42 protein-coding genes (2 of these 42 only partly in view) are annotated in these 57671 nt (G+C 66.1%); 22 read left to right on the top strand and 20 right to left on the bottom strand.

The window, feature by feature from the left end; all coding sequences use genetic code 11:
* Window positions 1-89, bottom strand: the beginning of a protein-coding gene (gene dnaK / locus K414_RS0109045) for a molecular chaperone DnaK (protein WP_027495655.1). The gene continues 1756 nt to the left of window position 1, outside the view; 89 of the gene's 1845 nt are visible here — the first part of the coding sequence; the start codon lies at window positions 87-89; its stop codon lies off the left edge, out of view.
* A 338-nt stretch (window positions 90-427) separates the two neighbouring features.
* Window positions 428-928 carry a hypothetical protein gene (locus K414_RS0109040; RefSeq protein ID WP_032366878.1) on the bottom strand — a complete coding sequence of 167 codons (501 nt, stop codon included), beginning with the start codon at window positions 926-928 and terminating at the stop codon, window positions 428-430.
* 316 nt (window positions 929-1244) lie between these two features.
* Here K414_RS0109040 and treS point away from each other — a divergent pair, with 316 nt between their 5' ends.
* Both treS and K414_RS0109030 read left to right on the top strand, forming a co-directional pair.
* On the top strand, window positions 1245-3425 hold the full coding sequence (treS, locus tag K414_RS0109035; RefSeq protein ID WP_027495653.1) for a maltose alpha-D-glucosyltransferase: 2181 nt from the start codon (window positions 1245-1247) through the stop codon (window positions 3423-3425).
* 41 nt (window positions 3426-3466) lie between these two features.
* Entirely contained in the window at window positions 3467-4030 is a 564-nt protein-coding gene (locus K414_RS0109030; protein WP_027495652.1) for a hypothetical protein, read from the top strand.
* On the opposite strand, the gene K414_RS0109025 is transcribed toward K414_RS0109030, so the two are convergent.
* The 3 genes from K414_RS0109025 to K414_RS29755 form a co-directional block, all read right to left on the bottom strand.
* Entirely contained in the window at window positions 4019-5479 is a 1461-nt protein-coding gene (locus K414_RS0109025; protein ID WP_027495651.1) for a dynamin family protein, read from the bottom strand. The two genes, K414_RS0109030 and K414_RS0109025, sit on opposite strands and share 12 nt — an antisense overlap.
* Entirely contained in the window at window positions 5476-7284 is a 1809-nt protein-coding gene (locus K414_RS0109020) for a dynamin family protein (RefSeq protein ID WP_027495650.1), read from the bottom strand. The genes K414_RS0109025 and K414_RS0109020 overlap by 4 nt, the downstream gene beginning before the upstream one ends.
* Window positions 7285-7436: 152 nt before the next feature.
* Window positions 7437-10025: an IniB N-terminal domain-containing protein gene (locus K414_RS29755; protein ID WP_027495649.1), complete on the bottom strand. Its 2589-nt coding sequence runs from the start codon at window positions 10023-10025 to the stop codon at window positions 7437-7439.
* Between the two features lie 256 nt (window positions 10026-10281).
* Here K414_RS29755 and K414_RS0109010 point away from each other — a divergent pair, with 256 nt between their 5' ends.
* From K414_RS0109010 to K414_RS26485, 6 genes are all read left to right on the top strand, one after another.
* A complete protein-coding gene (locus K414_RS0109010; RefSeq protein WP_027495648.1) occupies window positions 10282-12027 on the top strand; it encodes an Hsp70 family protein in 1746 nt (581 codons plus the stop codon).
* A gap of 7 nt (window positions 12028-12034) precedes the next feature.
* A complete protein-coding gene (locus K414_RS26490) occupies window positions 12035-14506 on the top strand; it encodes a helix-turn-helix transcriptional regulator (protein ID WP_051365025.1) in 2472 nt (823 codons plus the stop codon).
* Between the two features lie 121 nt (window positions 14507-14627).
* On the top strand, window positions 14628-15794 hold the full coding sequence (locus K414_RS0109000; protein ID WP_027495647.1) for a hypothetical protein: 1167 nt from the start codon (window positions 14628-14630) through the stop codon (window positions 15792-15794).
* Entirely contained in the window at window positions 15791-17446 is a 1656-nt protein-coding gene (locus K414_RS0108995; RefSeq protein WP_027495646.1) for an Hsp70 family protein, read from the top strand. Before K414_RS0109000 ends, K414_RS0108995 begins: the two co-directional genes overlap by 4 nt.
* A gap of 75 nt (window positions 17447-17521) precedes the next feature.
* Entirely contained in the window at window positions 17522-18820 is a 1299-nt protein-coding gene (locus K414_RS0108990; RefSeq protein WP_027495645.1) for a S1 family peptidase, read from the top strand.
* 140 nt (window positions 18821-18960) lie between these two features.
* A complete protein-coding gene (locus K414_RS26485; protein WP_161631789.1) occupies window positions 18961-20013 on the top strand; it encodes a S1 family peptidase in 1053 nt (350 codons plus the stop codon).
* A 12-nt stretch (window positions 20014-20025) separates the two neighbouring features.
* Here K414_RS26485 and K414_RS26480 read toward each other — a convergent pair whose 3' ends face one another.
* The 7 genes from K414_RS26480 to K414_RS0108950 all read right to left on the bottom strand — a co-directional run bounded on the left by K414_RS26480 (window position 20026) and on the right by K414_RS0108950 (window position 28104).
* Window positions 20026-20919: a glycoside hydrolase family 16 protein gene (locus tag K414_RS26480; protein WP_051365023.1), complete on the bottom strand. Its 894-nt coding sequence runs from the start codon at window positions 20917-20919 to the stop codon at window positions 20026-20028.
* Window positions 20916-21143: a hypothetical protein gene (locus K414_RS29085; protein WP_027495644.1), complete on the bottom strand. Its 228-nt coding sequence runs from the start codon at window positions 21141-21143 to the stop codon at window positions 20916-20918. Before K414_RS29085 ends, K414_RS26480 begins: the two co-directional genes overlap by 4 nt.
* On the bottom strand, window positions 21140-23365 hold the full coding sequence (locus K414_RS0108970) for a hypothetical protein (protein WP_027495643.1): 2226 nt from the start codon (window positions 23363-23365) through the stop codon (window positions 21140-21142). The genes K414_RS29085 and K414_RS0108970 overlap by 4 nt, the downstream gene beginning before the upstream one ends.
* A complete protein-coding gene (locus K414_RS26475; protein ID WP_161631788.1) occupies window positions 23362-24504 on the bottom strand; it encodes a glycosyltransferase in 1143 nt (380 codons plus the stop codon). The genes K414_RS0108970 and K414_RS26475 overlap by 4 nt, the downstream gene beginning before the upstream one ends.
* Before the next feature lie 111 nt (window positions 24505-24615).
* The gene (locus tag K414_RS26470; RefSeq protein WP_051365021.1) at window positions 24616-25800 is read right to left on the bottom strand and encodes a glycosyltransferase family 4 protein; all 1185 of its coding nucleotides are present in this window, start codon (window positions 25798-25800) and stop codon (window positions 24616-24618) included.
* A gap of 198 nt (window positions 25801-25998) precedes the next feature.
* A complete protein-coding gene (locus tag K414_RS0108955; RefSeq protein ID WP_027495642.1) occupies window positions 25999-27033 on the bottom strand; it encodes a GNAT family N-acetyltransferase in 1035 nt (344 codons plus the stop codon).
* A gap of 417 nt (window positions 27034-27450) precedes the next feature.
* A complete protein-coding gene (locus K414_RS0108950; RefSeq protein ID WP_027495641.1) occupies window positions 27451-28104 on the bottom strand; it encodes a hypothetical protein in 654 nt (217 codons plus the stop codon).
* A gap of 539 nt (window positions 28105-28643) precedes the next feature.
* On the opposite strand from K414_RS0108950, the gene K414_RS0108945 reads away from it, so the two are divergent.
* Together K414_RS0108945 and K414_RS0108940 are read left to right on the top strand one after the other, a co-directional pair.
* The gene (locus K414_RS0108945) at window positions 28644-32033 is read left to right on the top strand and encodes a heterodisulfide reductase-related iron-sulfur binding cluster (RefSeq protein WP_027495640.1); all 3390 of its coding nucleotides are present in this window, start codon (window positions 28644-28646) and stop codon (window positions 32031-32033) included.
* A 167-nt stretch (window positions 32034-32200) separates the two neighbouring features.
* A complete protein-coding gene (locus tag K414_RS0108940) occupies window positions 32201-32470 on the top strand; it encodes a hypothetical protein (RefSeq protein WP_027495639.1) in 270 nt (89 codons plus the stop codon).
* Here K414_RS0108940 and K414_RS0108935 read toward each other — a convergent pair.
* Window positions 32463-34376, bottom strand: coding sequence for a prolyl oligopeptidase family serine peptidase (locus K414_RS0108935; RefSeq protein WP_027495638.1), 1914 nt, complete (start codon window positions 34374-34376; stop codon window positions 32463-32465). The genes K414_RS0108940 and K414_RS0108935 overlap by 8 nt on opposite strands.
* 100 nt (window positions 34377-34476) lie before the next feature.
* Here K414_RS0108935 and K414_RS0108930 point away from each other — a divergent pair, with 100 nt between their 5' ends.
* Window positions 34477-34713: a DUF3263 domain-containing protein gene (locus K414_RS0108930; protein WP_027495637.1), complete on the top strand. Its 237-nt coding sequence runs from the start codon at window positions 34477-34479 to the stop codon at window positions 34711-34713.
* On the opposite strand, the gene K414_RS0108925 is transcribed toward K414_RS0108930, so the two are convergent.
* Window positions 34710-35414 (bottom strand): SOS response-associated peptidase, encoded by a 705-nt coding sequence (locus tag K414_RS0108925; protein WP_027495636.1) that lies wholly within the window; start codon window positions 35412-35414, stop codon window positions 34710-34712. The two genes, K414_RS0108930 and K414_RS0108925, sit on opposite strands and share 4 nt — an antisense overlap.
* A gap of 105 nt (window positions 35415-35519) precedes the next feature.
* Here K414_RS0108925 and K414_RS0108920 point away from each other — a divergent pair, with 105 nt between their 5' ends.
* Window positions 35520-36770, top strand: a complete 1251-nt coding sequence (locus K414_RS0108920) for a pyridoxal phosphate-dependent aminotransferase (RefSeq protein WP_027495635.1) — start codon at window positions 35520-35522, stop codon at window positions 36768-36770.
* Between the two features lie 302 nt (window positions 36771-37072).
* Window positions 37073-38362, top strand: coding sequence for a YibE/F family protein (locus K414_RS0108915; RefSeq protein ID WP_152530492.1), 1290 nt, complete (start codon window positions 37073-37075; stop codon window positions 38360-38362).
* Between the two features lie 75 nt (window positions 38363-38437).
* Here the strand turns inward: K414_RS0108915 and ald are convergent, their stop codons facing one another.
* Complete coding sequence (gene ald / locus K414_RS0108910) at window positions 38438-39520, bottom strand: alanine dehydrogenase (RefSeq protein ID WP_027495633.1); 1083 nt, start codon at window positions 39518-39520, stop codon at window positions 38438-38440.
* A gap of 112 nt (window positions 39521-39632) precedes the next feature.
* On the opposite strand from ald, the gene K414_RS0108905 reads away from it, so the two are divergent.
* Entirely contained in the window at window positions 39633-40157 is a 525-nt protein-coding gene (locus K414_RS0108905; protein ID WP_027495632.1) for an Lrp/AsnC family transcriptional regulator, read from the top strand.
* Window positions 40158-40163: 6 nt separating this feature from the next.
* Here the strand turns inward: K414_RS0108905 and K414_RS0108900 are convergent, their stop codons facing one another.
* Together K414_RS0108900 and K414_RS0108895 are read right to left on the bottom strand one after the other, a co-directional pair.
* Window positions 40164-42029, bottom strand: coding sequence for an Hsp70 family protein (locus K414_RS0108900; RefSeq protein ID WP_027495631.1), 1866 nt, complete (start codon window positions 42027-42029; stop codon window positions 40164-40166).
* Between the two features lie 99 nt (window positions 42030-42128).
* The gene (locus tag K414_RS0108895; RefSeq protein ID WP_152530390.1) at window positions 42129-43484 is read right to left on the bottom strand and encodes a hypothetical protein; all 1356 of its coding nucleotides are present in this window, start codon (window positions 43482-43484) and stop codon (window positions 42129-42131) included.
* Window positions 43485-43761: 277 nt separating this feature from the next.
* Here K414_RS0108895 and K414_RS0108890 point away from each other — a divergent pair, with 277 nt between their 5' ends.
* The 7 genes from K414_RS0108890 to K414_RS0108860 all read left to right on the top strand — a co-directional run bounded on the left by K414_RS0108890 (window position 43762) and on the right by K414_RS0108860 (window position 51583).
* Window positions 43762-44019, top strand: coding sequence for an acyl carrier protein (locus K414_RS0108890; RefSeq protein WP_027495629.1), 258 nt, complete (start codon window positions 43762-43764; stop codon window positions 44017-44019).
* A 5-nt stretch (window positions 44020-44024) separates the two neighbouring features.
* A complete protein-coding gene (locus K414_RS0108885) occupies window positions 44025-45182 on the top strand; it encodes an acyl-CoA dehydrogenase family protein (RefSeq protein ID WP_027495628.1) in 1158 nt (385 codons plus the stop codon).
* Window positions 45182-46117: an amino acid--[acyl-carrier-protein] ligase gene (locus tag K414_RS0108880; RefSeq protein WP_202595057.1), complete on the top strand. Its 936-nt coding sequence runs from the start codon at window positions 45182-45184 to the stop codon at window positions 46115-46117. The genes K414_RS0108885 and K414_RS0108880 overlap by 1 nt, the downstream gene beginning before the upstream one ends.
* 46 nt (window positions 46118-46163) lie before the next feature.
* The gene (locus K414_RS0108875; RefSeq protein WP_027495626.1) at window positions 46164-47972 is read left to right on the top strand and encodes an alpha/beta hydrolase; all 1809 of its coding nucleotides are present in this window, start codon (window positions 46164-46166) and stop codon (window positions 47970-47972) included.
* Window positions 47969-49534, top strand: a complete 1566-nt coding sequence (locus K414_RS26465; RefSeq protein ID WP_202595056.1) for a lipopolysaccharide biosynthesis protein — start codon at window positions 47969-47971, stop codon at window positions 49532-49534. Before K414_RS0108875 ends, K414_RS26465 begins: the two co-directional genes overlap by 4 nt.
* Before the next feature lie 232 nt (window positions 49535-49766).
* On the top strand, window positions 49767-50624 hold the full coding sequence (locus K414_RS0108865) for a glycosyltransferase family 2 protein (protein ID WP_027495625.1): 858 nt from the start codon (window positions 49767-49769) through the stop codon (window positions 50622-50624).
* A complete protein-coding gene (locus tag K414_RS0108860) occupies window positions 50621-51583 on the top strand; it encodes a glycosyltransferase family 2 protein (RefSeq protein WP_027495624.1) in 963 nt (320 codons plus the stop codon). Before K414_RS0108865 ends, K414_RS0108860 begins: the two co-directional genes overlap by 4 nt.
* Window positions 51584-51611: 28 nt before the next feature.
* Here the strand turns inward: K414_RS0108860 and K414_RS0108855 are convergent, their stop codons facing one another.
* Both K414_RS0108855 and K414_RS0108850 read right to left on the bottom strand, forming a co-directional pair.
* Window positions 51612-54029: a glycoside hydrolase family 2 protein gene (locus tag K414_RS0108855; RefSeq protein ID WP_051365019.1), complete on the bottom strand. Its 2418-nt coding sequence runs from the start codon at window positions 54027-54029 to the stop codon at window positions 51612-51614.
* Window positions 54026-55030 (bottom strand): DUF1839 family protein, encoded by a 1005-nt coding sequence (locus K414_RS0108850; protein ID WP_051365018.1) that lies wholly within the window; start codon window positions 55028-55030, stop codon window positions 54026-54028. Before K414_RS0108850 ends, K414_RS0108855 begins: the two co-directional genes overlap by 4 nt.
* A gap of 358 nt (window positions 55031-55388) precedes the next feature.
* Here K414_RS0108850 and K414_RS0108845 point away from each other — a divergent pair, with 358 nt between their 5' ends.
* The gene (locus tag K414_RS0108845; protein ID WP_027495621.1) at window positions 55389-56327 is read left to right on the top strand and encodes an endonuclease/exonuclease/phosphatase family protein; all 939 of its coding nucleotides are present in this window, start codon (window positions 55389-55391) and stop codon (window positions 56325-56327) included.
* Between the two features lie 10 nt (window positions 56328-56337).
* Here K414_RS0108845 and K414_RS0108840 read toward each other — a convergent pair whose 3' ends face one another.
* Window positions 56338-57671, bottom strand: the 3' portion of a protein-coding gene (locus K414_RS0108840) for an Hsp70 family protein (protein ID WP_051365017.1). It continues 61 nt past the right edge of the window; only the last 1334 of its 1395 coding nucleotides appear in the window; its start codon lies beyond the right edge, outside the window; its stop codon occupies window positions 56338-56340.

Raw genomic sequence — 57671 nt, 5'->3', positions numbered from 1 at the left:
GAGTTGGCGACGACAACCGGTTCGCCGCCCTCGAGGACGGACACGACCGAGTTGGTGGTCCCGAGGTCGATACCGACCGCACGAGCCATAATGTTTCCTCCTGTTGTTGCGTGGGTTCCAGTCCCTGGGTGAGCGAACTCCGCTCAAGTTTGCACAACGCGATCTATCGCGTCAACTTCCAACTTGAGCCTCATCCACTCAAGGCTGCTGACCTGCACAACGGAGGGTGTGGCGAATTTGTTCCCGAGGGAGCGGCTGCGCCGCATGTGAGTAGGAGTGGAGCCTGCGGAACGACCCAGGTGAGTGAAAACTCGACCCCTGCTACGAAGTTCCACGCACATGGGGCGAAGCCCCTCCACAGCAGTACGCCGCGACGATCGGCGGGGATCGTCGCGGCGCAGCGGGAGAGAAAGTACGGAACGAAAATTTACTCGGCAGGCTCGGTGGCGGGTGCGGGGATGCAGCTGTAGCTGAGCAGTCCACCGGTGATGTTGTTCATGAAGTCGGCATCGAGTGCGCTGGCGAAGGCAGCTGCGCCGGCAGGGCGAGCGACCCATTCGCGATCGGCCGACGGCACGGTGTACGTCATTGCCTCGCCTGCCTTGATGGTCTTCTCGGTGTTCTGACCCTGCAGACCCGGCAGTGCGCCGTAGTTGACGTTGACGTTCGACGCGTCGTCGGCACCCTTGTTCTCGACCTTGACCTGCAGTGCGACGACGCCGCCCTCGGGGGCCTTCTCGACTGCGGTGTCGCAGACAGTGGCCATCGAGACCACCAGGTCGGGGCTTTCGAGAACTGCGGAGCCGAGTGGCATCGCGGGCTCGGTCTCGGGCTCGGCCGAGGCCATGGGTACGAGGACGACCGCACCGATGCCGGCGGCCAGGGCGGCCGTCGAGGCCAGGATCGAAGTGCGGGCAAGACGTCGCATGGACAACTCCTGTGGCTGAGGGGATGTGACCCGTGAGTCTGATGTGACTGAAGGGACAGTTGGTACTTCCTCACTATGACCTATCCGATTCAGACATTCCACACCAGGCGATCTCGATTCGATGACGTTCGCATATCGAACAAAACCGGTCGGGCCGAATGACATTCGTGTGATTCGGCCGACGCTCACCGATCGACGGGCCGGGCCCGGCGCGCCCACTCGCTAGGTTTCGCTGGTCGAAGAAGAGGGGAACCACAACCCTGCGGATCGGCCGCGCCCTACGTAGGGTTGAGGAAAAGCGAGGCTACGGAGGCACATGGATCCCGAAGTGCAGCACGAACCGAGCGAGATCACCTACGACGAAAAGTTCTACCCGGCTCGGCCGAAACCGCTTCGTCCGTCCGTGCGTCGTGCGAACCGAAGTAGTGGTCCCACACCGGACAGCGAGCCGGTCGCGTCCAATCCCGAGTACGTGGACTGGCTCACCGAACAGTCGATGCTGCGAGATGCCAAGCTCATTGCCGAACAGCTGTCGGGCAAGGGCAGCATGTGGCAGAACCCGTATGCCGATCCCGATCCGCGTGCTGCCGTCGAGCGAGCACCCGTCTGGTTCACCGCCTACCCCATCTCGGTGATCAACGCTCCGCAGACCAGCTTCCTGAGCACCCTCGGTGACGAGAAGTTGTGGCAGGCGTTCTCCGAGATCGGCGTCACCGCCGTGCATACCGGACCGGTGAAAGTGGCGGGCGGCATCCACGGGTGGCGTCCCACCCCGTCCGTCGACGGCCACTTCGACCGCATCGGTATGCAGATCGACCCCGCCTTCGGCTCGGAAGAAGAGTTCCGACGCCTGTGCGTCGTGGCCTCCGCGTACGACGGCATCGTCATCGACGACATCGTTCCCGGCCACACCGGTAAGGGTGCGGACTTCCGGCTGGCCGAGATGGCCGTCGCCGACTACCCCGGCATCTACCACATGGTCGAGATCGAGCCGCAGGACTGGCACCTGCTCCCCCGTGTGCGCGCCGGTGCCGACTCGCAGAACATCGACGCCGAGGCCGAGGCCAATCTCGCTCGCGCCGGCTACATCATCGGTCAGCTGCAGCGAGTGATCTTCTATGAGCTCGGCGTCAAGGAAACCAACTGGAGCGCAACACCTCCCGTCGTCGGCATCGACGGCGTCGAGCGGCGTTGGGTGTACCTGCACTACTTCAAGGCCGGTCAGCCGTCCATCAACTGGCTCGACCCATCGTTCGCGGGCATGCGCCTCGTCATCGGCGACGCCTGCCATTCCATCGCCGATCTCGGTGCCGGTGCCCTGCGCCTGGACGCCAACGGTTTCCTCGGCGTCGAACGTCGTGCAGAGGGTCCGGGTTGGTCCGAGGGGCACCCACTCTCGGAGGCCGCGAATCACCTGATCGCCAGTGTGGTGCGCAAGATGGGCGGGTTCACCTTCCAGGAGTTGAACCTGACGATCGACGACATCAAGGCGATGGGTACCAACGGTGCCGACCTGTCGTACGACTTCATCAACCGCCCGGCCTACCAGCATGCGTTGGTCATGGGGAACACCGAATTCCTCAGGCTCACCATGACTTTGGCTCGCGATCACGGTGTGGACACCGCGTCGCTGGTGCACGCGCTGCAGAACCACGACGAGATGACGTTCGAGCTCATCCACTTCGCGACACTGCACGCAGAAGACGAGTTCGCCTACGGCGGCGAGTCGGTCAAGGGCTGCGACCTGGGCGATCGCATCCGCGGTGAACTCACCGATCGCCTCACCGGCCGCTGGGCACCGTACAACCGAACGTTCACCACCAACGGAATCGCCTGCACCACAGCCAGTGTGATCACCGCGTCGCTCGGCATCCGCGATCTCGATCGGATGGACGAGCAGGACATCGAGACCGTCAAACGAGCGCACCTGCTGCTCGCCATGTACAACGCACTCCAGCCCGGCGTGTTCGCACTGTCCGGCTGGGACTTGCTGGGCATCCTTCCGATCGCCGCCGACGAGGTCGAGGATCTCATCAAAGAGGGCGACACTCGCTGGCTCAACCGCGGCGCACACGACCTGATGGGGTATTTCCCCGACGCCGTGCGCTCGGAATCGGGCATTCCCCGTGGACGCAGCCTGTATGGGTCGCTACCGGAGCAGTTGGCCGACCCGCAGTCGTTCGCTCGGCAGCTGGCTCGAATCATCGAGCTGCGCAACAAGTACGGAATTGCCACGGCGCAGCAGATCGACATTCCGACGGTCTCGCACAAGAGCCTGCTGGTGATGGTGCACGAACTCGGCCAGGGCACCATCCAGGCCACGGTGCTGAACTTCTCGTCCGACGAGATCAGCGCAACCATTCAGTCCAAGCACCTGGTGCCCGGCACCTGCGCCATCGATGTGTTCGACGACAACGAGATCGCGACGGTCGACGAACTGCACAGTTTCCCGATGAACCTCGGTCCGTACGAGGGCGTCGCGGTGGTGCTGCGGTGAGAGAGACGACGCAGCACCGCTGACGGATAGACTCCTGCACCGTGGCCGTAGAACCGAACGATCCGACAGCAGGCCGGCCTCGGCCTGCCCGCCCGCAACCACCGCGGCCGGAGCTGTCCGTCGATCCTCTTCGGCCACGACAGGAATCCACCGCAGACTCCCGTCTGCCGAAGATCGCGACCGGACTGTGGGCGGTGACCGCCGCATTGATCCTGGCGCTGGCCGCCGTCATCGCGCTGAACTGGAACGTCGTTCTTTCGGGCGTCGAAACCGCCGTGGCTCAGCAGGATTCGACGGCAAGCGCCGCAGACGTCCGGAACACGGCGTCGGCCACCCTCATCTCGAGCGGTGCTGCCGCCGCCGTGCTGGTACTACTCGGGTTCGTCTCGTTGAACCTGCTCCGCGGCGCAGCCACGTCGTCCAAAGTCTTGATGGGCGCGGTAGGAATTCTGACCATCGGGGCGGCCGTCACGTTCTCGACCTTCGTCTCCGACGCCTCGGCCCTGCTCGGCGGCGTGCTGCAATGGGGTCCGTTCGTCGTGGCAGGCGCTGCCGCAGCCGCCACGGTCGTCGCGCTGCTACCTCGACGCCCCTCACGTCAGTGAGGCGAGAATCCCTTCGGCACTACGTGCGGCGAGGGCACACGAATTCGACGTGAACCGGTCCAGAAGCGGATGCTCCGAGAGGGATCGCCACTTACGCACCGCAGCCAGTGCCGTGTCGCGCTGCTGAGTGTGCCCCGCATCGGGCGGCAGATCGAGACGCTCGGTGGCGGCGATACCGAAGCCGCCGATGATGCGCTGCAGATCGAGCAGTCCTCCGTCGGGCAATGTCGGTGTGACCGAACGCAATCGGCCGAGCAACCGTAGTTCGGCAAACCCGTGCACGTCGGCGAGCATCCTGCCGGCTTCGGTACGCAGCGCATGCGACTCCGGCCGGAACTCCAGAATTCGTTGTAGCGCAACCAGAGCCGAGTGCAGCTTCAGCTGATCCGCACGCTGGCCGAATTGCACGTCGATCACCGATCGAAGTTCGGACAGTCCACTGCGCTCGACCAGGTCGGCCGCCAGTGTCGGCGAATCACGCACACCGAGCCGAATCAGCGTCACGGCCATCCGAATCCCGAACAAGCCGAAGCGGTCGACAATGCTGGCGCGCAGGGCGGCATCGACGGGCAGAGTGCTCTCCGCCCGCACGAACCGATCGGCCGAAAGCATCGCCAGCTGCAGATCCTCGGTCGGTACCGTCGCGAGCATCTGGAATGCGGCGAACTCGCTCTGCCGCAACGTCTCTGCTCCCAACGCCAACAGCCCTGCCACCGGGACGACGGCCTGGCACAGTCCGGTGGCTTCGAGCTCGGACGCGAACCGGGCCGCGACCTCCTTGGCCGACATCATCGCGTCCATGCGGCCCGAGCCGACCTCGTCCGCCCGGGAGACCACCCCGATTACCCCCAGTGGCCCGGAATCACCTCCGACGTGTGCCCCGATCTGCCCGAGAAACGAGACGTCCGTGGCATTGAGGGTGCGCAGCAGGTAGACCACCGCGTCGGCCCCCGACGACGAATTCTCGGGGGTCAGCATCGCCAACGTGCGCGCCGAGACATCGCGAGAGAGCGACGAGGTGCCGGGTGTGTCGATGATCGTCGTCTGCGCCAAAGTACTTGCCGGCCATTCGACGTCGAGGCGATCGACCTGCGCCGCCGTCAACGCACCGAGATCGAACGTCAGCCGCCCGTCGCGTCGTTGCACCGGAACGTTCGCCGCCCGATCGCCGTCGTACCAGGCCGTCACACTGGGTGAGACGCCATTGCGATACCACGTGACGACCTTGGTGCATTCGGTGGCGTCGGTCGGCGCAATATCCTGCCCGACAAGCGAATTGAGCAGAGTGGACTTGCCGGCCTTGAGCGATCCCGCGAGCGCGACCCGGAGCGGCTCGTCCAAACGGTAGAGACATTCGTCGAGCATCCAGGACGCCTCGGCGTCGCCGGCGTACGTCGACCGCGCTGCCGAGATCAGATCGCGCGCTCGGGCCAGTGCCGTCACGCTCATACTGCGACGTCCTTCACCAGACGCGTTGCGCGAGCATTCAATTCCGAGACAAGTCGCATGTCGTTCTCCAGCCTCGCGATCCGGGCGGTGCGATCGGTGTTGTCGGCGGCAGCGGCTTCCTGCGCCGAGCGCAACGACTCGTTGAGCGAACGCAATGTCTGCTCGGCGATCGAGGTGAAGTGATCTCGCAGCACCCGCTGAATCTGACGCAGCCGATCCTTCGACTCCTTGCCCACCTGGAAGCTGACGTCGTCGGTGAAGCGGCGAATCGCCATCTTGGCCTCGGAACGACGCGCCTTGACGCGATTCTCCTTGTCTTCCTTGTACGCCTTGGTGCCGAGCAGTACGCCTGCTCCGATCGAGATCGGATTGAGCAGACTCAGCCCGACGAACGTGGTGATCAGACCGAACATCAGTACGCCGCCGTAGGATCCACGCATTCCGACGAGCACTTTCTGCGTGATACCCACCCGACCCGACTCCAGATCGGCCAGGGACGTCACGGGCTCGAGCACATTGTCGAGATCGCCGAGATCGAGATCGGGCAGGGCCGCCGCGCCGGACGACGCGAAGTGCTCGGCCACCAACTCCGACAACCACAGCGCCCGCTCGTGCGCCCACACGAAATTGTCGCCCACCGACGCGGCAATCTGCTCTTCGAGCCATTCGCCCAGTTGCGGCCAGTCCTTCCCCGGATCCCCCTCGTCGACGGTTTCCTCGGCCTCCCGGGTGACGCGTCGCAGTCGGTCGCGCAGGTCGTGATCGATGTCCGACGCGAGATCTGCGATTCCGTCACCGAGCGTCTGTTGCCACTGCGAGGACCTCTTGTGCAGTTCCTCGGCGGCGGACTTGGCACGCTGGAGCCCGGCGACCGCGGCGGCCGCGCGCTCCGGATCCTTCAGCGCCGCAAGCTCACTGCCGAACGACAGTGTCAGGTGCTCGGTCACCGAGCGGACGTCGAGGGATACCGATGCGCGAGCCAGCACGTCGGCTCGTGCCACCACGTCGTCGCGCAGAAACGCGTACAGCTGCTGGAAGCCGGATTCGGCATTGAGTTCCTCGTCGTTCAAACGCACTGCGTGCGAACGCAACAACGACGACACCGGCAGCATCTGCACGGTGATGCCTGCACGGTCCAGATGTCCACGGTTGGCCTCGACGATCTGTCGCCAGTGGGGATACAGATCGATCTTGGTGATCAGCACCGCCACAGCCGGGCACAGACCCTGCACCTGCCGCAGGAACGCCAATTCCGGCTCGGTGAATTCACGAGAGGCATCGGACACGACGAGCACGGCATCGGCCGACGGAATCAGACCCAATGTCCCTGCCGCATGGGGGTTTCCGTGGCCACCGACTCCCGGCGTGTCGACCAGCACCAGGCCGTCGGCGAGCAGTGGGCTCGGTACCGCGATGTCCAGCCGCAGCACCTCCCGGCCCTGAGCCCGGGGACTCGCCGGAGTCACCGTGGTGATCTCTTCGAGCGGTACGTCGACCCGAATCGGTTCGTCACCGGGATTCGCGAGCACGAGCTGCGCAGAGAAGCTGTCCGCGTTGGACACCACCGTCGGAATCGCGGTGGTCTCGTCGTCGCCCACCGAGCACACCGTCAGATTCAGCAGCGAATTCACGAACTGGCTCTTGCCCTGTTTGAGGGGTCCGACCACGATGATGCGACGGCGAGGGTCGAGCACACGCGACTTCGCTGCCTCGACTCGATCGACCAGATCGGATCGTCCCGCCGATGTCGCTACCTCCGCGGTGCGATCGAGCAGCTCGGCCAGTTCCGTAGATTGCCCGTCCATACCTGTGTCTCCACAACCCATCTCGTCGACTCCCGCGAACCCAACTCGTCCCGCAGGCCGCATTCCCAAACTCTAGCGACGACTCGGCCCCGAGTGTCGTTGAACACTCGGGGCCGACTCGTCACTTCGTCACCTGATCACAGGCAACTCGATCAGGGGTTCAGCGGGTCGATGTCGTGGTCGACGGTCAGCGAGTGGCCCAGTGAATCTGCTGCCGAATCGACCGATCCGTGCAGGTTGCCGCCGGTCTCGCCGAACAGGTCCGTGCTGCTCTCGCTCTGTCCGAAGACGTCGGAGTCGACGCTCGACCAGCCCGTGCCCGATGCGTTCGCGCTGGAATCGAAGGAGCTCGCAGACTCGAAAGATCCCTCGGCTCCGGACTGCACTGCACCGGTGACCTGGCCACCGAGCTGCGCGGCGGAGTCAAACCCGCCGGCCACGGAACCCGCAGCGTCCGCACCAGCATCCAAACCCCCGGTCACCGTGGAGGCCAGTCCGCCGCCGATCGAGCCGCCGGCATCCAGTCCGCCGCCGATGTTCGACGCGATCTCGCCGCCCACCGAGGTTCCCGCGTCGACGACGCCGCCCACGGTGCCCTCGAGTCCTCCGGTGACGTTTCCGGCCAGGTCACCCGCGGCGGAACCGGCGAGGTCACCTGCCGATTCGAGTCCTGCACCGACCTGCGTACCGGCGTCGATTCCGCCGTTCACAGCGCCGGTCAGAGTGCCTTCCAGTCCTGCGCCGGCCTGCGCTGCCGCGTCGATTCCGCCGTCGACGGCACCGGTGAGAGTGCCTTCCAGTCCTGCACCGGCCTGCGCGGCTGCGTCGATGCCGGTCGAGACACCGCCTTCGACTCCACCTGCAACACCGCCTGCGATTCCGCCGCCGAGGCTGCCGAGCCCGGCCAGTCCGCCGGTCAGGCTGGTGCCCGCGTCGACGAGCCCGTTCAGTCCACCGGCCACGTCGCCGCCGACGTTGCCGACCGCCGCCAGGCCGCCGGTCACATCTGCTCCTGCGCTGCCGACGGCCGCGAGGCCACCGGTGATACCTGCGCCGACGCTGCCGACTCCGGCGAGGCCACCCGTCAGGCCGCCACCGAGACCACCGAGTCCGGCCAGGCCGCCGGTGAGGTCTCCGCCCACGTTGCCGAGTCCGGCGAGGCCGCCGGTCAGGCCGCCGCCGAGGCCACCGAGTCCGGCGAGGGTGCCTTCCACGGTGCCGGTGAGATCGGCACCTGCGGACACGGCCGTGTCGACCGCACCGGCCAGCTGAGCGCTGAGATCTGCACTCGCGCCGAGTGCGGCTCCGAGGTCGAGTGTGGCTCCGGCGTCGACGATTGCTTCGACGGCCGTGCCGAGCTGTGCACCGGCAGCGCCGCCCACACCGAACGCGGTTCCGAGAATTCCTTCGAGGCTGCCCGTGACTCCGCCGGTCAGCGCGCCGGTGATTCCGCCGGTCAGCTCACCCGTCAGCTCACCCGCCAGTTCGCCGGTGATGCTGCCACCGATGCCCAGACCGGCGCCGAGGGTTCCCTCGATGGCGGTGTCGATGGCCGTGGCCAGGTTTCCGACGACTCCGGCGTCGAGATCGAGGACGCCGCCCAGGGCACCGCTGACGACCGTGCCGATGTTGCCGCCGGCTGCGAGGAGTGCGTCCACGTCGATGTCAGCGAGGGCACCGGCGTCGAGTACTGCACCGAGTGCGGTTCCGATGGATCCTGCGATGGCACCGTCGACGGCGAAGAGTCCGCCGAGGCTGCCACCGATGCCACCGGCGATGTCGCCGACGAGCGCGGCTCCGGCTTCGGCGGATCCGCTCAGGGCTGCTGCGATGTCTGCGGTGAGGTCCGCACCGACCGTTCCGAGCCCGGCGAGAGCGCCGCCGATGCCTGCGGTCAGCGCGGTGCCGAGGCCGCCGACGATGTCCAGTCCGGCTCCGGCGTCGAGCACGGATTCGAAGACGCCACCGACGGCAGCGCCCAGTTCGGCTCCGACGGTTCCGCCGACTGCGAAGAGGGCACCGAGCGCGCCGGACAGTCCGCCCTGGATGTCGGCCAGTGCGGCAAGGTCGACTGCGCCGGTGGCACCGATCGCGGCGTCGAGGGCTGCCTGCAGCTGCGCTGCCAGGTCGGCGCTGATCTCGCCGCCGATGCCTGCGCCTGCTCCGATGAGTCCGGTGAGCGCAGCGCCGAGTCCGACCGTGCCGCCGAGAAGGCCGTCGAGGTCCAGATCGATTCCGCCACCGAGTCCGCCGCCGATGCCCGCACCGGCACCGATGAGTGCGTCGAGAGCGCCACCGAATGCGGTGCCGAGTTCGAGGCCGATCTGGCCACCGACGGCCAGAGCTGCAGCGAGAGCTGCCTGGAGCGACGCTTCGATCTCGCCCGCCACGTCGATTCCACCGGTCAGCGCACCACCTGCGGCGAGCCCGCCGCCGGCTACCGCTCCTGCGGCAATGCCGAGTCCGGCCGACAGTCCGCCGCCGAGGCTCGCGCCTCCGGCGAGTGCGCCGTCGAGGCCTGCGGATCCGCCTGCACCCAGGATGGCGGAGAGCTGGCTGCCCGCACCGGCGAACAGTCCCGACTCGGCGACCAACGGGGCCACCGCGACGATGTCTGCGTGGGTGACGCCGCCGAGGCCGGCAGCGGCCAACGTCGTCTCGGGGTTGGCGCAGTAGGCAGCAGCGGCGTTGTCGTCGCGCAGCAGGCCGAGAATGAAATCGAGTACGGCGTTGGTAGCCATGTGAGTCTCCTTGACGAGTGATGCTTCGTGGTTGATCACAAAGCTATGGTCCGCAGAGCCCCCGCCCAACGGGGACGATCCCCCTACTCCCCCGGGGGTCGCCAGGGGACTTGCATTAGGGGATCTGAGCGCTTTAGGGGATTTACCTCGTTGCACGCTCTAACCTGCTGTGAGACGTAACGAATCGGGGCACCGAGCCGACAGTGCGGGTAACGGCGGTGGGAACCAGGGCAGTGCGACAAGAAGGTGGCGGCAGATGAACGCAGGGCTCGGCATACGGATCGGAACTGTGACGGCTGTCGCCGCCCTGGATACCGACCCGGTGACCTCGGTGGTCAAGCGTTCGGCCCTCGATCTTCGTCCCGGTGCGGCCCCCAGTCTCGCCGACCTGTGGGACCGCTCGACGCGCCATCTCATCAGTGGGTTCGCCGATCGCGTCGGTGACCCCGTCGAACTGATCGACGACGACGGCCGCAGTCACCGCGCCGAGGACCTGTACGCCACCGCCACTCGTGCCCTCGTCGCCGACGTCTCCGCCGGTGTCGACTCCTCCCCCTCCCTGGTGGTCACCCACCCCACACGCTGGACCGCCTACACCGTCGAGGTGCTCGGCGAAGCGCTCGATCGCGCAGGCCTGACCGACGTCACGCTCGTTCCCGAGTCGGTCGCCACGATGCGCTGGCTCGAAGTCACCCGTGGAACCCAGTCCGACGGTCTCGCGGTCGTCTACGACCTCGGCGCGACGGCTCTCGACGTCACGCTGATGCGGACCGGGTCCGACGCAGGCGTCGTCGGAACCGGCGTTCATTCGCAGGAGTTCGGCGGCGCTCAGTTCGACCACGAGATCATGCAGTACGTACTCGACACCGTCTCGGGCAGTCAGTCGTTCGAGTTCGATCCCTTCGATCCCGACACCGTCGGTGCATTGGTCGAATTGCGCGCCCGCTGCGGCGAGGCCAAGGAACAGTTGTCCTACGACACCTCCACGTCGCTGACGGTGGACCTGCCGGGGCTGCACACCGAAGTACGACTGGTCCGCGCGGAGATCGAAGACCTCGTTCGCGCATCGCTGCTGGCCTCCATCGGCGTAGTACGTGACGCGGTCACGGCCGCAGGCCTCGAGGTCACCGACATCGATCAGGTGGTGCTGACCGGCGGCAGCTCGGCCATCCCGCTCGTCGCCGAGCTCGTCTCGACCGAACTGCGAGTACCGGTCGTGGCCGGGCCGCGCCCCGAACTGACCGTCGCGATCGGCGCCGCAATCCTCGGCAGCGACATCGCCGACGCCACCGCCGCGGACGACGCAGCAGCATTGGCTGCGGTTCCCGCCGCGACCGCCGTTGCCGCGCCGATGCCCCGTCCCACCCCGCGGCCCGCCCCGACCCCGACGGCAGTGGCGTCGGAATCGGGAATGTCCGGACGCAAGAAGGCCGGCCTAGTCGCCGGATCCGTCGTCGTGCTTGCCCTTCTCGCGGGCGGCGGACTGTCGGTCGGAACGGCCCTCACCTCGGACAACACCACTCCGGCCGAATCCAACGCCGAGATCTCGAGCACCGAGACTCCCGGCAGCACGGCCGCTGTGGCAGAAGTCGGGTCCACGACCGGGCCGACCGGTTCTGCAGCAGTCGGCTCCACGGGTGCACCCACCACGGTGGTCAACGCCGACGGCAGTGTCACCCAGATCGATCCGGCCACCGGGGCTCCTGTTGCCGGGGCACCCGTCGCCGGAGCGCCGGCCGCGGTCCCCGGCCAGAACGGGGCCGCCACCGTGCCGACCATCCCGTCGATCGCCGCACCGACGGTGCCCAACTATCAGCCCCCGGCCGTGCAGGTCCCGCAGGCACCGCAGTTCACGCCACAACCACTACCGACGTACCAGGGCCCGACCCTCGGCGACGTCGGGCAGGGCGTCGGGCAGGGCCTCGGCGGTGTCGTCGGAGGTGTGGGTCAGGGTCTGGGTGACGGACTCGGCGGGGTCGTCGGCGGCCTGACCGGTCGATAGACCGACCGTGGCCAACAGCCCATCCGCTCTCGTCGGCGTCGAGCGCGCCGATCGATTCGTTCGTGACGCGTCGTCGAGCACCGGTGTGCATGTTGTCGTCGGGGTGAACGGCTCCGGTCGATCCGCGGTGCTCGGTGCGGTCGCGGCCGCCGCGACGACGGTGCATGCGGGCAGTGTCACCGACGCGCCGTCGGGTGCGACGGTTCTGGTCGACGACGCCCATCTGTTGCCGGATCACCGCGTGGACGAGATCGCCGCTGCGGCAACCCGTTCGGACATCACGCTGGTTCTCGCCACGGCCCCGCGCCGATACGATTCCCGGATCGAGAAGCTCGTTGCGTCCGCAGGTGCCGCTCGCCTGACGCTGGTACCGCTGGACAAGACGTCGATCGCAACGCGGGCAGCCGCAGTCGCTCGGCCGATCTCCGCGTCACTGGCGAGCGCGATCGCAAAGTCCACCGGAGGGCTTCTCGTCGCCGTCGACGCGGCACTGGCCGCGCTCGGGGGCGAACGGTCCGATCCGACTCCGCTACGTGCGGTCACCGAATCCGTTGCCGAGCAGCATCGCCGAATCCTCGTCGACACCACCGACGACACCCGCGCCGTGCTGCTCGCCGCTCGCTTCGGCGTCGTCCCGGACCCGGCTACGGCGGCGCAGCTCGTGACGCGGCCGGCCGACGCGGAGACATTCGTCGATATCGCCTGCAGCTCCGGTCTTCTCGACGCCACGGGCGCGTTGATTCCGTCCGCCGAAGGTCCCCTGACCGAGATGATCGGGGAGCGTCGATGCCGGGTGCTGCTCGACCGCATCACCGAGGTTGCGGCGAAATCCGGTCTGCTCGACGCCTCGGCCGCGCGAGCGTTGGCGACGCACGGGGTCGTACGCGCAGACCTTGCTGATTTCCTTGCTGGACAAGGCGATTCGACTTCCGTAGAGTCCGCTGGCCAGCTGTACGACGCGGCAGCAGCGGCGGTATTCGACCCGTCGGCGCTCGCCGCGCGGCGGGCAGAGGTGGCCGCCGCGACCGGACACCTCGACGAGGCAGGCCGTCGCGCCGACGAGGTCCTCGACGCGGCCACCGATCACACGCAGGTCGATCTACGCACGGCAGTCAGGGTCTCGGCGTCGGTCGCCGCACAGCGCGGAATGGTCTCGCGCAGTGCGCAATTGTTCGCCTGGCTCGGGACGGATCGACTCGGGACCGATGCGGTCTGGGCTGCCCTGTCGGCCGCTGCCGCAGGCGACCGCCCGGCTGCCGACCGCGCACTGAGTGTCGTGGCATCGCTGGCACCGACGTCGAGCACGGCGTCGGGCGCGTTGCTCGTCGACGGGGTCCTCGGTTCGATCGACTCACGCAGCGCTGCGGCGTCGAGTGCGGCGACGAACGCGCTGATGCGCGCGGTCACGTTGACGGCCGCGCCGTCCGATCGTTGGTGCGCTCCGGATTCGGCAGCCGCGGTGGCCGCCCTGCATGCGGTGCACTGCGGTGATCTCGCCCGCGTCGACTCCGTCATCGCTCGTGCGCTACCCGAGCTGCGGCCGGGATCCGAGGCCCACACGCGGCTCGTTCTCATCGGCGGCTGGGCGGCCATGCTGAGAGGAGACGCCGCGCAGGCCTGCCACCTGGTCGACCCGCTCGAGATCCCCGACTCGCACGTGCGCAATCACCTGTTCCTGCACGGCATTCGGGTGGGGTTGGCCCGCAGGTCCGGGGACGCCGGATCTCTCGTCACGGCGTGGACCCAGGCGCAGAACGTCGTCGCCGCATACTCGATCGACCTGTTCTCTCTCTTGCCCCTCGGCGAATTGGTGCTGGCCGCAACACGAGTGGGCCAGTTCGATCGCGTCGAGCACCTCGTGTCGCAGGCCACGACGCTGCTCGCCGCGTTGGGCGATCCGCCGGTCTGGGCATCGGCGCTGCATTGGTATCAGGTGCAGGCCGCCATCGTGGCGCAGACGCCCGAAGCCCTGGTGCCGCACGCGAAGGCCCTCGCGTCCGCCGCTTCGACGCACCCGTACAGCTCCGCACTCGCCGCGGCGGGGCGGGCGTGGCTCGGTGTTCTGCAGGGCAGGCCCGACGCCGTCGAGGTGGAACTCTCGGCGCGCACCCTCACCGCGTTCGGTCTGCCGTGGGACGGTGCCCGGTTGGCGAGCGAGGCAGCGCTGACCGTCGCCGACACCGCCACGGCCACCTCGCTACTGCACATCGCCCGGTCGTTGCGTCAGCCCAGCTCGCATCAGCGGGAAACCGACGGGACGACGCCGCAGCCGTCGGGATCCCTGAGCGAACGCGAGGCCGAGGTGGCCGAGCTACTGGTTCTCGGCGTCACGTACCGCGAGGTGGGCAGCCGGCTCTACATCTCCCCGAAAACCGTCGAACATCATGTGGCTCGCATTCGCCGCAGGCTCGGAGCCGGGTCGCGCTCGGAACTGATCTCGATGCTGCGGGCGATGGGCTACGGAACATCGACCACCTGACCTCGGCACGCTGATGCCCCCTACTGCGGGTGTAACTGTGTGAGGATCCGAAGCGACATAACGACCGAACATCGACTCCGAGCCCAGGACAGGTAGATATCCCCATGACCGAGCAGCCCGCATGACCGAGCAGCCCGGCGGGGCGAGTATCGGCGCACCGGACGTCGGCCTCTATCTGGACGACGACCAGGCCGTTGCGGCCGTGTCGCACCCCATCGCGCCCGGCCCCTCCCTGCATCTGGCGTCCCTGCACTCGACCGTGCTCAACACTCACCCCGACGGCACCGTCTCACTCGGTGACGCCACCGACAACGACTCCGAGGCGTACACGCACTTCCTCGACGCGCTCGGCGACGGGGTCACCGGTAGCCGGGGCACCGTCTTCCCCGCCGAACAGCTGACGTCGATGGCGCTGCTGTGCCTGCTCACCGAGGTGGCGTCGTCGATCGATCTGCGCCCCGGCGATCTCGCTGCGGCCGCCACCTACCCGGCCCGCTGGACCGCCGAGCAGGTGTTCGCCCTGCGTGCGGCCATGAACGGGCACGGGTTGGCGCACGTTGCGCTCGTATCGGAAGAGGAGGCGCTGGCCGCCTGGAACTCGTCGATGCGAGCAACCATGGAGAAGAAAGACACCGCCGTCGCCGCGGCTCGTGGTGCAGCGCTTCTGGCTGCCCTGTACCCGGTCGACGCCGTCACCGAACGCCTCGCCGTCGTCGGCGCACCGACCCGCGCCGACCGTCGTCCCCTGTTCACCGCCCCACTGTTCGCCGCCGCGGCGTTCGCAGCGGCGCTGACGGTCGGTGCCGGTGTGATCGCATTTCAGCTCGGCACATCCGCCGACACCCCGGTGCCCACCATCGAGAACGCTCAGGTCGCGCCCCCGACGACGACGTCGGGAATCCGGCCGGGTGGGCCGATCGACTTCCCCACTGCCGTCGTCGAACCGGCAGCCGAACTCGTCCCCGCCGTCCCGCCCGCACCGATCATCACGCCGGAGACCACGACCACGGCTACGGACCCGACCCGAGAGCGACGCTCCGAACGCGACGCGGCCGACGTCGACACGCGACCCGCCGTCGACCTTCCGGAGGTCACCGAGACCGAGGACCCCACCACGACGCCGCCGACCGACGACGAACCGGTCGGACCCGAGCTGCCCGACGACGGACCCGCCGAGGACCCGCCGAAGCCCACCCCCGACGAGAACGCCGACGACAACACCCAGGCCGGACGTCTCGCTCCGCAGGACCGAACTCCGGCCGGAGCCACGACGGGCGGCACTCCATGAGCGGTGCCGGGCATCTCGGAATCACAATCGGCAACACCAGGTCCGTTGCGGTGTATCGCGACTCGACCGCGTTCGAACCCACCGTCGTCGTACTGCCGACGACACTGAGGTTCGACGACGACGGCCGCGCTCATCTCGGAGAGTCCGTCGACACCGCGCCGTTCACTCGTTTCGTCGATCTGGTCGGCAAGCAAGAAGATCTCGAACCCGATGCCGACGCGTATCGCGCCGAGGATCTGATGGCCAACGCCGCGAACTGCCTCGTGAGCATGTTCTCCGAGACGTCCGAATCAGCGTCCACGCCCGTCACGACGATGACGTATCCGACGCGATGGCCCCGCGAGAACATCGCTCTACTGCGCGACGCCCTCGATCACACCGGTCTCACCGACGTCGCCCTGGTTCCCGAGGCCAAGGCTGCGAGCGCGTTCGCGCAACCGAGCCCGGGGGCAGCCGTCACGGTGATCGACATCGGTGCCACCGGCACCGACATCTCGACGTATCCGGGCGGCGGCACCGAGCGAACCACCGCTGTCGGCGGCGACGTGTTCACCGATGCCCTGTTCGATCACGTGGTGACCGATCGCGAACACCTCGACCTGTCCGACTCCGCAGTTCTGGCTTCTCTCACCGGTGTCGTCGCGTCCTGCGAGCAGGCGAAACACACGTTGAGCACCGCGGACGTGGCCACGATCGCGGTGGAGCTGCCCGGCGTCTCGGATACGACGACGGTCACCCGCGCCGAGTTCGCAGACCTGATCGCGCCGACGTTGGGCCTGCTCGACGTGCCGTCGACCGGCACGGTCGTGCTCACCGGCGGCAGTGCTGCCCTACCTTCGGTGGTCGCGGACATCGGCGAGCGCACCGCAGGCGCGCTGCTCGTCGAGCCGCTCGCTGCGGCTCGCGGCGCCCTGAACATCGCCGAGATCGAGGACGTCGACGGCAACTCGTTGGTGACCGGCGCAGCGCCGGTGGTCACTCGCAACGACGGCACGGACTCGCTCGATACCGACGCGATCCCGGTGGTCGCTCCGCCGCCGCCCCTCGCATTCTCCGAAGCGATACCGGCGGTGGCACCGGTGTTCGGCCCGTCCCAGCTGCGCTCGGAGCCCATCGTTCCGGCCGGAGATCCCGATGGTTCCGACACGGCGACCCAGCAGTACGCCGCAACCGCGTTCGCCGGTGCGGCGACCGAGAACAAGAAGGAACGCAGCGAGCGCTCGCGTACCGTCACCACGATCATCGCCGGTGCCGGTGCGGGCGTGGTCATCGTTCTCGTCATCGCAGCCCTGAGTGGGGTGTTCAGCAGCGGACCCGCCACGACACCGCCCACCGTCACCGACGCCGGATCACCGGTCACCACCTCCGCGCGGGTGCCGTCTACCGCACCGACCACGACGACGGTGCCCGCGGCTGCTCCCGAGGTGGTGCAGGAGCCGACGGCCGAGGAGTACACCCCGCCTCAGCCCGCGCCCCTGCCTGCGCCGCCGCCCGCTCCGGTACCGGCCCCTGCTCCGGCTCCGGCACCGGTGGTCACGACACCGCCCCTTGCGGTGACCACCCCTCCGGAAACCACGACGCCGGCGGAAACGACGACTTCCGCCACGACAACGACCACGACGACCACCACAACGACCGCTGAAGTTCCCTGACCAGGGCGAACACTGGTTCGGTGACGCATGCCCTAGGGTGGGGCGCTGATGCCAAGCACCCGATGAAGGGATTTCATGCGTAACTCCGGGGCTCTGCGTACTGCAGTGCTGTGCTCGACGGCTTTCGTACTTCTTGCTTCGTTCTCCGGAACAGCGGCAGCCGAACCTGTGGTTCAGTCGCCCGCCGATCAGCTTCCGCGAGAGCTCGTCGATGCCGTGCAGCGAGATCTGAAGATCTCCCCGCAGGAATACCTCGATCGTGCGGCGCGTGCGCAGGAGCTGTCGGCCTACGCGTCGGACTTCCGTGCGAGCCGACCCGCCGATTTCGCCGGTGCCTGGATCGGGCCCGACGGTAATGCCGTCGTCGCCGTCACCTCTCCCGCAGCCGCGCAGGCCGTCGCCAAGGACGGCTATGCCACCGCGCAGTCGCCGGTGTCCGCGGACGGGCTGGAGAAGTCGCTGGCAGATCTGAACACGTGGATCGCCGGCCTCCCGCGTGAGATCTCGGAGCAGATTAACGGCACAGCCATCGACTTCATCGACAACCAGATCGTGCTGAATGTGGCGAACAGTCCGATCGGCAAGGCCCTGAACCTGCCGACCCTGCTGGCCAACATCAAGGTGATGCTCTCCCCCGGTGGCAACAAGCCGGCCGACCCGGCACCGATGGGCGGCGACACGTATGTCACCACCGCCGGGCCGATTGCCGACGCACCGCCGACCGAGATCAGCATCTGCTCGTTCGGCTTCAATGCCGTCGACGCCGACGGCAGCGCCGTCAATCTGACTGCGGGACACTGCAATCCGAACAAGGCCACGGGCGCCGGCGGAGCACCGGTGTACCTGCCCGATCCGGCCGACATCGCGCGCAGCTCCCAGATCGGCTCGTTCGATCGCTCCAGCCTGGGAGCGCCGGACGGCCTCGACTGGTCGGTCATCGGCCTCGACGCCGCCGGACAGAAGGCCGGGCTGGACCGTCCCACCGTTCGCGGGGCCAACGGCAGCACCGTCACCGTCACCGGAACGGCATCCCCCGTCATCGGCGCACCCGTCTGCAAATCCGGGCAGTCGTCGTCGTTCACGTGCGGAGTGGTGGCCGCCGACCGCGTCGAGACGCAGCTCTTCATGGAGGACGGCACGTCGCGCACCGTGCGCGGCTTCGCCAGCACCGCATGCACATTGGCCGGTGACAGCGGCGGGGCCATCGTCACCGGCACGATGGCACTCGGCATCACCAGCGGATCCAACAGCGGTGGAGCACCCGACTGCACCGAGGCGAACCTCGCGCTGGCGCAGTTCGGCGGCACCGCCAGCCTGGGCATTCCCATCGATCAGGTCACGAGCGCGACCGGAGCTACTGTCCGAACCGGGTAAACCGGTACGCGCGAGGCCTCCGACCCCCTATAGTTCGTGTGCGAAGTGAACGGCATCACATCGTTCGATGCCCGGGGGGGAAGGTCGTTATGCGTCGCCGTGCGTGTGCACTATCGGTCACTGCTGTCTCGTTGCTCTTCATGACGGTGGTATCCACTCCCACTGCCGTTGCGGCACCGCCCGAACCGGCGTCACTGGCCGACGCTGTGGCACGCGATCTCGGGCTCAGCCCTCAGCAGTTTCTCGACCGCGCCAACGCAGCGCGCCGGTTGGCCGAGTTCACAACCGCCGTCGGCCCGGCGGTCCGTGGTCATCTCGACGCGGCCGGGCTGCCGGTCGTCGCGGTCGCCGACGGACCGTCCCACGCGGATGTGATCGACGCGGCGACGGCGGCCGGATTCGTGATCGACCCGGCTGTATTCGACATCCCGGCCCCCGTCCTCGATGCCTTCGGTCCGCTCCTCGACCGGGTGCCGTTCGATCCCTCGCTCACCGCAGGGCCCATTCGCGCCAGTTCGTATCTCGGCGGCGACAGCTTTCTCGCCGGCACCCCGGCCGGGGCCGGTCTGCGTTGCTCACTGGGCTTCAATGCCGTCGATCCGACGCGTGGTGCCGTCAACATCACTGCAGGACACTGTGATCCGGGCGAGTCGAGCACCGGTTCCGCCGTCACGACGGGCGCGTATCCCATGTACGGCAGCCTCGTCGGCTCCAAGTTCGGCTCGTTCTATCGAACCAGCCGGGCGCACAACGACTATGCGCTCATCGACATCGACGACGGCAACATCGGGGAATTCGAGAGCAACGCGATGCGAGTTCCCGGGTCCGGCCCACTGCTGATCACCGGCACGGTGGATCCGGTCGTCGGCGCGCCGGTCTGCAAATCCGGAGCCACCACCGGATTCAGTTGCGGCACAATCCTGTCGACGAGCCAGCACGTCACCATGGGCGGCAATGTCCTGGACCGCAGCTTCTCCACGTCGATCTGCGCGCTGCGCGGCGACAGCGGTGGCCCCATCGTCAGTGGCACGCTCGCCGTGGGCATCGCGAACGCGTCGAACGTGGGCGATCAACCCTCGTGCGAGATCGCGACCGTCGTCAGCATGCTGCAGGGTCAGCGCCCGGAACTGTTCGCGACGCCGATCAACGACATTCTCGCCGAGAACCCGGGCCTGACGGTCCGTACGTCGTAGGTCGGCTCCGGGTCAGTTCTGTTGTTCCAGCAGAACCGATCCCGACGGCGTGTCCTCCACGGCGGACGGTGTCCCGTCCGATTCGTACACCGACACCCAGTCCACATCCACGTTCGCGACGTCGGGTGTTCCCGCCCGGCCGCATTCTCCGACACCCCAGGATTCGAGCTTGGTGCACGCGCCCGCCTGGGCCTGGATGCCCAACCACATCGGCTTGTCCGGGATGGATGCTCCCAGTGGTGTTCGCGCCCAGACCTTTCCGTTGACCAGATACCTGATCTGCTCGGGGTCCCATTCCACTCCGACGGTCTGCCAGTCGTTGGTGTCCAACTGCAGATTCGCCTGTGAGAAGTGACGTTCTCCTTCTGCGCCGCTCCAGTGCAGGAACGACGACATCGTCTGCCTGGTCCCGTCGGCGCTCTCGGCGATGTCGATCTCCGGCGGCCACACCTCGTCGGCGGGCCACAACAGAATGTGGTAGCTGATCTCGTCGGATCGGTCCGCACGCAGCCGTACGTCCCACTTGCCGTACCTCTGTGCCACAGGCGAATTCGAGACGCCGCCGGTCACCCAGCGGCCGTCCTTCTGCTCGGCGCGCAGCCGCAGTGCGCCACCGGTGACCGAGGCCTGTTCGTACTCCCACCAGCTGGCCGGGTCGCCTCCGGGTTGGCCGTAGTACGCACCCCAGTCGTCACCGAGATCGCACCGGTCGAAATCGTCGACGAAGGTCTGCCGCCACCCCGGCAGGTCCTCACGAGGCACGGCGTCACCCGACATGACGTCGTCCGCCATGGGGTCGCACCGTTCGCTGCTGACCAACTCGGGTTGGGGTCCGGTCGACTGCGCACAGGACACCGTCGTCGCCACGACCAGCAGGGCCACCGACAGGCTACGAAAGATTCTCACTCCCAGATCGCGATCTGTTGGAACCGCACGATCACGACGACTGCGGCCAGGAGCAACAACACGATCAGTGTCGCGGAGAGCACCACTGCGCGGTTGATGCGTCCGCTGCCGCCGCGCCCGATCGCACCGTCGGAGGGCACCTCGCGTTCGCGCAGTACCGACGAGACGATCAGTGCCGCGAACAGGGCACCGAATGCGAGGAAGCCGAGCCACAGATCTGTCATTTGAGCACCACCGGTGGGGTGGACGCATTCTGCAGAATGGTCAGGTCGGCGGTTTCGACAACCACGCGATACTCGTCGGATCCGACCAGCATGCCCAGCTGTTGGTCGACGACCGATTGCGAATATCCGTACTGCAGGTAGATCTGCGCCGACGATTGTCGAGTGGTGAACACGAAGTCGGGGTTCTCCTTTCGGACGCACCCGCTGAGATCGTCGAGGCACTCGAACGATTCCATGGTCGCCACTCTGACGTCGTCGAAATAGCGTGCGGACACCAGCCCGGCCGCCGTTCCGATGACCATGATTTCCGAGCCCTGCGGAACCGACCGCATCAATGCGTCTCCGTATCGGATCTGATCCTCGTCGGTGTGCTCGAACGAGGTGTTCAACCCGCGAGTTGCCGTCAGTATCAAGGCAATTCCGAGGATTGCCGCGGTCGCGGCGACGGTGCGCGACCAGTGCCGCGGCTGGGCCGATCGACCCGTGAACCGTCGAATGATCGCGAAGGTGCGCACCAACGCGTCCGCGGCGTAGGGCGCGATGAACGGCGACGCCAGCACGAAGCACCGGATCACCACCTCACCGCCGTAGCTCTGCACCAGCACCAGACCGAAAGGCACCATGCAGAGCAAGCCGCCGATGAGCCACGTCTTGCGTCGGCGGTAGGTCAGCCAACCGGCGAACGCGAACATCAGCAGCGCGCCCGACGCCGCCAACCGCAGATATTGCATCTTCTGGTAGAGCGGATCGGCACCGATCCGGTCGCTGACGCCGCCCTGTACCGCGCCCGACACCTGTCCCACATCGCCGAGCACGTACGCGAGGTGGCCCTTCCAGTAGTCGACGGCTCCGTAACTGAACCAGGCCACGAACAGCGCGACCGCGAACAGCCACAGCAGTCGGTACCGCGTGGTTCCGGTGAGTGAGAACAGGAACAGCGCCGCGATGAACACGATGGGCGTCAGCTGGTGAGTGATGACGATCGCCGCGATCAGGACGATCATCAGCGCCTCGATCGCGAGGGTGCGGCCGGCACCGACACCGGGGACCGTGCCCAGAGTTCGCCGCGGCACCGTGACGATCCACCGACGCCACGACCGCGGGGCCGACGGCAGGGGCGCACTGCGCAACTGCCACAGTAGCAAGGCGCAGATGGTCAGGTACAGCATGGTCGCCGTCGGCTGTGGCGCGAAGTAGTCCTGCTGGTACCAGTTGAACGACAGGTAGAGGATCACCGCGATCCACGCCACGCGCCTGCGCCCGGTCAGCGACAACGCGATCGAGTACAGCGGCAACATGGTCACGCCGCCATAGAAGAGCGGAGCCCACAGCAGCATCGGGGACAGGTCCGACAGCGCGCCGGCACCCGACATATGAGCTCCGGCAGAGAAGAATCCGGCCCAACTGAATCGCGCGTCCGACGGCGGTGGCAGACCCTGCAATGACGCGATGATGTCGATCAGCCCGCGATGGGTGTACGCCGTCGGGATCGACGTGACGCCGTCGGCCAACGACACGTACATCGTGGTGAACATGATCAGAGCGAGACCGGCCGCGCCGAGTACCACCGGGTCGAGTCGGGCCCGCGAGAGCGCCACGGCGATCACGGCCGCCACGATCGCCAGCGCGACGAGGTAGCTGAAGCCGATGTGGGTGATGACGCCCAACGCCCCGGACGCCTGCGGCCTGAGCACCTTCGTGGCGTGAGCGAACAGCACGACGGCGACGGCCACCGCGCCGAGCAGTGCGTACCGGGTCACCACCGCAGTCCGGTCCGGGCGCGGTCGGGGCACCGCAGGCACCAACGTTCGCGACGCCCACAGAATGAGCGCGGCGGACACCGCACAGATGTAGAGCTGCACCGTCACCGGACGCAGATTCCCGGTGACGACCTCGGCCTGCGCGATGATCAGCATCGTCGCGAACGAGATCGAGACCGTCACCGAACCGACCAGTGCCGGCTGTCGGAGGCGCAGCAGCACCGCGATGGGTGCCCCGGGCAACAGCGTCACGGCGGCGACGACCACGGCTACCCGGAGCCCGTTGGGTACCGCACCCGCGTGATCGGATCCGGCGAGGATGGCCAGCACCGTCGACGCGATGGCGACCGCTGCGGCAGCGAACAGCAGCGCTTGCGCCCCGCGGTAGCTCGAGTCGGGACGCGTCGGATCGGCTCGACCTACTGCGTCCTCGGGTGCGTCGGTGGTGTCGGTGATCGTCACGAATTGATCCCGGTGCCGCGAACCGTGATGGCCTTGACGTACAGGAACGGCCCGCACAGGTAGCCGTAGAGCTCGGTGAGCTTGAGGTCGCGAGGCATCGGCGGAGCCCCGTCCGCGAAGCGGTTCTCCTCGGGTGCGAGAAGCATGCGGAATGCGGTCGGGAGCCGGCCGAGCAGTGCGCGGGCCGGAGCTCCGCCGTCGAGAAAGAGTTTGGTGACGATGGCGGCCATTCCGCTTCCGTACCCGAACATCTGCTCGCGCAACGCTTCGTGATCGGCTCGATGATGATGGCCGACGACGGCTGTCGGGTCGTAGACGATCGTTCCCCCGCGCAGCACTGCACGTCGGAACAGCTCGAGATCCTCACCGCCTTTGGTGGGCGTGCCCGGGCCGATCCTCTCGTCGAATCCCGCGAGCGAGTCGAAGGCGCTCTTTCGGAACGACATGTTGTTGCCGCTGCCCATCTCCCCGGCCGTATAGGGGAACAGCGCTGCGGTGCCGCGTGCACCCAGTTCTTCGTCGATCGATCCGGTCGGCGCGAGGGTCCAGACCGTGCGCGTCGATCCCTTCTCGAACAGCCCCGATTCCTCGAACCACCGCTGCTGATCGGTCTCGACCGCCAGTCCGACGACCCGTCCGGTCACCCCGGCCACGACACCGTCTCGATCTGCCGAGTACACCTGCGCCACGGAAGCGAGCCACTGCGAATCCGGTTCGGCGTCGTCGTCGGTGAAAGCGATCACGCGGCCGGACGCGTGCCGGGCACCGGTGTTTCTGGCTCGCGAGACCCCGCGGCGCGGCTCACGGACGACGATGCAGCGGGGATCGTCTATCGACCTCAACGCGTCGTCCACCCGTCCCGACGTGGGTGCGTTGTCCACCACCACGATCTCCACGGCCGGGTAGGACTGGGCGAGCACGGCTTCGACAGTGCCCGCCAGCGACGGCCTGCCCACGGTTCCCACGACGACGGTGATGAGGTCGCCGTCGACGAACGGCTCTGCCGTGCGCAGCGGTTCCGGCGACCGTCTGGGTGCGAGGACCCAGCCGGCCCCGGCCAGGGTCGCGGTCGCAGTCGCGGCCAGAACGGCAACGCCGACCCGCTGCGGGGTGCGGCGGCGCCGGACGCCGGGGGCCATGTGGTCGAGCATCAAGAACTCCGATTCGGTACGAGCGTGTGCGTGCGGATGCCCCGACATCCGCACGGCTGGGTTGCGTCGTCGGCTCCGCTGCAGAGCCGATGCGTCACGTCATGTGATGCGCTTCTTCCCGATTGCTGAACTGTAGATGTCGGCGAAACGCTTCGCGCGATGTCGGGAATCGAACTGTCTGACGGCTTGCCCTCGCGCGGCCTCGGCGAGGGTGGCGGCCAGGTCGCGGTCGGTGAGCATCCTGCACAGCTGCGTGGCCAGCGAGTCGACGTCGCCGGTTCGGGCAACGAGGCCGGTGCGCTCGTGCGAGACGAAATCGACCAGGCCCCCGGTGTCGCTCACCACGACCGGCACCGCACAGGCCTGTGCCTCGAGGGCGATGAGCCCGAAGGGCTCGTCCTGTGACGGGCAGGCCAACACATCCACGGCACGCAATGTCGACGCCACCGCATCTGTGCGGCCGAAAAAACGATGTGCACCGGGCAGCAACCGTTCCGCGGCCTGCTGCAACTCGACGAGATAGCCACCGTCGTCCTCACTGGGCGCGCCGACGATCGCCAGATGCGCGTCGACTCCGGACCGACGCACCCGTGCCACGGCGTCGATCAGTACGTCGAGCTTCTTCTCGCGATCGATCCGGCCGACGGCTGCGATCAGTGGTGCATCGGGGTCGGCAGTCAAGTCGGCCCGCAGAGCCGGGTCACCGGCGCGCGGTGCGAAAGCCGTGGTGTCGATTCCTTGGTGCACCACGCTCACCCGTCCACGGACACACGACGGGAGTTGCTGTGCTGCGGCCGTGCTGACGGCCACAGTGTGGGTTGCCGTCGCCGCGATCGCGGCGAGCAGTGCGCGCCCCGGTCCGGCGGGGACGATGTCGTGAAATTCGACGACGACCGGGGTGCGTGCGAGTCGGGACGCGAGCACCGCGTCGGGATGCAGCAGCAGATGGTTGGAATGTACGACGTCGAAGTCGCGGGCAGCTCGCCGAAGTATCGACACCGTGCGTGCGCTCTTCGGCACCTGCGCCGCGAGCCCGCCGAGGGGATGCAGAGACTTCTCGCCCTGACGATGAATTCCGATGCGTTGCGGCAGGTCGAGTGGCAGGAACGGCAGGCCGGCGGCACGCCACCACTGTTCGGTGTCGCTGCCGCCGGGTGCACCCAGCGTGACGTTCACGCCCAGCGGCCGCAATGCCAGCGCCACGTTCCGAAGGCTGTGATCGGTTCCGCCCACCGACGTCGACAACGAGACCGCGAGTACCTGCACGTCGCTGACTCTGTCCACAACTCCGGTTTCCCGTCCAATAGTTTGTTTGACTCCATTACATCGTACTCAGGGTCGGATCAAAGCTGCGCTTCGTCCACAGTCAGTGCACAACTTCCCGAACAGGTCGCAAAACCCGAATCGATAGAGAGCACCGCTGACATGGCTTCTGCGACAGATGCGTGGTGGAACGCGCGCAGTCCGAGGGTCGGGCTGCGGTCAGCGCAGTGCGGGCCGCGTTCTTCTGATCCGCCGGGCATGCGCAACCGCAGGCGAAAGTTCCCACGCCATCAGGGTGTCGATCATCACTTTCGCGAGCAGCCCCGACTTCGGAGATGCTGCGATCGCGTGGACACCGTAATCGGCGTTGGTCCAGGACTTCTTGATCTCGTTCACGCCGAGGCCCTGATCGAGCACGGTGACCCCCAGATCGTCGTGCGCCTCGACGAACCACTCGATCATTTGGTGGCCGGGTTCGAATCTGCGCACTCTCCGATCGTGATGCGTCAACCACGCCTCGATCCGGTCGCCCGTGCGTATCCCGATATCGTGCGCCATCCAACGCCCGCCGACGGTGAGGCCGGCGATGATCAGGCGCCCCGCGGCGGCCTCGGCTCGCAGGAACTCCATGGCCATGCCATTTCTCAGGAAGTTGACGTAACGCGACCGCTCGGTGGCCGCTGCGGCGAGGGTGGAGATGTCGTTCCATCGCTGGTCGAGGTGTTCGACGTCCTCGATCACTTCGATGCACATCGGCGTCCCTGATCGTGAAAGCTGGTTTCGGTACTGCCGTAGTCGCTTCAGGGTCTTCGTGCTGCGCAGATCGCGAGACGAGACGCCCTCGGGTACCTGAATCAACGGCACCCGCTCGCGGGCGACAACCCGAGCCGAGAACGCCGGGTGACGGCGAAGTGAGCGTAGATTCCGATCGTCGACCATCGAATCGGCGAACACGAGTGCGTCGAGTCCGGCGATCGCATCCCACAGTTCCACCGACGCATCGTCGTCCACGGCGAGCAGTTCGGTCGGCACTCCCTGCCCCACGCCGAGAGGCCTGGCGACTTTCACCGGACCGAGACTGGTTACGCACAGCGGCGCGAACGCCACGAGGTCACCGCCGCGTCGCACCTCGACGAACCGAAGCGTCCCATTCACGTTGCGCGGGGCATTCAAACCGAAGCTGGGGCGCGAAGAGAACACTGTCCCCACCTGGCTGGCCAGCGCGCTCCACTCCGAGTGCAAACGGGCACTCATCACATCTGGGCACCTCGAATCAGCGGTGCTGTGCGTGCGCATGGCGTTTACAGTACCAAGAGTTGGTAAAGAAGGGCTAACCATCCTTCCCGTCCAAATACCACCGATGAAACATTCGTCTGGCAACCGAGTGATCACTGCGGCGGACAAGCTCGTGCCGACACGACTCAGGCCCGCCACTCTCACCTGACATAGGTGACGTGCCTGCGATTGTGCCGACAATTTCCCCAACGGTGGTGCCGGCGACGAGCCGCCGATGCGGTACCGAACGCTGTCGCGATACCGGGCTGCAAATTATTGCCACGCCGCGAGGTTCTCTTCAGACGAGGTCACCGCCGTAGCTCCGAGACTGCGTGCGAATACAAAAAACCCACGACCTCGCTGAGATCGTGGGTTTTTTGGATAACTGCGCTGTGACTACTTGGCCCAGACCGAGGTTCCGGGAGCAGCGTTCAACGTGTTCAGCAGATCGATTCCGGCAACGACCAAGCCTGGCCCGCCGACGGCGATGGTCCCGATGATTCCACCTGCTCCTGCACCGGTCACCAAGCCGGGGATACAGCCTGCGGGGAGAGTCACAATGCAACCGATCACTGCACCGATTGCGGAACCGGTCAGGGTTCCGATCGCGGTAGCAATTCCGAGCTGCGACGAGAAGTTCTGCTGCGCCTTGAGGTTTTCCTCGGGCGAGGCGACCGTCGTCGCGCCGATGCTGCGCGAGTTGGCCGAGGCCTTGGAGAGGTCGAGCTGCGGCACCAGCCGCAGGGTCTTGCCGTTGTCGTCGACGTTCTGCTCGTACGGGAAGTTCAGTCCGCCGAGGTTGAACGACAGCGGGAGGGTGACGAGTGTGTTGTCGGCGGCGTCGAGCACGTCGACAGTCTTGCCGTCGTCGGCAACCTTGAAGACGCCCGCATCGATGGTGGTGACGATGGTGCGGTCTTCGAGCTCGACGGAGTAATTCGTGTCGGGGGTCATGGCGCTGGTGTCGGGCTGCGCGTAGGCGGTTCCGCTGGCCAGACCCGTAGCCACTGCTACGAGAGCCGAGGTGACGACCAGTTTGCTGAGTTTCATGTGGTGTTGTGTTCCGTTTCTGTGCATGTGCTGCAGTGCTTTTGGCGGCAAACCGTCGAACGCGACATCACCCCGAATGACGTCCTCGCACCTCTGGTCCACAGGCAGTGTAAACCATCAATCAGACCGGTCGTTGTGCTACCGACCCTTTACCGTGTCCGAAAAGTTATGAACAATCACAACACCCAAATCGGACAGAAAGACCGCACTTTTGTTCGGTTTCGCGGGACTTGTCTTCCACGGCGTAGCCGGCGGCAAACCTCGGACATCGGGCCGATTCGGCCGGGTTAGGTCTGCCTTCTCGCAGGAGTCACAAGCCCGTACGCCTAACGTGATGCGGGCGACAACCTACTGACGAGTTCAGCCCACCCGTCGGACGGTCTCGTGCGCGCAACCACCAGCGTCGCTCCATGCGATTCTGACCTAAGTTACCCGTCGGTAGATTTCGCGATCTACTGGCAGGTAACATCGCTGTACTCCTCTCGACGGGCTGGACCCGCGGTAGCTGCTCCAGCTGCCACTGAACGAAAGGCCGCGACATGAACGCCCTGACGATCACGTTGGGCACAGTCGGTGCTCTGCTCAGCCTCGTGTGTTGGTACGCCTTCATTCGTGGCGCCCTGCGCATGTTCAACATCGTGAGGCTGGGTCAGCCGGCACCCGACCGTTGGCGACCGATCGTCCCCCGCTTCAAGCAGATGATCATCGAGTTCGCCGCGCACACCAAGATGGTCAAGTTCCGCACCGTCGGCTGGGCGCACTGGCTGGTGATGATCGGCTTCATGCTGGGCGCGTTCGTCTGGTTCGAGGCCTACGGCCAGACGTTCAACCCCGAGTTCCACTGGCCCATCGTCGGCGATACCGCGGCGTACCACCTCATCGACGAGCTGCTCGGTCTCGGCACCGTCATCGGCATCACCACGCTGATCATCATTCGCCAGCTCAATCACCCCAGGAAGGCCGAGCGTCAGTCGCGCTTCGCCGGCTCCGGGTTCAAGGCCGCGTACTTCGTCGAGGCCGTTGTCCTCATCGAGGGCCTGGGCATGGTGTTCGTCAAGGCAGGCAAGATCGCCACGTACGGGCACTCCAATCCCTACACTGACTTCTTCACGATGCGCCTCGCCGAGCTGCTGCCCGCCAACTCCAACATGGTGTCGATCTTCGCCCTCATCAAATTGATGTCCGGCATGGTCTGGCTCTACATCGTCGGTACCCGCATCAACTGGGGCGTCGCGTGGCACCGCTTCACGGCCTTCCCCAATATCTACTTCAAGCGTATGGACGACGGGACCGTCGCCCTCGGTGCCGCCAAGCCGATGATGTCCGGCGGCAAGGTCCTCGAGATGGAAGAGGCCGATCCCGACGTGGACGCGTTCGGTGCAGGCAAGATCGAGGACTTCAGCTGGAAGGGCTGGCTCGACTTCACCACCTGCACCGAGTGCGGCCGCTGCCAGTCGCAGTGCCCCGCCTGGAACACCGGCAAGCCCCTCTCCCCCAAGCTGCTGATCATGTCGCTGCGCGATCACAGCCACGCCAAGGCCCCGTACCTGCTGGCCGGCGGCAAGAAGGACATGGCGGGCGACGAGGTCGGACTCGTCGATGCCGAGGGCAACGTCGACCAGAAGGCGCTCGACGCCATTCCGCAGAATGCTCGCGACGAAGCCGATCGCAAGCTAGTCGCCGACGCCATCGAGGGCGGCATCATCGACCCCGAGGTGCTGTGGAGCTGCACCACCTGCGGTGCGTGCGTCGAGCAGTGCCCGGTGGACATCGAACACGTCGACCACATCATCGACATGCGTCGCTACCAGGTGCTGATCGAGTCCGAGTTCCCGTCCGAGCTCGCCGGTCTGTTCAAGAACCTGGAGAACAAGGGCAACCCGTGGGGCCAGAACTCCAAGGACCGCCTCAACTGGATCAACGAGATGGACTTCGACATCCCGGTCTTCGGCCAGGACGCCGATTCGTTCCAGGACTACGAGTACCTCTTCTGGGTCGGCTGCGCCGGAGCCTACGAGGACCGCGCCAAAAAGACCACCAAGGCCGTCGCCGAACTGCTCGCCACCGCAGGCGTGAAGTTCATGGTGCTGGGCGCGGACGAGACCTGCACCGGCGACTCCGCCCGCCGCGCAGGCAACGAGTTCCTGTTCCAGCAGCTCGCGATGCAGAACATCGAAACACTGAACAACGTGTTCGACGGCGTCGAGCAGAGCAAGCGCAAGATCGTCGTCACCTGCGCCCACTGCTTCAACGCACTCGGCAACGAGTACCCGCAGGTCGGCGGTGACTACGAGGTGGTCCACCACACGCAGCTGCTCAACCGACTCGTGCGGCAGAAGAAGCTGATCCCGGTGGCCTCGGTCAGCCAGGACATCACCTATCACGATCCGTGCTACCTCGGCCGGCACAACAAGGTGTACGACGCCCCGCGTGAGCTCATGGCCGCGTCGGGCTCCAACCTCAAGGAGATGCCGCGTCACGGTGAGCGGTCCATGTGCTGTGGTGCCGGTGGCGCTCGTATGTGGATGGAAGAGAACATCGGCAAGCGCATCAACATCGACCGGGTCGACGAGGCACTTGCGACCAACCCGAAGAAGATCGCCACGGGCTGCCCGTTCTGCCGCGTCATGCTCACCGACGGTGTCACCGCACGGCAGGAAGGCGGGGCACACGAGGGCGTCGAGGTCGTCGACGTCGCGCAGCTGATGCTCGAATCGATCACCCGCGTCGAGTCCTCGGTATTGGCCGAGAACATCAAGGTCATCCCGCGCGAACAGACTCCCGAAGAGAAGCTGGCCACCGAAAAGGTCGCAGCCGTCGAGGAGAAGGGGCGCGTCGAGGAGATCGAGGTCGCAGCCGAAGGCGGCGATCCCGAAGCCGAGACGAAGAAGGCGCAGCCGGCCAAGGCTGCTGGTGGCCTGAAGATGAAGGGACTTGCGAAAGCTCCCGGAGCCAAAGCACCCGGTTCTGCGCCCGCCAACGCCGAAGCCGACAAGACGTCGGGGCACTCGGCCGATACTGCCGCGGACGCATCGAAGCCCAAGGGCCTCGGTTTGGCCGGTGGCAAGGCACCCGGTGGCAAGGGTCTGCAGATGAAGGGCAAGGCACCCGGCGCGAAGGCGGCTGCCCCGGCACCTGCCGACGCTCCCCCGGCAACCGAAGCACCTGCTCCCGCAGAGGCCTCCGAGTCGACTCCGACCGTCAAGCCCAAGGGCCTGGCCGTCAAGTCCGGATTCAAGAAGCCCGGCGCGAAGGCACCCGGCAAGCCCGCCGACAGTGCTCCTGCGGCGTCGACACCCGCCCCGGAAGCGGCCGATAATGCAGCGGAATCACCTTCTGCTGCAACTGAATCCGTAGCCACAGAGTCCAAGCCGAGCGTCCAGCCCAAGGGTCTGGCCGTCAAGTCCGGATTCAAGAAGCCGGGAGCCAAGGCACCGGGCAAGCCTGCTACCGAAGCCCCTGCGTCCGAGGCTCCTACTGCTGAGGCACCTACTGCTGAAGCACCGGCTGCCGAGGCAACGGCGTCCGAGGCACCCGCCACCGAAGCTGCTGCAACCGAATCCGTAGCAGCAGAGTCGAAGCCGACCGTCCAGCCCAAGGGTCTGGCCGTGAAGTCCGGATTCAAGAAGCCCGGTGCGCGGACACCGGGTGCGGCCGCCGCTGCACCTGCGGCGACACCAGCCGAGCCGGCTGCAGCAGAGCCCGAAAAGGCCGACCCGACACCGGAAGCAGAGGCACCGGTCACGGAAGCACCGGTCACCGAAGCGCCAGAGGCCGAGGTAGCGGAAACAGAGGCTCCGAAGGCAGAAGCGTCGGACGCTGCGGCCGAGACCACATCCAACGGTTCGGGTGATCGCACCCCGCCCAAGCCGAAGGCCGGTGGACTCGGATTCGCTCCGGGTGCAAAGGTTCCGGGTCGCCGGAAGTAACCTCACACCCTTCTTACCGACTGCGCGCCCCTGCTCACTTCAGAGCAGGGGCGCGCAGTCGTCGGTAGGGGTGTGAAGTCCCTGCTGGACCCCCGCGGCGGTGGACGAATCGGACATCGTGAGTATGGTCGGAACCGAACTGCATACCCGAAGAAGTAGGAGCAGGCATGACCGACGACGCGGATAAGCTCTTTCGCCGCTACGACGAGTGGTGGACGGCGCTCTCGCCCGACGATCGAGCGCATGTCGAGAAGTGCTGCGAGTCCGGCCGCACCGACGAGCGCCTCTGTGCATTGGTGATCGAGCACAACGGCCCGTCGAAGGCGGCGTTCGAGGCGGGCAGCAAACTGTCCGTCGGCAACAGCAAGTACTGCGCGATCCCCAGCGCGCTGCTCGAATTTCTCGAGGCGAAGCGCGCACACCCACCACTCAGCTAGACGGTCGCCACAGCTCCAGTTCGGGGATTCCGGGTGGGGTGAATCCCATGACCTGCCCGTAGAACGACAGTTCCGATTCTCGGGCGTTCACCTGTGTTTCGAGTTTGCGGAATCCGTGGGACTCACCGGCGTACGTGAGGTAGGCGTGCGGTATTCCCTTCTCCACCATGGCGTCTCGGAATCGTTCGGCCTGCGAGGGCGGCACGATGGGATCGTCGAGACCCTGCAGCAGCAGTACCGGGCACGAGAGTCCGGCGACGTTGTTCACTGGCGCGCGGGTGCGATACAGATCGAGGGCCTCGGGCAGCGGCCCGATGAGCCCGTCGATGTAGCGGGACTCGAAATCGTGCGTCTCGGCGACGAACATCTCCAGTTCGGCGACGCCGAAGTACGAAGCACCGCAAGCGAATACGTCCGACGATGTGAGCGCGGCCAATACCGTCCAGCCACCTGCCGAACCACCTTCGATGGCCAGCCGGTTCGGGTCGGCGAGGCCGGCGTCGGCCAAGCCACGAACTGCGGCGATGGTGTCTTCGACGTCGACCACGCCCCACTGCCCACGCAACCGGTTACGGTATTCGCGCCCGTAACCACTGGACCCGCCGTAGTTCACATCGACGACGCCGATGCCGCGGCTGGTGAAGTACGCGAACACCGGATTCAACGCCGGCGCCACGTGTGCCGTAGGACCGCCGTGCACGAACGCGACGTACGGCGGTAGTTCGCCGTCCAAACCCTCGTAGGACGGGTTACGTGGTGCATACGCGATGGCATGCACTTCGCGATCCGGTCCCTGGAAGGTGACCTGACGCCCCGCGGGCAGATACGCGACATCCGGTATCGATTCGAAACTCGAACGAACACTGCGTAATTCGCGGGTGGACAGGTCGACTGCGAACAGTCCCGACGGCACCTGCGCGCCGCCGCCCCGGAGCAGAACCGTCGATCCGAGCCGTCCCCCGAGCCCCACCGAAGTCACTCCGTCGAGTTCGATGTCGTCGAGGGTGCCGGTGGCGGGGTCGAGAACGGCGAGCGTATCGGTCCCGACGGTGCGAACGGTCAGCAGCCTGCCGTCGTCGAGAACGTCGTACCAGCGGGCTCCGAGTTGCCAGAGCGGGGCACCTAAGTCTGCATCGAGGGTCGACACCGGCGTCGCTGCGCCGTCCAGCGTGACCGAATACAGGTTCCACCAACCACTTCGGTCGCTGATGACGTACAGCGACTCGTCGTCGATCCATTCCGGCTGCAACACCGATTCCTCGGTCGAACCCGCCAATACAGTCCACGACGAAGGATCCGCCAGCGATGCGACGCGCAGTTCTGTTCCGTCCCAGGGCATCTGCGGATGGTTCCAGGCGATCCACGCGATGCGGCTGCCGTCGGGTGAAAGCCTGGGGTAGGCAAGGAAATTCGATCCCGAGACCAGTGAGCGCACTCCGCCGCCGCCGAGGTCGATCGCGACGATGTCTCGGGTGACAGCTCCGGCGTCGTGCGTCTCGCGGACGGCGATCACGTCGGTGCCGACCACCGACAGCTCCCCGTACCGAATGCTCGACGCCACAGCCGGGGCCGGGGTGAGCGGTAGTGGTGCGTCGCCGGGGGTGAGTCGGTAGATGCGTTGATCGGAGAATTCCGCGAACACCAGATCGCCGTTCGGCGTTGCCGTCCATGCGCCGCCGCCGTATTCGTGAACGCGGGTGCGGGCATTGAACGGTGCCGGCAGGATCGCCTCGACCTGTCCGTCGACGTGGCGGCAGATCGCGGTTCGGCCCTGTTCGGTGGGCCGCACCTCGGACCACCAGATTTCGTGTCCGACGAATCGTCCACCTTCGACGGGGTGGCCGGCCGACGACAGGTCGGCTGCGGTGATGGGCGAGGGCCAGGATCCGTACGCGAGAGCGGTCACCTGCTCCACCCTAGTGAACTCCACACGCACGTAACGCGCTGTTCATCGCACCTTCAACCGCGACACAGATGATGGTGGGACGCAGCACGAGGGAGAGATCATGCGCCGGACCACCACCCACTCCGTCGACCACGAGATTCTGACGTTCGGTCGTACCTGGCATGGGTACGGCGGCGGCAGTGCCGAGGACATCTACGTGGCGTTCGGGGTCGATGCGTCCACCTACTTTCGGCGACTCGAGCGCATCCTCGAATCCCCGGTGGCCGACGACCTGACTGCGAGCGAGCGAGCCGCGATGCTCGATATCTGCCGGCACCGCACCGACGGTCAGGGCTAGACCGGAGTCAACAGCTCGGGGCTGTTGTTCTTCACACTGTTCACCGCGGTACTCACCTCGTAGGGCTCGAGCCGTGGCTCCGGTATCGCGGCCAGCAATTCGGTCACCTCGCCCAGGTCCGTCAGCGTCGGATCGAGCCAGCTCGCCCGCAGATCCGGGGGCAGCACAACCGGTGATCGATCGTGGATGTGACCGAGGGCGTCCGAAGCAGGCGAGGTGAGCACGGTGGCCGACCAGACCCAGCGGTCTTCGTCGTCATCGGCCTTGGTGGGGTCTCGCCACAGTTCGTACAGACCCGCCATCGCCAGCACGCCCTGCTCGTGCAGGAAGTACGGCACTTTGGCACCGTCGCGCTTCTCCCACTCGTAGTACCCGTCAGCCGGAATGATGCAGCGCCGACGACTTGCGGCCTTCTTGAACGACGGCTTCTCGGTGATCGTCTCGGACCTGGCGTTGATGAGCCGGGACCCGATCTTCGCGTCCTTCGCCCACGACGGAATCAATCCCCATCGCACCGAACGCAATTGGCGCACGGCGTCGGACTCGGGTTCGTCCTTGGGCGCGCGTTCGAGCACCGTCCTGATGGTCTGGGTCGGGGCGACGTTGTACGACGGCGGCACCTCGTCGCCCACTGTCTCGGCGATGTCGAAGACCGCCTGCAGGTCGCTGTCACTCCGGGTACTGGCATACCGTCCGCACATGGAACGAGATTGTTCCACCTGCCACCGACACGGCCCAGCGAAACGGCGGTGCCCGAACGACAACCTCGTGGATTCCCACGGCACTCACCTGGCACGATGTGACGGGTGAGCACTCCGCAGATCCACCCACAGCCGCGTTATCGCACGTTGCAGCAGTCGACCAAGCTGCAGAACGTGCTGTACGAGATCCGCGGACCGGTACACGCGCATGCGGCCCGGCTCGAGGCCGAGGGCCATCGCATCCTGAAGCTGAACATCGGCAATCCGGCCCCGTTCGGCTTCGAGGCTCCGGACGTGATCGTGCGAGACATGATCGCGGCGCTCCCGGTCGCCCAGGGCTACTCGGAGTCGAAGGGCATCCTGTCGGCTCGACGTGCCATCGTCACGCGCTACGAGCTCGAACCGGGCTTCCCCGACCTCGACGTCGACGACATCTACCTCGGTAACGGCGTCTCCGAGCTCATCACGATGACGATGCAGGCGCTGCTGGACGACGGCGACGAGGTCTTGATTCCGGCCCCGGACTACCCGTTGTGGACGGCGATGACGACGCTGTCCGGCGGCAAGGCGGTGCACTACATGTGCGACGAGGAGAACGGGTGGAATCCCGATCTCGCCGACATCGAGTCGAAGATCACCCCGAAGACCGTCGCGCTGCTGGTGATCAATCCCAACAATCCGACGGGTGCGGTGTACTCCAAGGAGGTCCTGCAGGGCATCGTCGATCTGGCGCGCAAGCATCAGCTGCTGTTGCTCGCCGACGAGATCTACGACCGGATTCTCTACGACGACGCCGAGCACACCTCGCTGGCGAGCCTGGCTCCGGATCTGCTGTGCCTGACGTACAACGGTCTGTCCAAGGCGTATCGAGTGGCCGGCTACCGTGCCGGATGGCTCGCGATCACCGGCCCGAAGAAGCACGCCGCGGGGTTCATCGAAGGCATCGACCTGCTCGCGTCGACGCGTCTCTGTCCCAATGTGCCTGCCCAGCACGCCATTCAGGTTGCTCTGGGTGGGTATCAGAGCATCGAGGATCTGATCCTGCCCGGCGGGCGGCTGCTCGAACAGCGCGATGTCGCGTGGGAGAAGCTCAACGCCATTCACGGGGTCTCGTGCGTCAAGCCGCGCGGTGCGCTGTACGCATTCCCGCGACTCGATCCCGAGGTGCACGAGATCTACGACGACGAGAAGCTCGTACAGGACCTGCTGCTGCAGGAGAAGATCCTGGTGGTGCAGGGCACCGGATTCAACTGGCCCGGGCACGATCACGTGCGGATCGTGACGCTGCCGTGGGCCCGCGATCTGGCCGTCGCGATCGAGAGGTTCGGCAACTTCCTGTCCTCGTACAAACAGTGAGGCTCGAAGTTACCGACAAGTAGTTGAAAGTGATGGACAAAACACCGGGGTGATCCCGCCTCCGCCGCGAATCATCTGTACATTGGCGGACGGCACTTCGGTGCCCGCGAGCCCTGGTCGTACCCATCCCCCCCGGGTCGATCAGGTGGTGGCGGGGGACGCCCCCCCTGCTCCCCGCCACCGAGCTCCTCGCATCGGCCGAGTACCCGGCCGGTAACGATCCGGCCCCGTACTAGCCTTGCACCGTGGAACCACACGGCACGCAACCCTCGGACGGCATCTCGCCGGGCTCAACTTCTCATGTGGGTCACGGTCACGGCCACAGCGACTCCCCCGTGCCGTTGGGACCGGTGGCAGCCAAGGTCGTCGTCGGATTGCTGATCGCTATTGCCATCGCCGTCATCGCCGGGGCCTTCGCGCTCTGGCCCAGCAAACAGAGCATCGACATCCCGCTGCCGTTCCAGACCTCGGGTGGCGGCGCGGTGTCCACCGAGGCGGGCACCATCACCTCGCAGAGCATCGGGCCCTGCGGGAGTCCCGACGCAGGTCGAGCATTCACCGGCAACCCGACCCCTGCGGTCAACGACTCGTACGAATGTCAGCGCAGCATCGTCGACATCACCACCGGTGAGGACGCAGGCAAAAGGACGGTACTCGAGATCGCGCCGGGTCCCGGCCAACCGACTCTGAGCGCCGGTGAGGACATCCGGCTGGTTCTACAGACAGACCCCTCCGGTGGAGTCCGATACTCCTTCAACGACTATTCCCGCGGGCTTCCGCTCGGGTTGATCGTCGGCGTGTTCGCCGTGGTCATCTGCGTCGTGGCCCGCTGGCGGGGATTCCGCGCGCTGGTGGGCCTGCTCATCGCGTTCGCCGTCCTCGTGGTGTTCATGCTGCCCGCGCTGCTCGACGGCGCTCCGGCCATTCCGGTCGCGCTGGTCGCCGGCGCGATCATTCTCTACGCCGTGCTGTATCTGGCGCACGGCGTCAACCTCCGGACCAGCTCGGCGCTCCTGGGCACGCTGACCTCGATGGGCGTGGCCGCAGTGCTGTCCTACGTCGCCATTCGGATGACGCACCTCACCGGGTTGTCGGAGGAACAGAACACTGCGGTGCAGACGTACATCGGCAATGTCAGCGTCACCGGTCTGCTGTTGGCCGGCTTCATCATCGGCTCGCTCGGTGTGCTCAACGACGTGACGATCACCCAGGCCTCGGCGGCCTTCGAGTTGGCATCGGTGGACGAGACGGCGTCGCGGCGCGAGATCTTCACCGCCGGGATGCGGGTGGGGCGCGATCACATCGCCAGTACCGTCTACACCCTGGTACTCGCGTACGCCGGTGGTGCGCTGCCGCTGCTCCTGCTCTTCAGCGTCGCCGACCGGTCGATCCAGGACGTGTTGACCGGCGACGCGGTGGCGATCGAAATCGTGCGGTCGTCCGTCGGTGGCGTCGCGCTTGCCCTGTCGGTACCGCTCACCACTGCCATTGCCGTCCTGCTGGCTCGACCGATCACCTCGTCGCGGACTCCCTCTTCGCCGCGGCAGGCCAAGCCCACACGATCGCGGGGCTCGGGCCGCCACAGCGCGTAGAGCGGCTTCGCCGCATGTGAGTGGAAACTCGTAGCAGGCACCGATCTTTCGTGCACGTGCGGCGAAGCCGCTCGGTCAGGCGAACGCAGCCGCAACGGTCGCGGACAGCAGCTCACCCTCATGGGTGCTCAGGCCCGCTTTCAGACCGGGGTCCGCGGCGCAGGCGGCTTCCCAACCCTTGTCGGCCAATGCAACCACGTAGGGCAGGGTGGCATTGGTGAGCGCGTACGTCGAGGTACGGGGCACGGCTCCGGGCATGTTGGCCACGCAGTAGAAAACGGATTCGTGCACCTTGTAGGTGGGATCGGCGTGGGTGGTGGCCACCGAGTCCTCGAAGCAACCGCCCTGATCGATGGCGATGTCGACCAGAACCGATCCCGGCTTCATGCGCTGAACCAGGCTGTTCGACACCAGCTTCGGCGCTTTCGCTCCGGGGACGAGTACAGCTCCGATGACCAGATCGGCAGCCAGCACGGCCTGTTCGAGTTCGTATGCGTTCGACACCACTGTCTTGACGGCACCGCGGTACTGATCGTCGATCGCGCGCAGCGCTCGGACATCGAGATCCAGTACGGTGACGTCGGCGTGCATACCGAAAGCGATTGCGGTGGCGTTCTTTCCGGAGACGCCGGCTCCGATCACGACCACGTTGGCGGGACGCACTCCCGGTACGCCACCCATCAGTACGCCGCGGCCACCTTCACTCGACATCAGGTGGTAGGCACCGGCCTGCGGTGCCAGACGGCCGGCAACTTCGCTCATCGGCGCGAGCAGGGGCAGCGATCCGTCTGCGGCCGTGACGGTTTCGTAGGCAATGGACGTGGTACCCGACGCCAGCAACGCGTCGGTGCAGGCCTTTGACGCCGCAAGATGCAGGTAGGTGAACAGCACCTGACCCTTGCGCAGGCGTGAATACTCCTCGGCGATGGGTTCTTTGACCTTGAGCAGGAGATCGGCCGCGTCCCAGACGGCAACCGCGTCGGTGAAAATTTGCGCGCCTGCGGCTTTGTAATCGGTATCGGTGAACGACGAACCGGCGCCGGCTTCGGTTTCGATGATCACTTCGTGTCCTCGCGAGACAAGTTCGTGCACGCCTGCCGGGGTGATGGCCACCCGGTATTCGTGGTTCTTGATCTCGCGTGGAATTCCGATTTTCATGACGTCCTCCTGCAGTGGCGGTGACCGAAGCGACGCTCCGTGGGTACGCCAACTATGAATTATGTGCGGAATTGCTGCAATGGATGTGAACAAAATTCTGTATCGTCGGGCCATGGATGCAGATAGTTCATTTCAGCCGGTCGATGAGGGGGCTCGATCGAATGATGTTCGGTCCGTCGCCCTGGACCGAATCGACCACATTCTGCTCGACGAACTGCGTCGAGACGCACGCACACCGAACAATGCGCTGGCGGCCGCAGCAGGGATCGCGCCGTCCACTGCCCTCACCCGAGTTCGGGCGCTTGTCGAACGCGGCGTCATCCGCGGCTTCCACGCCGACATCGACCCCGAGGCCCTCGGGCAGGGCATTCAGGCCATGATCTCGGTTCGGCTGCAAGCGGATGCTCGACGGCGGATCAGCGAATTCGGTTCGAAGATCGCGTCCCGAAAGGAGACGCTGAACATCTACTTCATTGCCGGGGCCGACGACTTCCTGGTGCATGTGGCGACGGTCGACACGGCCACCCTGCGTGATTTCGTCGTCGAGAATCTCAGTGCCGACCCTGCCGTCGCAGCGACCGAGACCATCTTGATCTTCGAGCACATCAGGCCGCGAAACACGAACGCGGACAAGTAGAACCGATCAGGGTGCCGGCGGCACGATCGGGGGGAAGCCCGGCAACGTGAAGTCCGGGAAGCCCGGAATCAGCGGCGGCGGCTGCTGCGTCGTGACGGGCGGAACGGACTCGACCGGTGCCGGCGGCGGCTCGACCGTCGTGGTCTCGGTGGTCGTGACCGGCTGTTCCCACGTGGTTTCCGGCTGCTCAGTCGTCGGCTCCACAGTGGTGGTCGGTTCCGGCGCAGGCGGTGGCGGCAACAGAACGGGAGCAGGCGTCGTCGTCGGCACCGTCGTGACCACCGGAGTATCGGTTTGGTCGCGACTGACCGAGGTGTCCACTACCTGCGGAGAGTTCTGGTGGGTGAACATGAAGCCGGACACGGCGACCACCGCTGCCGCGCAGAACGCGAGCACTCCGCCGGTCCGCAGCCTGCGCCGTGCGCGAGTGCGATCGTCTTCACCGTCGTCGTCGTCGTAATCGGCGTCGAGCCAGTAAATGTTCTTCAGCTGGAACGGAACGGGCTTACCGTCCTCGACGGTGTCGGCGGCAGCATCGGTGGCGGACGTATGCGACACCGGCTGTACTGCAGGCGCTTCCACGGCGACAGCAGAGACTTCAGCCACGCCGTTCTCGGAAATCTCGTGCACCGCAGTCGATTCCGGCGAAGGCTGAGCATCCGCGGTGGACGACTCAGGAATATCGGCGGGCGCGTCGGCGAACTTAGAGGATTCGAAGCCGGTTGCTGCAGAAGCAGATTCGGTAATCGATGCGGCAGCGATCCACGGACGTGCGGGCACGGGACGAGTCGAGCTCGGCGTCGCCACCGGCGGTGCGGCATGCTGCGACTCCGAACGCGCGGGCATCATCGGCTCGGGCGCAGGTGGCACCACAGGCACAGGCGGTGCCACCGGAGCCGGCGGGACAACAGCGGCGCTGTCCGTGTGTCGACGTCTCGGCACGCTTGCCTGCGCGTCGCGCGCAGTACGGTCCGGAGCGGTTCTGGTGCGCGAATTCGGCCGCGCGGCCAGTGCTGCTCCGCGTGCGGCCACCGTCTCGGGCTCGGTCGGGACAATCGAGGGCAGTTCGAGCAGTGGGCCCACGCGCTGCTGGACGATGGGCATGCGGGCACCACCACCGATCAACACGACCGCGTCGATCGGCACGTTGGCACCGATCATGACCTCGCGGGCGAACTCGATCGCCTCGTCGAGCAAGTCTGTGATCAGCAGTTCGAAATTCTCCCGAGACAGCAGGATCATCCCGCTCGCGTCGGGCAGGCACACGGCGTCCTGGGTGGACAGGCGTTCCTTGGCGATGCGGCAGCGCTTCTCGAACAGCGCAATGTCGGGGTCGGTCGCCGGCTTACCGAGGCGCTGGAGCTGATTGTTGCGCACGTAGGCGTCGATCAGATCACCGCTGTAGGAGCCGGAGCGCTGAGATGCAGTCACCGTGCGCGCCGTCAGGTCGACGACGCTGACCGTCAATCCCGAACTACCGAGGTCGAACAGGGCGACAGAGCCGGCACCTCGCGCCTCACCGGTGACGGCGAGGTATTCGATGACGGCCTCGACCTCGGGGACCAGGTGGTAGTTGTTCAGGTGAGCACCGGCGAAGGCGGCGCGCAGCGCATCGGCCTGACGCGGATCCCGGTAGGCGATGCCGGTGGACAGTTCGGGTTCGACCTCGGCAGCGGCACCGATCGATTCGGCGGCCAGGTGCGGGAGGTCCCCGGTGGCACTGTCGATCAGTTCGTTGCGGAAGAACAGTGGCCGCTCGACGTCGGTGACCAGGGCGGACGAGGTGTCGCCGGAGGCTCCGAACTGGTCTGCTCTGGGCTGCGCCGTGCGCACGGCTCGGGTCCCCATGGACACCCCAAGCAGCACAGTCACGATCGTCGGCCTCACTTCGTTCGGCGGTTTCGGTGAACGCCCCATCGGGAGTCCACCCGCACACGGTACCGTCTCGCGGCGAGCTGCACGAAAGGGTGCCTACGGGCCTGCTTGTTCGGCTTCGGTGTCGATGAAGCCGAAACCGATGTCGGACGCCTCACCGGGAGGCTGGTACATCTCACCGGTGTACGAATATTGCTCGACGTAGAGCTGCTCGTATGTCAGAGTGGTCGGTCCCGCCGCCGCCGGTTGGTCGGGTGGAGGTGTGTCGGTGACCGGGGGTGCGATCTCGGCGAGAGTTGCCTCGAAACCGGGGTCGGAATTGATCACGGATCTGGGCGCATTGTCGAAATCGGCGAAGACCGCGAACATCAGCGCGACAACCACGACTCCGACCGACACCGCCACGGCGCCGATCTTGAGTACCGCCTGCCGAGTCCACTGCCGGCCCGAGAGAGTCGACAGGTAAGACATAGGAATCGCAGCGACCCCGCGGCGACCGACACCACGGGCTTTGTGTGGCGATGGGTCTTCCCGAGCGAGTTCCGGTTCCGCTTCGGGTTGCGTCGTCGACTCGACTTCGGACGGCGACTCCGATTCCACTACCTCCGCTACAGGCGAGGGTTCCACTACCGGATCGGGGGCCTGCTTCGAGCCGATTTCAGCCCTGATCAGCGCGCCCTCGGCAACCGGCGACACCGAGTCGTGGACGGTGAGCGGCACCGGCCAGGTGGCGCGAACTCGCCGTTGGACGAGGGGGCTGTTGGCCACTCCTCCCAGCAACACGATCGCGTCGGGGGTCCGGGGACCGACCCACTCGATCATGTCGTCGATCAGTGGGGTGGCGACCGCCTCGAACTCGTCGCGTTCGAGGATCATCGGGCCGTTGTTGGGTGCGCGCACACCGGCCGACGTGGTCAGTAGCTCCCGTAGCTCTCGGAAGAACGTGCGATAGGACGCGGCACCCTCGGGCCCTTCCGGTTCCGGCAGGATTCCCTTGGTCATCACGAGGCTCTGCACCACGTCGTCGAGGCGTTCGCCGCCGAACGACTCCGTTCGGTCGTGCCATGCGACGGTTTCCTCGGCGGTGTTCACGACCAACGCCGACGTTCCGCGTCTCCCGAGGTCGAGCACCAGCACGGTCGTCGCGTCGGCGAGGGTGTCGAGCGAACGCACGAACGCAAGCAGCGCGTAGTGCTCGTCGACCGTCTCGACGGATGCAGCCAGGCCTGCCGACGTCGGGAAATCCGTGTAGCGCAGGGTGCGAGCCTCGCGCCCGGTGATGACGACGGAGTCGAAGGGGCCGCGCGCTCCGATTCGGTCGGACAGGTCGTGCATCGCACGGTCCGGATCGGTGAGCTCGAGATCGACGGACTCGACGACGCGGCGGTCACCATCGGTGTAGGCGATGCGCAGGGCGTCCGACTCCACGGCCACGCCGCAGACTGGTCCCATCGAGTGTTGTCCTTCGATTGCTTGCCGTATGAACAGACGATCGGAACCTATCGTACGCACGCTCGGCGTGACCGAAACGAGCAAACGGGCCGAAAAACCGACATGCGGGACGTAGGTCACGAAACTTGCACTCGGTATGCGGTATCGGCTTCAAACAATCTGAGATATTGTTTACCCGGGTCTGGGGAGACTGCGGGTCGAAATATTTTCCGTCGGCCCGTACGACTTGCGAGGCCGCCCGGTCTCGCACCCAAGCGATCGGTGGAGGTCCGTCACGATGGAAACACTCAGTACGCAGTTCGACGCACGCATTCGGGACGTGCTGGACAAGCTCGGCAAGATGCCGGTCGCCGCGTCGGACATCGACTCTGCTTCCGACCTCTACGACAGTGGCTTGACCTCGCACGCGAGTGTCAACGTCATGATCGGCCTCGAGGACGAATTCGACATCGAATTCCCGGACTCGATGCTGCAGAAGTCCACGTTTGCGAGCATCGACGCGATCGCAGCTGCTGTCGCACAACTCGCAGGCTGACGACCATGACGGTCTCGTCCGACAGTCGCCCCGCGCAACTGCCCCTCACCGACGTCCTCAAGACCCTCCGCACGTTCGCGGCCGAGGTCGACCGCGAGGGCAGGTTTCCCGCCGAGTCCGTCGACGCTCTGCGCTCGGCAAATCTGTTCGCTGCCGCAATACCGACGGCGCTCGGCGGCGGTGGCCTGTCCCTCACCGAGCTCGCCCGGGTAGCACGCGATCTCGGTGCCGAATGTGCATCGACGGCAATGATTTTCGTCATGCACCAGTCTCAGATCCTGAGCATCGTCAGGCACGGCGGCACCCCCACATCCGACGCGTTGCTGCGCCGCATCGCAGCCGACCAACCGCTCGTCGCGTCGGCGACGACGGAGATCAACATCGGCGGCGACGTGCGTTCGAGCAGCTGCGCGGTCGAGTACGACGGAGACCGCATCCACCTGGCCAAGACCGCACCGGTGATCTCGTACGGCGAATACGCCGAGATCGTTCTCGCGACGGCGCGGCGCACGGTGGACAGCCCGCCGAGCGATCAGGTTCTGGTGGTGTGCCAGAAGCCCGACGTCACTCTCGAACGCACCAGCAACTGGGACACTCTCGGGTTTCGTGGCACCTGCAGCCCGGGCTTCCAGCTCGACGCCGTTGCCGACCGCTCGAGCATTCTGCGCGACAACTACGGCGAGATCTCCTCGCAGACAATGCTTCCGGTGGCCCATGTGCTGTGGGCCTCGGCCTGGCTCGGTATCGCCGACGCAGCCGTGTCCAAGTCCCGCAAGTTCGTCCGCAAGGCGGCGAGCAAGAGCCCCGGCGTCACTCCTCCCTCCGCCCTGCGGCTGGCCGAGTTGTTCGTGGCCCACGAACAACTCGTCGACACCGTGTTCGGCGCAGCGGCGAAGTTCGAGGCCATCGCAGATTCCCCCGAGGAGCTCGGTTCCATCGGTTTCGCCGTCAAGATCAACAACGTCAAGGTGACGGCGTCGACTCTCGTCATCGACATCGTCGGCAAGGCGATGCAGATCTGCGGCATCTCCGGGTATCGGGAAGACGGCGACTTCAGCATCGGACGGCACCTCCGCGACGCGCACGGCTCGGCGATCATGGTCAGCAACGAACGCATCCTCGCGCACAACTCTCAACTCGCGCTTCTCTACAAAGGCAAATGATGACCCAGACACAGGACAAGACCTCCGAACTGGATTCGGCGCGAAGCGAATTCAGGCAAGAGCTCGTCGACGCCGGCTTGTTGATCCCGTCGTCGGTGCTCGGTCTGTACGGCCGGTCCGGCGAGTTCGAGGACATCATCGAATCGATCGACCGTCGGGTCGTGGCCGCGAGCGCGTCGGAACACGGAACGGCTGTGCCCAGGTACCGATTCCCGCCGGTCTTCCCGCGGGAAGCATTCGAGAAGACCGACTACATCGCGTCGTTCCCCAATCTCACCGGTGCCATCAACACGTTCGACGGCGACAACAAGGCCCATGCCGCGCTGCTCGCCGATCGCTCCGAGGGCAAGGACTGGGATCACCACCTCGAGTCGGCCGGGACGATGCTGGTGTCCGCGGCATGTCACCCGTCGTACTCGATGTTGCCGTCCGTACTCCCGTCCGGCGGGACGACGTACGACATCTACGGGTACTGCTTTCGGCACGAGCCTGCCGTCGACCCTGCTCGCATGCAGGCCTTCCGCATGCACGAAATCGTGCGGGTCGGCACTCCGGACGACGCCGTCGTCCACCGGGAGAGGTGGGTGCAGCGCGGCCTGGAGGTGCTGGCCGAACTGGGACTCGAGGCAGAAGCGGTGATCGCCAACGACCCGTTCTTCGGTCGGGCAGGTCGCATGCTCGCGGCCAATCAACGCAACGAGAACCTCAAGACCGAGCTGGTCGTGCGGCTGTACGGAGACCTGGACGACGGCACGGCCGTGGTCTCGTGCAACTGCCATCGCGATCACTTCGGCCACACCTTCGACATCAGCACCGCCGACGGCGAACCTGCACACAGTGCGTGCGTCGGCTTCGGCATGGAACGTATTGCGCTGGCGCTGTTGCGGACCCACGGTATCGACCGCGACAAGTGGCCAAGGTCGCTTCGTTCGTGACGTCGGTAGCCGACGTCGATATCCCTACCAGCGATCGGAGCGCGCTGTGAACACCACGAATACGGCGACATCCGAGTCCGCCGACAACCGTACCGACGAGCTCGAACAGCTACTGATCACCGAGGCAGGCGTACCGGGCAGACAGTCCACCTGGTTCGGGTCGGCAACATCGCCGCTCCTCGGTGCCGTGCACGTTCCCGAGGGATCGGTTGCCCGCGGTGCCGTCGTACTGGCACCGCCGCTCGGCAAGGAGCAGGTCGACTCGTACCGCGGTCTGGTCCTCCTGGCTCAGCGCCTCTGCGCTCGAGGCCTGCTCGTACTGCGCTTCGACTACCCGGGAACGGGCGACTCGTCCGGTGCACAGGACGACGACGGCATCGTCGAGCAGTGGCAACGCAGCGTCGTCACGGCGGTCGATTTCGTTCGGCAGTGCGGTGTTCGCGATGTTGCGGTCGTGGGTCTGCGAGCCGGCTCGCTGCTCGCCGCATCCGTGGCGGATCGGTGCGGCCCTCTGACGGGAATGGTGTTCTGGGATCCGGTCGTCAGTGGCCGCTCGTATCTTCGGGAACAGCGCGCCCTGTATTCGATGACCGTCGCGCGAGACGACGAGTCGGACCCGCGAGTGTCCATCGTCGGCGCAGTCCTGCATGCCGGAGTGGCGGCAGAATTCTCGACCCTGGATTCGTCGAAGCTGGAACGGCTCGACTGCCCGGTACTGGTTGCCACGCGCAGCGAACGTGCCGACGCCACGCCTGTTCGCAGACTCGTGTCCGCGCAGCAGGCGGACGAGCACACACTCCGCAATCACGACGCATTCCTCGAGCCACCCGCCTGGGACGTGGTCATTCCGCGTCCGGACATCGACGTGATCGCGCGCTGGGTACAGGCCACGTTCGCGTCGACGACCACGCCGGTCACCGTTCCGATTCGACGTTCCGCCGTGGTCTCGACTCCCCGGGGCGACGTCGTCGAAACCATCGAGCGGCTCGGTGACGACGAGCTGTTCTCCATCCGCACCACCGCGGTGGCCACGACGGCCGGCGGTCCTGCTGTGGTCATGTACGGCACCGCGTACGAGCACCGGGTCGGACCGGTACGGCTGTGGGTCGAGTTGGCCCGCACCCTCGCGACGGCAGGCATCACCTCGGTCCGTTTCGACCGTCGCGGTACGGGAGAAAGTGGAGACGTCGGTGCCGACGACGCACCCACGCTCTACAGCGAACTCGGCGACGACGACGCACTGTGCGCCGTTCGATCCGTGGGAACAGCGCCCAACAAGATCGTCTCGGCAGGTCTGTGCTCGGGTGCGTGGTATGCCGGTTACGCCGCCCACCGCGAGGGCCTGAACACGGCGATTCTGATCAATATGCGCGAATGGACGACGCGGCGTGTCGATTTCACCAAGAGATCCACCATCGCCCAGAAGCAGGGATTGACCGCGATCGCACTCGACCGCGCACACACGGCCGCCGTTCGCTTCAAGAACTGGTCGCAACCCCGGATGCCGTACCGACTGTGGCTCGCGCTCGGCCGTCGTGGCTGGATCCAGGTTCCCGAAATCTCGTTGGGAGAACTGCAGCGCAAGGGAGTCGACGCGTCCGTGCTGCTCGTCCCGGACGACAAGCAGTGGTTCCTCGACAACCGCGGCCCCGAGAGCCTGCATCGGTTGCGCCGCCGGGCCGAGCCCGAGCACCCGCCCGTGGTGAAGGCGTTCACGGACGGAGATCACACCCTCTTCGGACGCGATGTTCGCGACACGGTCAGGGCCGAGATGCTGCAGACGATCGGTGCTGCGCTCGGAGTCCACATCGAACCGCAGGACCCACCTGTGAAGGTGAACTGGACGCCGTTGTGAAACATCGCGCTCGCCGGGTACCCCCGCCCGATCACGGCCGACTCGACAAGATCACCTACTACCCCGTCGAGCAGGTCCGATGGGACATGGGCTTCAACAGCCGTACCGTGCCTTTTCACGCGGTGCCGCCCGAGTTCGCGGTCGCGGCGTCGCAACCCCCCGGACAGCTGTCTGCGGCCGATTCGATCCCCGACGGGGACCCGATGTTCACTGCGGCCGAGGCGTCGGGCACGGCCGTTGCAGGCTCCAAGCCCGCCGGCCGCAATCTCGCACTGAACTCGTTCGCGATGATGTTCTCCACCATTGCCACCGGCGCGCTCGGTCTGGCCTTCTGGGCCGTGGCGGGCCGGCTGTTCCCCGTCGAAGAAGTCGGCAGTGCATCGGCGGTGATCGCGTCGGCGGTGATGATCGCGACGCTGTCCAACCTGAGTCTCGGCTCGATGTACGAGCGGTTCCTGCCGACTGCGGGCGTGAAGGCCAAGTCCTATGTGCTTCGCGGCTACGCTGCCGTGCTGTCGTTGGCGCTGGTCCTGGGATGCGCGTTCTTGGTCGTGGCACCGGTGGACGAGTTGTTCACCACCACGACCGAGATCGCGACGTTCCCGATTTTCGTCGGCGTACTGGCCGTGTTCGCGCTGCAGGATCAGACGTCGTCCGGGCTGGGCTTCGCGCGGTGGGCGGCGGCCAAGAATGTCTTCCACGCGGTCGTGAAGTTGGCGGTCCTGGCCGTCACGTACGAAACCGGCCGTAGTTTCACCATCATCGCGGCGTGGGCGGTACCAGCGGCCATCGCGGCGATAGTGCTGTTCCGCGCGTTCGGGAAGAAGCTCGGCACCGATCCGCGATACCAGCTCACACCGAACCTGCCGCCCCGTAAAGAGCTGTGGTCGTACTTCGGGTCGGCGTACGGCATCACTGCCTTGGGAACCTTGGCACCCCTGATGATCCCGATCATCGTGGTGAGCACGCTGGGTGCCGAACAGAATGCCTACTTCTCGCTCACCTGGTCCATCGTGAGCGCCATCTACGTGTTGATCGGGGTACTGGTCGGCCCCTTCGTGGCGGAGGCGGCTGCACATCCCGAACAGTTCTCCAAGCTCGCCAAACGCTTCATCGGGCTGCTGTGCATCGTCGCCGTGGGCGGATCGTTCTTTCTGGCGGTCGTCGCACCGTTCGGACTGGGCATCGTCGGCCCCGACTACCGCGAGAACGGGACCATCATCGTCCATCTCGCTGCCGTGACCATCCCGCTGTCCGTCGTCGGGGCCCTGTACGACGGTCTGGCCAGGGTCCGTCGTCGTATGCGGCTTGCGGTGCTCGTCCAGATCGCGGCCACCATCATCATCGTCACCGGGTCGTTGACGCTGTCACCGAGCTTGGGCATCGCGGGCATCGGCTGGTCTTATCTGGCGGCCGAAGCCGTCGGCGCCGTGGTTCTGTTGGTGCCCCTGATCAGGTGGATCGGCGACCTGTCCGGCGCTGAGCATGCCGCGCCGGCTCTCGATCAGCGCGACGAATCCACGTCGCAGGCGACGGGTCGTGAGCACCGCGTACGAGCGTAAGCGACATCACTCTCGTTAGCTGGCACCGCAAACATTCTTCGAGTACGTTTATACGCAGCTTGACAATCTCATGGCTTCTTTTAAGCTTCTAGTTAGGAAAAGACAGTGGGTTCGACGGGTAGATCAATCTCGCCGAAACCTACGTGCGAACTCGGCGGGGGTCGTGTCGCATCGGTCAGATACAGCTGCAGTAGCTCGATCAGCTAGTGCCCACCGAACTCGAACATCTGGAATGGATATGTTGAATCGTCAGAATCCCCGCGTCAGTGTCGTCATCCCGACTCTCAACGAGGCCGCGAACCTTCGCCATGTCCTCCCCTTGCTGTCCCACGAATACGAGCTCGTTCTGGTCGACGGCGGATCCATCGACGGAACCATCGATGCCGCACGCGAGATTCGCAGCGACATCCGCGTCATCCGCCAGACCCGCAAAGGTAAGGGCAACGCGCTCGCCTGCGGCTTCGAAGCCGCCACCGGCGACATCATCGTCATGTTCGACGCGGACGGCTCTGCCGACGCGGCCGAGATCCCCCGGTTCGTCGATGCCCTGATCGCCGGTGCCGACTTCGCCAAGGGCAGCCGGTTCTGCGAGGGCGGCGGCAGCCACGACATCACACCGCTGCGCCGCGCCGGCAACGGTGGTCTTCACCTGGTGGCCAACACGCTCTTCGGCACCCGTTTCTCGGATCTCTGCTACGGCTACAACGCCTTCTGGCGAGACCTGGTGCCGGTCCTGGATCTGCCCGTGGTCGATCAGCCGGGCAGCGAGGGAATGATGCTGTGGGGTGACGGATTCGAGATCGAGACCATCATCAACTGCCGCTTCGCCGAGGCGTCCGTACGGATCGAAGAAGTGCCGAGTGTCGAGTTGGCGCGCATCTACGGCCAGAGCAACCTACGCACCTTCTCCGACGGCTTCCGAGTGCTGCGCACCTTGATGACCGAGCGCATGCGCGCCCGCAGAATCTCCCGCAAGCACATCGCTCGCCCGTCGCGTGAGTCGATCGATGCCCGCACCGACATGGACCTCGAGTTCGAGGTCATGGAGTCGTTCGGCGAGGTCATCGAGCTCCGCGAGAGAACGGCGTGAGTCTGCCGACTTCCTCGGTTGTCATCTGCGCGTACACGTTGGCTCGATGGTCCGAACTGTGCACTGCCGTGCGTGCCGTTCTCGATCAGAGCGTCGCTGCCGACGAGCTGATTCTCGTCGTCGACCACAATCAGCAGCTGGCCGAGCGCGCTCGAGCGGAATTCCTGCCGCTGAGCGACACCGTGAACGTGGTCGAGAACAGCCACCCACGAGGACTGTCGGGGGCACGGAACACCTCCCTCGACCTCGCCACGGGTGACATCGTCGTCTTCTTGGACGACGACGCGTCCCCACGCACGACCGAATGGCTCGACGCCATTCTGTCCCATTACTCGGATGATGCCGTGTACGCCGTTGGGGGCTCTGCATACCCGGTATGGCCGGACAAGCGTCCGGCCTTCTTACCGGCCGAGGTAGTGGGTGAACCCGGCGAACTCGATTGGGTCGTCGGGTGCACCTACCGCGGGCAGCCGACGGAAACCGCTCAGGTCCGTAATCTCATGGGCGCGAACATGTCTTTCCGCCGCGCGCCGGTCGTCGAACTCGGCGGCTTCGTCTCCGGAATCGGCCGGATCGGACGCGTTCCGCTCGGGTGCGAGGAGACGGAACTGTGTATTCGCCTGCGCCAGACGCATCCCGACGCGCAGATCGTGTTCGATCCCTCGATCGTCGTCGATCACACCGTCAGTGCCGATCGGACGCGACCCCGCTACCTCATCACACGCAGCTACGCCGAGGGCGTGTCCAAGGCAGCGATCGCCCGACTGATCGGTGCGGGCGACGCACTGTCGTCCGAGCGTGCGTACACCGCCAAGGTTCTCCCGCGTGCCGTCGGCCGTGAGACGAGCGCAGCTGCTCGCGGCAACCCCGCGCGGGCGTGGGGCGCGATGGCTGTGGTGGCCAGCGTCGGGGCCGCGGGAGTCGGTTATGTCCGAGGCAAATTCAGTGTGAGCCGCTAGCGGCACGTGCACGAAACTTCGTAGCCCACTACGAACTTCCACTCACGACCCTCGGTGCCACCGACGCCCGTTCGACGGAGTTCAAGGCCCGAACGTGTCCCCTGGGTTTACCGGTGCCTCGGTTGACGAGTGCGATGGTGCGCGGTTCGTTCGGCGCGAGATGGAACCACGAATCGGACGCGTCGAAGCCGTCGACATCGACACAGACGTACTGCGCTGCCCAGTCCGAGGACACTGTGAGCTCCCACGTCCTGGCTCCGGTATCGACGACACTCGCGCTCAGGCCCACGGTGTTCTGCCGACTCTGCGCGCCGACGAGCGCGGTGTTCCGGGCTATCTCGTCTCCGTCGTCGCCCGCGAACACCACTGTGATCGCCGAGTACGTCCGACTCCCGAAACGGTAGGCGTGGTTGGCATCGGTGAACGACCCCACGATGGAGTCCACCGTCAGTTCGGTCGAGCCGTTCGAGTCGACCGATACCGCCCGCTCGAACTGTTGCACGCCGCGCGCGGTGTGCAGTGCCACGCGCAGTGTGCCCGATCGGGCCGGGCCGTCGTTGACGAGCTCCACCGAATAACCGTCGAGACCGTTGTCGCACAACAGCACTGCGGTCGGTGAGCCGGCCCTCGCGAGGGCGTAGAACGGTGCCTTCGGTGCACCGGCGGAGTCGGTGATGCCCCACCCGGCACCGGGCACGGTGTCTCGTAACGTCAGCACGAGCGCGCCCGCACATCCGGAAGACGCCCGCCGCCACCGACCGAACGCTTCCTCGAAAGCCTCGACGATCACCGCCCTGCCGTAGTCCAGGTAGAGCTCGGCGTCGTCCCGCCGAATCAGGTGTGGGTCGACACCGAAGACAGTGCGTACGTAGTGATCGCGGACGTCCTCGAAGTCCCACGACGAACCGCGATCGCGGGGGACCGCGGATTTCCACTCGGGGTGGTGCCCTGCCACCGCAGCAGATCCGAAGAACCTGTCGACCTGCGCACGTTCGGGAGGAACGGAGAAGGCCAGGCATTCCGCAGCGAATCGCACACCCGCGGTGGGAATATCGGACAGTGGCCGCAGGTAGCCGCCCACCCCGAAGTAATGGGCGATACCGTCGCCCACGTGGGTGTGCAATTCGCCGGTCGAGCTGGACGGAGACGACGTCACGTATGCGACGTCCGGCAGACGATCGGCGAGGAAATCAGGAACGATGTTGTCCAGCATGTCTATTCGCTGATCCTCGGCCGCGAGACCCAGCATCGTCGGTTGCTGCTGCGTTTCGCTTCCGCCGCTGACGACCATCAGCGCCGGATTGGCGCAGACGATGTCCGCGAACGCGTGCAGCTCTCCGGTGACCGCCGCCGTGTACACCTCGTCGGTGGGCGGGTCGACGGTTCCCAACATGACGTCCTGCCACACCATGATGCCGAGTTCCGCACATAGAGACCAGAATTCGGCCTGCTCGTACACCAACGTGCCGACCACGCGCACCATGTTCACGCCCGCCGACTGCAGCTGCACCAACGCTGCACGCAGGTCCTGCTCCGACGACCACAGCCGCACCGGATCGAGTGGAGTCCACGTACCACCGCGACAGAAGATCGGGCTACCGTTGACCACCAACTGCGCGCCGCCTCCGGAGCGATCGAGTACGACGGTGCGAAAACCGATGTCGCCCAACGGGTATTCCACCCCGTTCACATCCAACGCCACGCGGTAGGTCCTGGGCTGTCCGTGCGTGTGCGGCCACCACAGCTCGACGTCCGGCAGCGTCAGAGTCGTATCGATACGGTCGACCGTTCCGAGCTCGAACACGCTGTCCCCGATCAGGATTCGCGTCGACGACGCGGAATCCAGCTCGGCGTGGACCATGACGATACCGTCGGTGCCGCGGACCGTCGTCGACAGACCGACGCCACGGGGGCTCGACATCGGCACCATCGACACCGGCCGCCACGGACCCACCGGAACGGGCACGGGCCCGTACACCGGTGCCCGGCCCAGCATCGTCGTACGCTCGTGCCGCAGACCCTGCGCAGCGATCATCGAGGACCGCCACCGACCCCGTGGCCGACGGGTCTTCAGATGCGCGGCAAGAGATTCGATATGAACTGCAATGGTGACGGTCGGTCCGCAACCGGTCAGATCGAGAGCCTCGGGCACGAACATGGACGTGACGGTTCGCCGATGAACACCGTCCACCCAGATCTGGGCCCGAGTCGCGATTCCGCCGAAGGTCAGCCGCATCTCGGGGTGATCGCCGGTCGGGACGGTGGTCGCGTACCACCAATCGTGTTCGTCCGGAGCACAATCGGTGTCACCGAGCGCGCTCGCCACCGTGCCGGGCACGACGGCGTCGAGCCACTCGAGGTCGGCAGGCAGGTCAGCAGGGTCGAGGATGGATCCGGCGTCGGTTCGGGCCAGCCGCCACGGCACGCCGTCGAGCAGATCGATCACGCGCTCAATGCACCCACGACGATATCCATCGCTGTCGCCCAGTTCTTGCTCATGTCGTTCAGCGGTTCGTCGAGCACCACGGCGCGGCCACGCGCTGCTCGCGCCATCCGGAACTGCACGGCCTTCGCGCCGGACGCTGCGTCGAGGAAATGCTGCGCCGCGTCGCCGGCTCCACGTATCCCGCGGCTGTCGAGGTACTGCACGTAGTTGGCGGCAAGCTCCGCGGTGGCACCGAATTGCCGGAGCAATCCGAACGACCACAGATGAAAGGCGTCGGGCCCGGACGTTTGGACGAGCGGGATGTCGGCCACGATGCGCCGAGCGAGGGCATCGACGGGATTGCCCGGTGCCCTTCTGGACAGATGTGTTCGGGCGACGTCGAGGTCGCGGTCACCGACCCCCGCGTCGAGCACTGCCGCGTCGACTCGAACCTGCTCGACGTACGGCAGCAACACCTCGGCGTGAGGCTCGGGCGCGAGATTGAACACCCCGTCGAAGTCCGCCCCGGTCAGCTCGAAGTAACCCCGGTTGTGGAAGTAGCCCATCACCTTGTCGTCTCGGTTGACGAGATTCGGCACGATGGTGGTCTTGGTGTGCTGATTCCGGTAGCTGGTGCCTGCGGTGTCGGGAAGCCAGAAGCCGTCGACCTCCACCGTGACGTGGGTGCCGTCGAGCAGCCCTTCGACGACGTGCTCGAGAACGGGTCGCCATACGTTCATCTCGGCCACGCCGATGCCGTAGAGCGCGCGCAGATCCTCGGGCAGAATTTTCACGAAGTCCCACTGCCGTCCGTCACAGCCGGCGCTGAGCACGAACGCGAGCGCCGGGGTGGGATCGGCACCCAGTGAGTGCAGTACCTCGATCCACAGATCGACGTAGCAATTGGTCTCGGTCCAGATGCGGTCGTGGTTGTGGATGGGATGAGGCCGGTAGCTGATGGGGTCGAGTTCGAGAACCCGGAGGCCGGTACCGAGCCTCTCCAGCACTGCATCGTTCGACATGACGCGCCTCTCCTACCGGAACAATGTCGGACGGTCCCCGAGCCGCATTTGTCCATATTGCCTGCATCCAGGCCACTCATCGTAGCGAATCGGTTTGTTCTACGCTTCCGATCCGGCGGTAGGATTGTTTTCGACGCAGCTGCTACTTACTGATCCACCGTTTGAGCGTCTGGACAACAGGAACCCGAAAACGCGGGCAATCACACAACGAACAGTTGGTTCCGCGGCGGTAATGCTGATGCGCAGCTTGTTCGTGTCGACACTTGCATATCCGCTCTGAGCTGGGCACATGCCGAGTGTAGACAACACCTGCAACATCCATGCCCATCTCGGGCGGACACGAGGAGGCACGAGCGCAATGCGCCGTTTCGTTCGCAGCGCAGCGCTGGTCGTGGGGTGGTGCCTCGGCGCCGTAGCTCTCGGAATGTTTGCCGTCCGACAGGTCGGCGTGACCGAGATCACTTTCGTTGCTTTGGTGGTCGGAACTCCGTACCTCGGAGTCGCCACCGTCGCGGCGCTTCTGCTCTTCGCCGCCGCCCGCTCACGTATCGGATCGGCGGTCGCAGCCGTCGTCACCGTCGCCGTCGTGGGCGTCCAGGTGCCGATGTTCCTGGCCGACGGACCGGACAACTCCGGACCGGACCTGTCCGTGTTGACGGTCAACGTGGCGCACGGGGACGCCGATGCCGGCGCAATCGTCGACGCGGTCCGTGATCACGACGTCGACGTGCTCGCCGTCCAGGAACTCACGCCCGAGGAAGTGACCGACCTGAGGGGTGCGGGTCTGGACGACCTGCTGCCGTTCTCCTTCACCGCCGCACTGCCCGTGGCCGACGGCACCGGATTGTGGAGCCGAACACCCATGACCGACGGCACCCGACTGGACGACTTCGGCTTCGTACCGGTGCAGGCGAACACCGTCGTCGACGGCACGACGCTGACCCTCGTCTCGTTCCACTCGATGTCTCCCGCGACGCCGCGCCACACCACCCAGTGGGACGCAGACCTGGCGAGGATGCGGGCCATCATGGATACCTACGACAACACTGCCATCGTCGCCGGCGACTTCAATGCCACCAACGATCACCGGCAATTCCGCAGGTTGGCATCGGCTCCGTTCTCCGATGCGGCCGACGCTGCGGGGGCAGGACTGTTCCGCACCTTCCCGTCCGAACGTCCGTTGGCGCGGTTGGACCATGTCGTGACCAGTGACAGCGTCCGCGCGCGGTCGGTGCAGCCGTTACCGATCCCGGAGAGCGATCATCTGGCGGTGCTCGCAACGGTGCAGTTGCCGTGACCGTCCCCGGCTAGAAGCGTGGAAGCTGAATGACCGGAGGAGGCGGCAGCTGAATCTGTGGGAGCTGGATCTGCGGCAGACCGGGGATCAGCGGTGCCGGGGCAGGTGCAGGAGCCGGTGCCGCGGGCGGCACGTACTCGGGCTCGGAATACGTCTGAGCCGGAGCCTGAACGGGCTCGGAGGTGGGCGGCGGCGTTGTGGTCGGCGGTGGCGTCGTCGGCGTCGGGGTGACCCGGGTCGTCGTGGGACCTGCGGTGATCGGCACCGGTGAATCTGCCGGTGCACTGGTCGGGGCCGGCGACCCACCCCCGTATCCGAGGGACAGGCCGAGGGCGGCGACCGCGACGAGACCACCCGCGACCAGTACGGCACCGCGCACCTTGCGCTTCGAATCCGCGGGCTTGTCGGAGTGGGGTTCCGGGGTCAACCAATCGGGTGCACCGGTCAGCGATGCCGGGTCGGCCGCGGACTGCCGCCCGCCCGACTGCGGATTCGACTGGGGGTTGGACTGCGCATTCGGTTGGGGAACCGGCTGGTGCGGAGCCTCGACGACCGGTGTGGCGAGCAGTGCCGCTCCACGGGCCGCAACCGATTCGGGGTCTGCCGGAGTGACGACGGGTAACCCGACCCAGGCATCGAGTATCGCTCCGACCAGGGGTATTCGGGCTCCGCCGCCGATCAGGAACAGTGCGTCGACATGTTTGGGAGAACGCCCGATGACGTCTCGAACCAGGCGAGCGGAGTACTCGATCGGGACGGTCACCAGTGATCCGAATGCCTCGCGGGAGATCAGGATGACGCCACCGTCGCCCGGGAGACATACTGCGCCGCTGGTCGACAATTGTTCCTTGGCGACCCGGCACCGCGCGGTGAACGCGCTCAGTTCTTGGTTGTCGGCGATGTCGACGCCCTGCTTGGCCAACTGGTTGTCGGCGATCAGGCGATCGAAGTCGTCGCCGCTGATGTCGATGGTGCGTTCTGCCAGCAGAACTTGGCCTGTACCGCGGTCGATCACGCTGATCGTCAGACCCGAACTGCCCAGGTCGTACAACGCGATGGTGCCGAAATGCCCCAGCTCGCCCGACGCTTCGAGGTACTGCAGCGCAGCCCGAGCTTCGGGAACGAGTCGGTAGTTGTACAGCCGCTGACCGGCCATGGCCTGCTGGATCTCACCGAACTGCTGCTGGTCGCGATACGCCACGCCGGTTGCCTGCACTGGGCCGCCGTTACCCGGTTGCGAGAGCACCACGCCGATGGACTCGGCGGCCAGTTCCTCGGCCCGGTCCCAGTAGGCGTCGACGGTGTCGTGGTGGAAGTCGAGGCGTCCCGAATCCTGGGGGCGCA

This window comes from Rhodococcus sp. JG-3 (assembly GCF_000482405.1).
Lineage (GTDB): Bacteria > Actinomycetota > Actinomycetes > Mycobacteriales > Mycobacteriaceae > Rhodococcoides > Rhodococcoides fascians.
Note: the sequence above shows the minus strand (reverse complement) of the source record. Positions and strands in the feature narration are given on the sequence as shown.

What these genes read in the sequence shown, in the direction of transcription:
- K414_RS0108895 (WP_152530390.1), bottom strand. Translation starts at nt 43,484, where the DNA reads ATGGGACCAGTCTGCGGCGTGGCCGTGGAGTCGGACGCCCTGCGCATC.
- K414_RS0108945 (WP_027495640.1), top strand. Translation starts at nt 28,644, where the DNA reads ATGAACGCCCTGACGATCACGTTGGGCACAGTCGGTGCTCTGCTCAGC.
- K414_RS0109020 (WP_027495650.1), bottom strand. Translation starts at nt 7,284, where the DNA reads ATGGACGGGCAATCTACGGAACTGGCCGAGCTGCTCGATCGCACCGCG.
- K414_RS0108950 (WP_027495641.1), bottom strand. Translation starts at nt 28,104, where the DNA reads ATGAAACTCAGCAAACTGGTCGTCACCTCGGCTCTCGTAGCAGTGGCT.
- K414_RS26475 (WP_161631788.1), bottom strand. Translation starts at nt 24,504, where the DNA reads ATGGCCCCCGGCGTCCGGCGCCGCCGCACCCCGCAGCGGGTCGGCGTT.
- K414_RS0108845 (WP_027495621.1), top strand. Translation starts at nt 55,389, where the DNA reads ATGCGCCGTTTCGTTCGCAGCGCAGCGCTGGTCGTGGGGTGGTGCCTC.
- K414_RS0109040 (WP_032366878.1), bottom strand. Translation starts at nt 928, where the DNA reads ATGCGACGTCTTGCCCGCACTTCGATCCTGGCCTCGACGGCCGCCCTG.
- K414_RS0108880 (WP_202595057.1), top strand. Translation starts at nt 45,182, where the DNA reads ATGACCCAGACACAGGACAAGACCTCCGAACTGGATTCGGCGCGAAGC.
- K414_RS26485 (WP_161631789.1), top strand. Translation starts at nt 18,961, where the DNA reads ATGACGGTGGTATCCACTCCCACTGCCGTTGCGGCACCGCCCGAACCG.
- K414_RS0109025 (WP_027495651.1), bottom strand. Translation starts at nt 5,479, where the DNA reads ATGAGCGTGACGGCACTGGCCCGAGCGCGCGATCTGATCTCGGCAGCG.
- K414_RS0108940 (WP_027495639.1), top strand. Translation starts at nt 32,201, where the DNA reads ATGACCGACGACGCGGATAAGCTCTTTCGCCGCTACGACGAGTGGTGG.
- treS (WP_027495653.1), top strand. Translation starts at nt 1,245, where the DNA reads ATGGATCCCGAAGTGCAGCACGAACCGAGCGAGATCACCTACGACGAA.
- K414_RS0109010 (WP_027495648.1), top strand. Translation starts at nt 10,282, where the DNA reads ATGAACGCAGGGCTCGGCATACGGATCGGAACTGTGACGGCTGTCGCC.
- K414_RS29755 (WP_027495649.1), bottom strand. Translation starts at nt 10,025, where the DNA reads ATGGCTACCAACGCCGTACTCGATTTCATTCTCGGCCTGCTGCGCGAC.
- K414_RS0108955 (WP_027495642.1), bottom strand. Translation starts at nt 27,033, where the DNA reads ATGAGTGCCCGTTTGCACTCGGAGTGGAGCGCGCTGGCCAGCCAGGTG.
- K414_RS0108850 (WP_051365018.1), bottom strand. Translation starts at nt 55,030, where the DNA reads ATGTCGAACGATGCAGTGCTGGAGAGGCTCGGTACCGGCCTCCGGGTT.
- K414_RS29085 (WP_027495644.1), bottom strand. Translation starts at nt 21,143, where the DNA reads ATGACAGATCTGTGGCTCGGCTTCCTCGCATTCGGTGCCCTGTTCGCG.
- K414_RS0108925 (WP_027495636.1), bottom strand. Translation starts at nt 35,414, where the DNA reads ATGTGCGGACGGTATGCCAGTACCCGGAGTGACAGCGACCTGCAGGCG.
- K414_RS0108865 (WP_027495625.1), top strand. Translation starts at nt 49,767, where the DNA reads ATGGATATGTTGAATCGTCAGAATCCCCGCGTCAGTGTCGTCATCCCG.
- K414_RS0108930 (WP_027495637.1), top strand. Translation starts at nt 34,477, where the DNA reads ATGCGCCGGACCACCACCCACTCCGTCGACCACGAGATTCTGACGTTC.
- K414_RS0108905 (WP_027495632.1), top strand. Translation starts at nt 39,633, where the DNA reads ATGGATGCAGATAGTTCATTTCAGCCGGTCGATGAGGGGGCTCGATCG.
- K414_RS0108995 (WP_027495646.1), top strand. Translation starts at nt 15,791, where the DNA reads ATGAGCGGTGCCGGGCATCTCGGAATCACAATCGGCAACACCAGGTCC.
- K414_RS0108890 (WP_027495629.1), top strand. Translation starts at nt 43,762, where the DNA reads ATGGAAACACTCAGTACGCAGTTCGACGCACGCATTCGGGACGTGCTG.
- K414_RS0109000 (WP_027495647.1), top strand. Translation starts at nt 14,628, where the DNA reads ATGACCGAGCAGCCCGGCGGGGCGAGTATCGGCGCACCGGACGTCGGC.
- K414_RS0108990 (WP_027495645.1), top strand. Translation starts at nt 17,522, where the DNA reads ATGCGTAACTCCGGGGCTCTGCGTACTGCAGTGCTGTGCTCGACGGCT.
- K414_RS0108885 (WP_027495628.1), top strand. Translation starts at nt 44,025, where the DNA reads ATGACGGTCTCGTCCGACAGTCGCCCCGCGCAACTGCCCCTCACCGAC.
- ald (WP_027495633.1), bottom strand. Translation starts at nt 39,520, where the DNA reads ATGAAAATCGGAATTCCACGCGAGATCAAGAACCACGAATACCGGGTG.